Origin of the sequence: Marinospirillum perlucidum, assembly GCF_003336805.1 — a bacterium.
Lineage (GTDB): Bacteria > Pseudomonadota > Gammaproteobacteria > Pseudomonadales > Halomonadaceae > Marinospirillum > Marinospirillum perlucidum.
Map to the genome: position 1 here is coordinate 399956 of NZ_QFWJ01000001.1, position 56617 is coordinate 456572.

The window sequence follows — 56617 nt, forward strand, 5'->3', positions numbered from 1 at the left end:
CCTTCATGGCGCTCACTGGCATCCAGATGGCGGGTGCCGAACAAGAGGGTGAAAATACCCAGAACCAGAGCCACCCAGAAGGATTTATCCTGCCAGAAAACCTCTTCACCCAGCTTGCTGGGAAGCTCGGGGTAATCGGTCAGGATGGCATGGCTGACGGTAACGGCTTTTAGCTGCAGAGCAATGTAGGGCATGATGGCCAGGATAGCGATCAGGGTCACCAGCGCGGCCAGTAGCCCACTCTTGCCATAGCGGGCACTGATAAAATCGGCAATGGAGGTGATTTTCTGGGCCCGGGCAATGCGCACCATTTTGCGCAGCATCACCCAGCCCAGGAGCATGGCCAGGGTGGGGCCCAGATAGATCAGCAGGAAGCTGGGTCCGGCCTCGGCGGCGCGGCCGACACTGCCATAAAAGGTCCAGGCGGTGCAGTAGACGGCAATCGACAGGGTATAGATGCTGGGGGAGTTGATGACCGAGCGCCCCTGCTCGGCACGTCGGTCCCCCCAGGCAGCCAGTAGAAAAAGAATCCCCAGGTAACTGAAGGCAACCGCGACCAATAGCCAGTCACTCATCCTTGCTCCCCTCCAGTAACCAGGCGGCCAGGGCCAGAATCACTAGCCACGCTGCGAAGAGGTAAAGCGGCAGGCCGGAAAAGCCCAGCCAGGCAGGCCGATCGAAAACCAGCAATACCGGGGGGGTAAAGAGTACCAGGGCCAAGAGTAGAAGCCCGACCAGGCGCGCCTGGAGCAGAGAGCCTTTCATGACCCCTGTTCCACTTGTTGTTGTAGCTTCAGTGCCGCATCCAGGGAGGTAATTCCCCGGGCTTCCAGGCGCGGCAGCAGGGCCAGCAGGAGTTCTGCCGTAACCCGGGCATCTCCCAGGGCCGTGTGGCGGGTGCCTGGAGGAAACGTCAGGTCAAAACGCTCAGCCAGGTCGTCGAGGCCATGGCCTTCCAGGCTCGGGTCCAGCCCGCGAGATAGCAGCAGGGTATCCAGTACCGGCATGTCGAACTTCACACCCACCTCCTCGGCCTGACGGCTGACCGCAAGAACATCAAAGGCTGCATTGTGAGCGACCAGCACGGCATGGCCAACATAATCCCGAAAACGGGGCAGTACCACCTTCAGGGGAGGACTTGCGGCCACATCAGCATCGGTTAGGCCATGAATGCGCGTGCTGGCCGGTGGAATGGCGCGTCCTGGATTGACCTTCTGATCAAAAATATCCCGGGCCAGCAGGCGCCCCTGGAGCAGGCGACAGGCCCCGATACTGATGACCTCGTCCCCCTTGCGTAGCTGCAGGCCGGTGGTCTCGGTATCAAAAACCACCATTTCCAGTTGTCGCAAGGGGCGCTGACCTAGCTGATCATCGGGAGGTGGCAGGTCAGCAATACTGAAATCGTGAAATTCCGGCCGGGGTTCAATGCGTGGAGAGGGTGGGCTAATCCGTCTGGCAGCGGGCAGGGGGATACGCAAGCGGGCTTGCTCGCTTTCGGTAGCCTCCTGACTCCACCAGTCGCTGGCATGACGGCGGAGGATATCGCCCAGATGGGGAGCCAGCTCCTCATCCCCCAGGCGTACTTCTTCCCACTGCTGAAGTTGGGCCAGGGTCAGGGGTTGGCCCGTCCAGATCAAATCCAGATAGACTCGCTTATCCGCCAGCAGCATTTCCACTTCAAATTGCGTCTGGCCGGTCTTTTCGCTGAGTTTTTCCAGCAGAGTCTCCAGCAGAGCCAGCAGGCTGGGAGTATCCGCCTGAAACCAGAGGGGAATACCGACCGGCGTCAAGCGCAAGCCCTGGTTGTTGAGGCTGGGTTCCAGTGCGGCCCAGAGGTCATTGGACCAGGTGGCAGCCAGTTGAACCTGATCCTGGTGCAGACCTTCCAGTAGCTGGGCCAACTCCTTAACCAGATGACCCAGGGCCTGGCTATCCTCCTGCATGGCTTTTTGCAGGCGTTCTCGTAGCTGAGTATCCGTTGCTTCGTGGCCCAGGAGTTCACCGGCGGTTGCCAGATTGGCCACATGGCCTCGCAAGGCGGGTAGCAGCTGTCCCAGGGGTTGGCGCCAGCGCTGGTCGCTACGTTGACGTTCGCTGGCATCCTTGAGGGTGATCAGAGCCTCGCCCTGGCTGGCTTTGACCCGGCGCAGATCGCAGACCAGCCAGGAAGTCTGGTAGGGCAGCAGGAGCTGGCGAGGACTGCCATCCTTGGGGAGTTGCTGCAGGGTTTCCCTGAGGCTGGAGGCAGGCAACAATTCTTCCAGGCGGCGGCCCAGTCCCAAGGCGGGATGATGATCAAAAAGGCTTTCCGCTGCGGGATTGAAAAGCAGCAAGCGTTGATGGCGATCACACAGCAGCAGGGGTAAATCCAGAACCTGCAGGAGGGCTTCCATCTCCAGATGCAGGCGGGCTGCTTCTCTCGCTCCCTGAATTCTAGCTTCGCCCAGGTGCGCCCTGTCCTGGCGCCAGCCCTGGCGCAAGCGATCCAGGTCAGGCTGCAGGGATCTCAGCCAGCCTTCGGTGGGATAGTCGTCTCGGGCGTCGGGGTTGGCAGCCAGCCGCGCCAGGAGAACCTGCAGATGGCGAAGCGGCCGGAAAAGCTGGTATTCCAGAGGTAGGCCTAGGATCACTAGAACCAGGGTCGGCCCCAGACTTAAAAACCAGATGATGCCAGTTTCCAGGGGGGCGGCTGCAAGACGGCTGGTTAGCCAGAGTCCCACAAAGAGACCGGCAAAAAGGCTCAGGCCCGTGAGTAGAAGCCAGCTGCCCAGGAGTTTTTGACGCGGCGGCATGGGCATTGACCTCTCAAGGTTTGGACGCAGGATCCAGCAGGTTTTTAACCTGGTTGACCAGCTGCTGGGTGGAAAAGGGTTTGGTGACATAGTCATCGGCCCCCAGAGCCATACCTTTTTCCTTTTCCACTTCACGTCCATGAGCAGTCAGCATGATAATGGGCAGCTGACGGTAGGCGTCCTGGTTACGCAGTTTTTCCAGGACTTCAAAACCACTGATTCCCGGGAGACTGATATCCAGTAGCAGCAGATCAGGGTTTTCCTGCTCCACCTTTTGCAAGGCCGTTTCGCCATCCTCGGCAGTCAGGACACTAAAACCGGCCTGCTGCATCAGAAATTCCAGCGACAGGACAATATTGGGTTCGTCATCAACGACCAGCACCTTGGCCATGAGCTTCTCCTGCAGACTTTTTATTCTTGTTTTCAGTCTAGTGGCTTACCGGGCTTGAGGAAAGGCGACCAAGGCCTCAGACTCAGTTAGAATAGTCTTTTATTTTAAGTAGGGGGTAAAGCAAGCGTGCTACTACAAGTACTGGCTGTTATTGGTGGTCTGATTCTCCTGGTTTGGAGTGCGGATCGCTTTGTTGTTGGTGCCTCGGTTACGGCCGAAAAGCTGGGTGTTCCCGTTTTGGTGATCGGGATGCTGCTGATGGGATTTGGCACTTCGGCACCGGAAATGCTGGTGGCCGTTCAGGCCTCCCTGGATGGCAGTCCCGATCTGGCCGTGGGCAATGCCCTGGGTTCCAATATTGCCAACATTGCCCTGATACTGGGGATAACAGCACTGGTGACGCCCATTCCCGTGGCGACAGGACTGGTACGCAAGGAGATTCCCCTGTTGCTGGTGGTGACTCTGGGAGCCGCCTTGTTATTGCTTGACCAACAGCTGGTTTGGTGGAAAGGGGCTATCCTGCTGGGTGGTCTGCTGGCATTTATCGGTTACAGCTACTGGCTGACCCGCCAGGGCCAGAGTGATGCTCTGCTGGAAGAGGTGGAGTCTACACTCCAGCCCATGTCCACGGCTCGGGCTCTTTTCTGGTTGCTTGCAGGCCTGATACTGCTGATTGTCAGCTCCCGTCTTCTGGTCTGGGGGGCGGTGGAATTAGCCCTGGCCTGGGGCGTCAGTGAGATGGTCGTGGGGCTAACCCTGGTCGCCGTGGGTACCAGCCTGCCAGAGTTGGCTGCCAGCCTGGCTGCAGCACGCAAGGGGCAAGCTGATCTGGTGCTGGGCAATATCATCGGCTCCAATGTCTTCAACCTGCTTGCGGTTCTGCCTTTCCCGGCCCTGCTGGCCAGCGGCAGTGAACTGGGTGCTGAGCTCCTGTGGCGTGATCTGCCGGTAATGCTGGGACTGACGCTGCTGCTACTGCTAGTGTCTCTGGGGCGCCAGGGCATGGAGCGAATCAACCGCCCTGAAGGGGCCGTGCTGCTTCTGTGTTTTATCGGCTATCAGGGCTGGCTGTTTCTGGGCTCCTAAACAAAGGTGATGCCCACGGCAAAGAGCTGTTCCACTTCGCGGATTTTGCGCTTGTCGACCAGGAAAAGGATGACCTGGTCGTCGGACTGGATGATCAGGTCACCGTGGGCGATCAGAACCTCCTTGCCTCTGACCAGAGCACCGATGGTGACACCATCGGGCAGATCAATCTGGTCCAGGGTTCTACCCACAATCTTGGAGCTTTTTTCATCACCAATGGCTACGGCTTCTATGGCTTCAGCAGCACCACGACGCAGGGAGTGAACATTCTTGACCTGACCACGGCGGACGTGGGTCAAAAGGCTGCCGATGGTGGCCAACTGGGGTGAAAAAGCGATATCCACTTCGCCGCCCTGAACCAGATCCACATAGGCGGCATTATTAATCAGGGTCATTACCTTGCCGGCCCCCATGCGCTTGGCCAGCATGGAAGACATGATGTTGACTTCGTCATCATTGGTGACAGCACAGAAGATATCAACGTGGTCGATACTTTCTTCCTGCAGCAGGGTCTTGTCAGTGGCTGTGCCATTGAGCACGACACTACGCTCCAGCTTTTCCGCCAGCTCCACGCAACGGGCCTGGGAGTATTCGATCAATTTGACCTGGTATTCCTTTTCCAGGCTTTCCGCCAGGCGTTCACCGATATTACCGCCCCCGGCAATGACTATTTTCTTGTAGCTGTGATCGACGCGGCGCATTTCGCTCATGACTGCGCGGATATGCTTGCGCGCAGCGATAAAGAAGACCTCATCGTCTTCTTCGATCACGGTATCCCCCTTGGGCAGCAGTGCCTGGTTCTGGCGATAGATGGCCGCTACACGGGTATCAACATTGGGGATGTGCTGGCGCAGGGCGGATAGCTGTTGGCCCACCAGAGGGCCGCCGCGGTGGGCCTTGACCGCCACCAGCTGGACCAGGCCCCCGGCAAAATCCAGTACCTGCAGGGCACCGGGATATTCAATCAGGCGGCGAATATGGTTGGTGACCACCTGTTCCGGGCTGATAAGGACATCGATATCAAAACCCCGCTCGGTCCGGAAAAGACCTTTACGGGACAGGTAGGCCGCCGAGCGTACCCGTGCAATCTTGCTGGGGGTATTGAAGAGGGCATGGGCCACCTGACAGGCCACCATATTGACCTCATCCGAGTTGGTCACGGCAATAATCATGTCTGCATCTTCACAGCCTGCCTGGCGCAAGACCGCCGGGTAGGAGGCCTTGCCCTGGATAATACGGATATCCAGTTTGTTCTGGAGATCCCTCAGACGGTCGGCATTGGCATCGACGATGGTAATGTCATTTTCTTCACCGGCCAGGTTTTCGGCCAGGGTCCCCCCCACCTGTCCAGCGCCGAGGATGATGATTTTCATGGTCGTAACTCCTTGTGCGGGTTGCTGTGGCCGGGGTTAGCTACGCCAGAAGGCGCGGGTAAAGAGAATCATAAAGGTCACGATTTCCAGGCGCCCCAGGATCATGCCCAGGGCCATCAGCCATTTGCCCAGATCCGGCAGGCTGGAAAAATTCCCGGCCGGACCCACGGTCACCCCCAGTCCCGGTCCCACGTTGGCCACTGCGGTGACCGCTGCGGTAAAACTGGTAATAAAATCCAGCCCCATAAACGACAGCGCCAGGGCCAGGGCGGCAATGGTTGCGAAAAAGAAGAAGGTAAAAGCCACCATGGAGCGGATAACGTCATCGGGTACATGGCGGCCGTTATAGTTTTGCGAAAAGACACCCCGGGGATGCAGCAGGGCCATCATCTGGTTGCGCATCAGCATGATCGAGAGCTGGTGACGGAATACCTTGAAGCCACCACTGGTCGAGCCGGAACAGCCACCGACAAACATCAGGTAGAGGAAGAAAACCACGGCAAAGGTGCCCCAGCTGTTGTAGTCACTGGCGGCATAGCCGGTGGTGGTGACGACCGAAACTATGTTGAAGGTGGCATGGGTCAGAGCATCAAACCAGCCCCATTTGTTCTGGCTGACCAGATAAAAGGTGAGGATGACAATAGCCGCCAGAAGGATCTTGGTCAGGGCCTTGACCTGGCTATCGCGAAAAAGAATCAGGGGGCGACCCTGGATCAGGTGCACATAGAGCACAAAGGGCAGTGCCCCCAGAAACATGAAGAGAATGCTGATCCACAAAATCAAAGGGGTGGAGGCAAACTGACCCATGGAGGCATCGTAATTGGCAAAACCGCCGGTTGCCGAAGTGGTCAGGCCATGCACCAGGGCATCAAAGCCATTCATCCCTGCCAGCCAGTAGCTGAGAATACACAGGCTGGTCAGCCCCAGGTAAACCTTGCCGATGGCCTTGGCAATGGTGCCTGAACGGGGCATGGCTTTTTCCGACCAATCCGAGGACTCTGATTGGAACAGACGCATACCACCGACCTGCAGGAAAGGCAGGATGGCCATGCCCATGACGATGATCCCTATCCCGCCCAGCCACTGGAGGATGGCTCGCCAGAGAAGAATACCGTGGGACATGCTGTCCAGTCCGGAAAGAACCGTCGAGCCGGTGGTGGTGATCCCGGAAACCGTCTCGAAGATGGCGTCACTGACCGACAGGTGAGTGGAGCCAAAAAGCAAAGGAAACGCAGAAAAGAAACTCAGTACCAGCCAGCTCAGGGAGGTCAGGAGGAAAACCTGGCGTCCTCGCAGGTCAAAGGGTGCCAGTGAACCCAAAGCGACCATGATCGCCCCGGATACCAGGGTAAAGAGCATGGAATAAAAGAAAACCTGGGTATCCGCCTGCTCACCCTCGGCAAAGAGAAGAATAACCGGAGCCAGCTTGAAACTACCCAGCAACAGCAGGAGCATGCCCAATAGCTTGATGATGGGGGCGACCCAATCAAAAACCTGGCGCAGGTGGGATTGTTCCTGGCGTCGGTCATAGTGACTGGGTTTGTTTGGAACCTGATACTTGGGCGATGACTGCATAACTATCCCTGTAAGGGGCTGAAATCAAAAAGGCAAGCTTAACGCTAGTGCAGTAAAGTGGCTAGCCTTGGTGGCTAAAAACTCGGTCAGCCCTGAGCTCGCCATCCTGGCTATATTCAAAACCGGCTGCTTCCAGCAACCTGCGGGTGTAGGCTTGTTCGGGGCGTTGAAAGAGCGTCTCGGTTGCAGCTGTTTCCACCAGTTGCCCGGCTTTCATTACCAGAATACGGTGACTTAAGGCGCGTACGACGCGCAGATCATGACTGATAAACAGGTAGGCTAGGCGGTGTTTACGCTGGAGTTTTCTGAGCAGATCAATCACCTGCCCCTGGACACTGCGATCCAGCGCCGAAGTCGGTTCATCCAGAACCAGCAATCGGGGCTTGAGGATCAGAGCCCGAGCAATGGCAATGCGTTGGCGCTGGCCGCCGGAAAATTCATGCGGATAACGATGACGGCTGGCCGCTTCCAGGCCGACTTCTTCCAGAGCCGCTATGACTTCCTCTTCCACTTGGGTCTTGCTTAGTTGGGGTTGATGCAGCTCCAGGCCTTCAGCCACCAGAGCACCCACACTCATGCGCGGGCTCAAGCTGCCATAGGGGTCCTGGAAAACTATCTGCATGCGGCTACGCCAGGGCAGTAGTTCCTTTTGCTTGAGTGCTTCCAGAGGTTGATTCTGAAAAAGAATGCGGCCGTTGCTGATTGCCTGCAAGCGCAAAAGCGCCAGGGCCAGCGTGGTTTTACCGGATCCGCTTTCACCCACCAGTCCCAGGGTTTCACCTTCACGAAGCTGTAAAGCTAGCTGCTCCACAGCAACAAAGGGCGGTGCTTTTTTCCAGGGCAGGAGGGAAGAAGAAGCTGTGGGAAATTCCACCTGAATCGCCTCGGCAGTGAGTAAGGTCGGTGCCTGGGGGTCCACGGGCTCAGCCTGTCCCGAGGGTTCACTGGCCAGAAGATGGCGGGTGTAGTCGGCTTCAGGATGGCTGAAAAGCAAGGGAGTGGGCTGGGTTTCCACGAGCTTGCCACGGTGCATCACGGCAACCCGGTCGCTGTATTGGCGAACCAGATTGAGATCATGGGTGATCAGCAGCACTGACATGCCTCTTTCCCGCTGCAAGCGGCGCAAGAGATCCAGTGGCTGTTTTTCAACCGTGACATCCAGCGCTGTTGTGGGTTCATCGGCCAGGAGGACATCAGGATCATTGGCCAGAGCCATGGCAATCATGACTCTTTGACGCTGACCGCCAGAGAGTTGATGCGGCCAGGCCAGGGCCATTTTTTGCGGGTCGGGCAGGCCGACATCTTCCAGTAGTTCCAGGCAGCGGTTGAAAGCGGCTTTACCGGTCAGACCCTGGTGCAGGCGCAGGCTTTCAGCAATTTGTTTGTGAACCCGGTGTAGAGGGTTCAGGGAGGTCATGGGTTCCTGGAAAATCATGGCCAGACGCCGACCACGAAGGCGTCTCAAGTGACGTTCGGGCAGTCCCAGGATTTCCTCCGGATAGCCTTGATCATTACTTAATTCTATGCTGCCCTGAACCCTGGCATTGTCTGGCAGAAGTCCCAGGGCAGCCAGGGCGGTAATGGATTTACCCGAACCGCTTTCACCCACTAATGCCAGGGTTTCACCCCTGTTCAGGGTCAGGTCGATTCCCTTGAGAGCGGGTTCATTGTGGCCAAAGGCCACTTGCAATTGGCGTAGCTGCAGCAGCGGTGTCATGCCGTTTCCTTGGTCGTGCTCAGAGTCTTGCGGGGATCAAAGGCATCACGTACCCCTTCACCAATAAAGACCAGCAGGGTCAGGAGAATTGCCAGGGTCATGAAGGCGGTTATACCCAGCCAGGGGGCCTGGAGGTTAGCCTTGCCCTGGGCGACCAGTTCACCCAGCGAAGGGGTGCCTGGTGGCATGCCAAAACCCAGGAAATCCAGCGCGGTCAGGGTGGTGACTGCCCCGGTAAAGAGAAAAGGCAGAAAAGTCAGGGTGGCCACCAGAGCATTGGGCAGCACATGGCGAAGAATAATCAGGTGGTTGGGCAAGCCCAGCGCACGTGCCGCGCGGACATATTCCAGATTTCTGGCTCTCAGGCACTCGGCCCGGACCAGATCCACCAGTGCCGTCCAGCTGAATAGCAAAAGGATCAGCAGTAGCCACCAGAAACCCGGATTGATAATACTCGACAGAATAATCAGCACAAAAAGGGTCGGCAGGCCACTCCAGATTTCAATAAAACGCTGGCCCCAGAGATCCAGGCGTCCACCGTAATACCCCTGTAGAGCACCGACCAGAATGCCGATCAGACTGCTGCCCAGGGTCAGAATCAAGGCAAAGAGGATGGATAGACGCAGGCTATAAATAACCCGGGCCAATACATCCCGTCCCTGGTCATCGGTACCCAGCCAGTTTTCAGTCGAAGGTGGCGTGGGTGCAGGCTGGGTCAGATCATAGTTGATGGTTTCAGCCGCATAGGGGATGGGTGGCCAGAGCATCCAGCCTTGTGCAGAGATCAGCTCTGCCAGGTAGCTGTCCCGGTAATCGGCACTGATGGGCAGATCTCCGCCAAAGGTGGTTTCCGGGTAATCCTGCAGCAGGGGAACATAAAGATCACCCTGATAGTTCACCAACAGGGGGCGATCATTGGCCACCAGTTCTGCCAGCAAACTGACCAGGAACAAAGCCAAAAACAGCCACAGGGACCACCAGGCGCGGCGGTTTTGGCGAAACAACTGCAGTCGGTAGCGGTTAAGTGGTGAAAGCTGAATCCGGGGCCACTTCATCGTCAGTGCTCCCTGGAAGAAAAGTCAATGCGGGGATCGATCAGCATATAGGTCAAATCACTGATCAATTTCAGCAAAAGGCCAATCAGAGTAAACAGGTAGAGGGTACCAAAAACGACCGGATAATCCCTTTGCACGACGGCTTCAAAACCCAGCAACCCCAGGCCATCCAGGGAGAAGATGACTTCAATCAGCAGAGAGCCGGTAAAGAAAATGCTCACCAGGGCCGCAGGCAGGCCGGCAATAATAATCAGCATGGCGTTACGAAAAACATGCCCGTAGAGTACCTGACGATCACTGACCCCCTTGGCTCGTGCCGTCAACACATACTGTTTGTGGATTTCATCCAGAAAGGAATTCTTGGTCAGCAGGGTTAGGGTGGCAAAGCCCGAGATGGTCATGGCGGCAACGGGTAGGGCCAGGTGCCAGAAGTAATCCGCTATTTTGCCCAAACAACTCAGCTCATCGAAATTGTCCGAGGTCAGGCCTCGCAGAGGGAACCAGTCCAGATAGCTACCACCGGCAAAAAGCACGATCAGCAGCAGGGCAAACAGGAAACCGGGAATGGCATAGCCAATAATAACCACCGAAGAGGTCCAGACATCAAAGCGACTGCCATGATGCAGGGCCTTGCGGATACCCAGGGGAATGGAAATCAGATAAATCAGCAGGGTCGACCAAAGCCCCAGAGAAATGGAAACAGGCATCTTATCGAGTATCAGTTCTCCCACGCTCTGGGCGCGAAAGAAGCTGTCGCCCAGATCAAAACGCAGGTATTGACCGACCATCTGCAAAAAGCGTTCATGCAGGGGTTTGTCAAAACCGAATTGCTGTTCCAGTTCGGCAATAAACTGGGCATCCAGTCCCTGGGAACCCCGGTAGCCGGAAGAATCCGAGCTTCCTGAGGCTTCATTGCTGGCCTGGGTGTCCATGCGTGTACTGCTCATGCCTTCCAGACCATCCATCTGGGCCAGAATTTGTTCGATAGGGCCGCCCGGTGCAGCCTGGATGATGACAAAGTTGAGCAGCAGGATACCCAGCAGCGTTGGCGGGATCAGGACCAGACGACGCAGTAAATAGGCGAGCATGATGGTCTAGTCTTCCTCAATCCACCAGGTGTCTGTGGCCAGGGAATAGGGGGGATTGACCTCGGGTAGGCGTACCTTGGCACGCTTGGCCACCCGGTATTCATCAATATGCCAGTGAGGCAGGACATAATGCCCCCACAGCAGAACCCGATCCAGGGCGCGGGTGGTTTGAACCAATTCTTCACGCGTGGGTGCAGCAATCAACTTCTCGACCAGCGCATCCACGACGGGGTCTTCAATGCCGGATAGATTACGCCCATCACTGGCCTGGGCAAAGTCGGAGTGAAAGTATTCCCGCTGTTCATTACCGGGTGACAGGCTTTGGCCCAGGGTGGATACCACCAGGTCATAGTCAAAATCACGCAAGCGATTAAGATACTGGGTAACATCCACGAGCCTAAGATTCATCTGAATACCCAGGCGTTCCAGATTGCGTTTCCAGGGCAGCACGATGCGCTCGAAAGAGGCGTTATGCAGCAGGATTTCAAACTCCATCTGGATGCCCTGGTCATTGACCAGGCGTCGGCCATCCAACTGCCAGCCAGCTTCACGAAAGAGGCTGAGTGCCTTGCGCATCTGCGGGCGGATACTGCCACTGCCATCAGTTTCCGGCAGGTCGTATTCCCGGGTAAAGACTTCTTGTGGCAACTGATCCCGGTAGTGATCAAGAATTTCCAGTTCCCGGCCTTCAGGCAGGCCGCGGCTGGCCAGTTCCGAATTACTGAAATAGCTCTCGGTGCGGGTGTAGGCCCCATGAAAGAGCTGTTGATTGGTCCATTCGAAATCAAAAAGCTGAGTCAGACCCAGACGCACTCGGGGATCGGCAAAAATCTCGCGGCGGGTATTGAAGAAGAAACCCTGCATGCCCGTGGAGTTTTCATGTTCCAGACTGACCAGCTGGATTTTGCCCTGCTCCAGTGCCGGTCCCTCGTAGGCTTCGGCCCAGTTGCGGGCAATGTTTTCCTGGCGGTAATCCAGCCGGCCTGCTTTGAAGGCCTCCAGAGCAACAGTGGCATCCCGGAAGTATTCGTAGACATGCTGGCCGATATTATTGCGGCCCCGGTTAACCGGCAGATCCCGGCCCCAGTAGTTGTCATCACGGGTGTAGACCAGACGGCGTCCGGCATCCACTTCGGTGAGCTGGTAGGGGCCGCTACCCAGGGGGACTTCCAGGCTGGGTTGGGTGAAGTCGCGTTCAGCCCAGTAGTGCTGGGGCAGGATGGGAACCTGGCCAATAATCAGGGGGAGCTCACGGTTATCGGCTGTCGCCAGTTGGAAGCGTACCCGCTGACTGCTGACGGCTTCTATAGCAGTAATATCGGCATAGTAGGCACGATAGAAGGGTTGGCCTTTTTCCCGCAGCAGGTTGAAGGTAAAGACCACATCTTCGGCTGTCACGGCTTCGCCATCCTGGAAACGGGCCTCTTCGCGCAGCTGAAACTCTATCCATTCACCCTCGGGATCCAGGCGCATGCACTCGGCCAGCAGACCGTATTCGGTAAAGGGTTCATCAGCTGAATGATAGGTCAGGCTATCATAGAGGTGACCCAGCCCCGTAGCGGGTGTGCCTTGAATGATAAAGGGATTGAGGCTATCGAAGGTGCCCAGGGCAGCCTGACGCAGTTGACCGCCCGTGGGTGCTGAAGGATTGACGTAGTCAAAATGCTGGAAGTCTTCGCCATACTTGGGTTCCCCGTAGAGGGAAAGAGCCGGTTGGCAAGCCGTTTCTGCTGCTAGGGTCAAAGGGGCAAATGCGAGTAAGCCGGCCAGGGAAGTGATACAAGTCAAGCGGTTCAAACGGTCCGTGAAAAACCTGCTAGCCGGCATTGTTGCTCCTTAATTGCGTGTGACGTCTACGTGCAGGGTCAGGCTTTGACCCGGCTGGAGATAGTTGTTCGGATTAATATTGTTCCAGCGCCCGATATCGCGGATGGATACCTTGAAGCGATTGGCAATTCGGGCCAGGTTATCGCCTTGGCGAACCCGATAGGTCACTCTGCGAATCACGCTGCGACTGGCATTGTTGGCCAGACTACGGGCATTTTCAGCGCGTGACCAGATGACCAGTCGCTGTCCGGCCATCAGGGGATCACCCGGTGCCATGTTATTCCAACTGGCCAGCTGGCGCACGGATACATTATGTGTCCGTGCCAATTCCCAGAAACTATCCCCGGAGCGTACCAGATGCTCGACTCTTTCTCCACGACGGCGAACATTTTGTGTTCTTTCCAGGCGTTGCTGTTCGCTTAAAGCATATTGGCTGGCATCCTGGCTAGGGATGGGGATCAGCAGTTCGCTTCCGGCACGAATGATATCACCGCGCAGCTGGTTGGCATCACGGATCATGCTGGGCGTGGTGTTGAACTGGCGCGAAATGGTCAAGAGGCTGTCGCCACTTTCCACCTGGTAACGCTGCCAGCTCATACGGCGCCTCGGTGGTAGACGTTGCAGATTGGCTTCCAGAATCGCAGCGTTTTCCTGGGGCACCAAGAGGCGATGCGGTCCTGTGGGGCTGGTCGCCCATTGACTATAACCGGGATTAAGCAAATAGAGTTCGTTGATACTGATATCAGCCAGCTCGGCGGCCTTGGCCAGATCGATCTGACCCTGGGTGTCTACAGCAGCAAAATAGGGCTGATTGGGAATGGAGTTGAGGGCAATGCCATGTCTTTGTGGATCGGAAAAGAGCTGCGCCAGAGCGATCAGTTTGGGGACATAGGTACGGGTTTCTATCGGCAGCGTGGAGAGCTCCCAGAAGCTACCACTGCCTCCGGCACGGCGGTTATGGCGCAGGGCACGATTGACATTGCCACCGCCGGCATTATAGGCAGCCAGGGCCAGATGCCAGTCATCAAAACGGCGATAGAGGCGTTCCAGATAAGTCAGGGCGGCATCGGTTGAGGCCATGACATCGCGACGACCATCGTACCACCAGTTGTTTTCCAGGCCGAAATAGCGTGCTGTTCCCGGAATAAACTGCCACATGCCCGATGCCCGGCCATGAGAATAGGCAAAGGGATCATAAGCACTCTCGACGATTGGCAGCAGAGCCAGCTCACCGGGTAGACCACGTTTTTCGATTTCTTCAATTACATGGAACATGTAGCGACTGGCGCGCGCTGTCACTCGGTCCATATAGCCGGGATGACGGCGATACCAGCTGAGCTGAGCATTGACCCGGGAACTCTGGTTGGAAATATCCATGGCAAAGTTTTCCCGCAGGCGATCCCAGAGATCGTATTCGGGCAGGCTGGCTGCTTCCCAGTGACGCCAGTTCTGTTGGTTGTTGACCGGTAGTAGGCTGGAGAGGCCCTGGTGGTCATCGTGAAAACGATAGCTGGATAGCTGTTGACCGGATTCCAGCTGAGACCAGATGACAGAACCCTTGGCAAGGCGTTGCTGTTCAGCTTCCAGTCTTTCCAGGCGTTCGGCTTCGGCCTGGCGGGCTGCCAGTGTTGCTTCATCATAGATCAGGTTTTGACAGCCGCTGGTGAGCAAACCCAGAGAAGTTACCAGCAGGACAGGACGAAGGCGTCGGTTGATCGAGTTAGCCAGTGGCGAAAGTAAAGGCTTAAGTTGGATAGGCATAGGAATATCAGTGTCGTTTTTGGGTTTAGTAGCAGTTGGCGGACATTTTATGTCTGCCAACCGCAGGCCACAAGTAAACACTGGTGAATAAACGTTAATCAGGCAGAATCCTTCCAGCGGCGCAGGGCAGCAAAAACCTCTGCCGGATCCTGCAAATCCTCTTTTTCGGCAAATTCACGGGCTGCCTGGATCACTGAGGGTTCGCTGCAGCGCAGGAAGGGGTTGGTCGCCTTTTCCAGTGCCAGGCTGGAAGGCAGGGTTGGCTGCTGGGCCGCACGTAATTCCTGGCATTCCTGCTGACGTTCCTGCAGAGCAGGGTTATCCGGTTCCACCTGGCGGGCAAATTCCAGGTTTTTCAGGGTGTATTCGTGAGCAGCATAAACCCGGGTTTCTTCAGGCAGTTGAGCCAGGGTTTGCAGGGAGGTATGCATCTGCTCCGGTGTGCCTTCAAACAAGCGCCCACAGCCTGCCGCGAACAGGGTGTCGCCACAGAACAGTAGAGGAGGCTGCTGGTCCTGAATGAAAAAAGCCACATGGCCCAGGGTGTGGCCAGGGACCTCCAGCACCTGAACCGTCTGCCCGAGTAGCTGGAAGCGATCACCGGCTGCCACCTGTAGGCTGAGTGATGGCAGGCGGTAGACATCCTGGAAAGAACCGATCAGGGTGGTACTTTCACTGCTCAGGTCTTCAACCCCGCCGATATGGTCGGGATGATGGTGGGTAATGAGGATACCCTCCAGTTCCAAGCCCTGAGCCTGCAGATAATGTTGAACCGGTGTGGCTTCGCCAGGGTCTACCACCCAGCAGCGTTTATCGCCTCTTAATTTGAGTAGCCAGATATAATTGTCGTTAAAGGCTGGAAGTGCGATAACATCAAGCATGCGTCTTTCCTTTATTATTGGCTGATTAGCTTACTTTACGGCAGACACTATGAGTGTGCAAAAGCAACAGGCTCAAGTAAACCGGGATACCTGGAATACCTGGCAGCATTTCTGGCAATCTCCCCTCGGTCGGGAGGTCCTTGGTAGTGAGGAAGCCCTTTTGCAGCCCCTGGTGGAAGCAGCCCGTGGCTACCATCTACTTTTAATCGGTAGTTGTCCGGGGGGAGGCTGGATCGAGACCACGCGGATCGGTCAGGTGATCGAATGGCGGCCCAGTCTGGATCTGGCTGAAAAAGAATCCTGTGTGCTGGCTGATCCCGCTGCCCTGCCGTTTCCCGATGATTGCATGGACCTGGTGATCCTCCAGCATTCCCTGGAGCTGTTTGCCCGGCCCCATGCGCTGCTTAAAGAGGCTGCTCGCGTGACTCTGCCCAAGGGTGAACTGGTGATTCTGGCCTTCAATCCAATCAGTCTCTGGGGCCTGACTCGCCTTTTACCCGCGTTTCTGCAGCCGGAACCGCTACGCCTCTTGAAGCAGGCCGATCTGATCAGTCAGGCCAAGATGGATGACTGGCTGGAATTTCTGGATCTGAACAAGGAAGCCAGCTATCAGCTTTTCCATCGCCCGCCTTGTAATCGTGATGCCTTGCAGCAGCGTTTGCGTTCCTGGGATCGTAAACAGGATCAGCGTTCCTGGCCCTTGGCTGGTGTTTATATGCTAAGGATTAAAAAGCGTATCGGTAGTCCACTGCGACCCCAGCCCGCCTGGAAAAAAACTGGCTGGATGCCTGCTCAACCGGTAAGCTTCCCCACCCGAAACAGTCTTAAAAACCGATAAGTTCTGACTATGACCCTAGCGAAAAACAAGGTCGTCATCTATACCGATGGTGCCTGTAAAGGTAATCCCGGTCCGGGAGGTTGGGGCGCCTGGCTGCAATATGGCGGGCGTGAAAAAAGCCTCTGGGGTGGCGAAAAGAACACCACCAATAATCGAATGGAGCTGCTGGCTGCAATCAAGGCGCTGGAAGCCCTGACCCGCTCTTGCTCAGTTGAATTGCACACGGACTCCCAGTATTTGCGCCAGGGCATTACCCAGTGGATGGCCAACTGGAAACGCAAGAACTGGAAGACGGCAGCCGGTAAGGCGGTCAAAAACCAGGATCTCTGGCAACGGCTGGATGAACAAGCCAGTCGCCATGACATCGATTGGCGCTGGGTTCGTGGTCATGCCGGTGATCCGGGCAATGAAAAAGCCGATCAGCTGGCCAATCGCGGTGTTCGTGACCCGCAAATGCAAGAGCAGGAGTAAGAACCCATGCGTCAAATCGTGCTGGATACGGAAACCACAGGTATCGGGCCCAAGGAAGGCCACCGTATTATTGAAATCGGCTGCGTGGAAATGGTCGGTCGCAAGTTTACCGGCAATAACTACCATGTTTACCTTAACCCGGAAAGGGAAGTGGATGAGGAAGCCGCAGCTGTACATGGTTTTACCTGGGAGATGCTCAAGGACAAGCCGACCTTTGCCCAGGTGGCTGATGAGTTTATCAACTATGTTCGTGGCGGTGAGCTGCTAATCCATAACGCGCCCTTTGATATCGGCTTTCTGGATGCCGAGCTGGCTTGGTTGAATGCCGCCTTGGGTGAAGAGCGTTACGGGCGCATGGAAGACTACTGCAGTGTTTTTGATACCCTGGCCTTTGCCCGTCGCCGCCATCCGGGTCAGCGCAACAGCCTGGATGCCCTGTGTAAGCGCTACGAGGTGGATAATACCGGGCGTACGCTTCACGGCGCCTTGTTGGACTCGGAAATCCTGGCCGATGTCTATCTGAACATGACCGGGGGGCAGACAGCCCTGCTGCTGGGAGAAGAAAGTGATGACCTGGCCGACCCGGGTGAGCAGGGCACGAGTCAATTGCGCCGCCTGGATGCCCAGCGTCCTCGGCTCAAGGTGATTCGCCCCTCCGCTGATGAAGAAGCAGCTCATCAAGCCAAGTTGCAGAGCTTGCAGGCAGGAGGGCAATGTCTCTGGCTGGAGCAGAGCTGATGTGGACTCCCTTGCAAAGCGGTTTTCCCCAGCAGCAGCCGCCTTCTGCCTTTGAGCGTGGACCCTTTCGGCCGCAGCCGGGCGAACCCATTGCCATAGTTCAGGTAGGGGGTGGTGCCATTCGCCCTCTGGAAGAGGTTTCCCCGGAATTACCGGCCTGGTTGCAAGCGGACTACTATAATCCGCAAAAGCATCGCCAGCTGGTGGTGATGGGGCGTTGGCAGGGGCGTCTGCTGCTGGTGCATCAGGTCCCTGCTGCCGAAGCGCGCAAACAGGAATGGCCGGGGCTGCGTAGCTGGCTGCTGCAAAGCAGTGCCGAGGAATTTGATCTCCTGGTAACCGCAGCCGGTTTGGCAGCCTGGGAAGAACAGCACCGTTTTTGTGGTCGTTGTGGCAGCAAAACCAAACCACGCTGGGATGAATATGCCAAGGAATGCCCGCGCTGTCATCTGCGTCATTACCCGCGTGTCGCTCCCTGTATCATTACCCTGGTCTGGCGTGAGGATGCGCTCCTTCTGGCCCGAAGTCCACGTTTTGCTTCAGGCATGTATTCAACCCTGGCCGGTTTTATCGAGACGGGGGAGTCGGCTGAACAGGCGCTACACCGGGAGGTCAAGGAAGAGGTGGGCGTTGAAGTGGGGGATCTACGCTATCTGGGCAGCCAGTCCTGGCCTTTCCCGCATTCGCTGATGTTGGGGTATTGGGCCAGGTATCAATCCGGTTCGCTGCGTTTGCAGGAAGATGAAATCGAAGATGCGCGCTGGTTTGCTTTTGATGACCTGCCCCAGTTGCCACCCAAAACCTCGATTGCCCGCCATTTGATCGATAATTTCCTGATCTGGCGGCAAGGCCGGTAATTGCCTTTGGCTGCCTGGTTAAAAAGCCAGACGGGCACCGGCCATCAGGGTTTCATAGTGGCTGACCTGGCGGATTTCATCCCAGGTGCCGCCCTTGCGGTAAATCAGTTGGAGGTCCAGCCAGTCGGTCACCTTCTGGGTGATGCCGGCTTGTAGCTCGTACTCGAGTAAAGCCTGGGCATTCCAGTCGGTACTCCAGAATTCCGGCATCAAATCGCTGCCCAGATAGACCTTGGTGGTCGAGGTCAGCAGCTTGCCAAAACGTAGATTGATGCCCAGCCCCTGACGTTCAATCGGCCCTTCGGAATCATTGCTATAAAGGAAGAAACCGCCTCCCATGCCTCTTGATTGCTGGTTGAAATAGAAGCTATCAAAAAGCAGGGCCAGGCGAGTCGAAGTGTACTCAGCGGTTTCTGCCAGGGTTTTGGAATCAATCTCCAGGGCATCCTCGGTTTCCAGATGGGTGATTTCCAGACTGGAGAAAACCCGCCCTTGATCATTCCAGCCACCCAGGCCTACACCCAAATAGCGGCTGTCTTCACCCAACTGGAAGCTGGCCGTGGGCAGGGTTTTTCCCTGGGCATCAGCAGCGTTGAGTTGGAAGCTCAGGAGGGCCAGCAAGCAGCTGACAAGGATCTGATTGTTGCTGAACATCGATTGGCATCCTTGCTATCCGGGTTATTAACCAAGTGCTTAGCGCTGGCAGCGGGTGGTAAAGCCTTCCTGCTGGTGGCGCAAAGCCAGGGTGTCCTGGGTCATCTCTAAAACATCAAAGTGATCCTGGCTTTGTACGTGATTGAATTGATCCGCCTTGAGTACACCGGCTTCATCCAGTTGCAAAGCCGTGGCATTGGCTGGGGCAAATTGGCTGTTGGTGGTGTTGATGGTCAGGCGTTCACCTTCAAGCGACCAGTTGCCACCGCCATCAAAGGAATAGACCAGCTGGTTTTGGGGGAAAGCCGCTTCCAGTCGTCCGTTAATCGTAAACTGGGCGCTGCTGAGAAATTCCTGCTGGTAGGTGACCCGGATTTGAACATCGGGTTCGGGGCTGAGTTCCTGGGTGCAGGCCCAGACGCCGGTGAGCGTCGAGGAATTGGCCAGAACGGGGGCCGAGAGGAGGCTCAGAGCCAGAGTCATTCCTAGACTCTTGAAGGTGGATGCTTGCATCAGGGGTCTCCTTGTGATTTTTTTCTTTGTATCATTCTTTGCTGCTTTCTGCCAGAGTAAAAAAGGGCTGTCAGCCTTGCAGGCATGGCATTTTTAATGCTGTGGGCTGGAATCCCAGCCACTGCTGGGTTACTGTATTGGCCGCTTAATCCGCGGGCTAGCGGAAAAACAAGGTTTTCTATCAATCAACGGGATAGTCATCGGAATGGGTAAATCACTGGTCATCGTCGAGTCACCGGCCAAAGCCAAGACCATCAATAAATACCTGGGTAACGATTTTATCGTTAAATCCAGTGTTGGTCATATTCGCGATCTGCCGGTTAGTGGGAGCGGCAAGACTTCCCGTGGCAAAGCGGGGGCCAAGAAGAGCACCACCACGGATAAAAAGAAGAAAGCCCAGGAGCAGCTGGTTGCCCGGATGGGTATTGATCCCGAACACGGCTGGAAGGCCAACTATGAAACCCTGCCCGGAAAGGAAAAAGTTGTCAGTGAGCTGAAAAAACTGGCCAAGGAAGCTGATGCCGTTTATCTGGCAACGGATTTGGACCGCGAAGGAGAAGCCATTGCCTGGCACCTGAGTGAGACCCTGGGTGGGGATTCCAGTCGTTATCGCCGCGTTGTTTTTAACGAGATTACCAAGAAAGCAATCACCCAGGCCTTTGATGACCCCGGCACCCTGGATATGAATCAGGTCAATGCCCAGCAGGCCCGGCGTTTTCTTGATCGGGTCGTCGGCTTTATGGTTTCGCCGCTGCTCTGGTCCAAGGTGGCACGTGGTCTTTCTGCCGGACGTGTGCAATCGGTTGCCGTGCGCCTGATCGTGGAGCGGGAGCGGGAGATCCGCGCCTTTATTCCTGAAGAATACTGGGATATTACGGCACATCTGCATAATCAGAATAAAACACCGCTGGCCTGCATGGTGGCCAAAAAGGCGGGCAAGAATTTCCGCCCCGGCAGCAAGGAAGAAACCGATGCAGCCCTGGCAGAACTTGAACCTGCCAATTACCAGGTGGCCGATCGTGATGATCGTCCTACCAGCAGCCGTCCGGGTGCACCCTATATTACTTCGACCCTGCAACAGGCAGCGAGCACCCGACTGGGTTTTTCGGTCAAGAAAACCATGACCCTGGCCCAGCGCCTTTATGAAGCCGGTCATATTACCTATATGCGTACCGACTCCACCAATTTGTCCCAGGAAGCCGTGGCCAGCTGCCGCGACTGGATCGGGGAAGAGTTGGGCCAGCAATACCTGCCGGAAAAAGCCAATGTCTTCACCAGCAAAGAAGGTGCCCAGGAAGCGCACGAAGCCATCCGACCTTCCAATGTGCGCCTTCAGGGCAAGGATATTTCCGGGCTGGAGCGTGATGCGCAGAGACTTTACGAACTCATCTGGCGTCAATTTGTTGCCTGTCAGATGCCGCCAGCGCGCTATTTGTCCACCACCTTGACGGTCAAGGCCGGTGACTATGAGCTCAAGGCCAAGGGCCGGGTACTGCAGTTTGATGGCTTTACCCGAATTCAGCCGCCTAGTGGAAAACAAGCCGAAGACCAGGAACTGCCAGACCTGAAGGTCGGGGAAAGCCTGGATCTGAATCGTTTGGACCCCAAGCAGCATTTTACCAAGCCACCTGCTCGCTATTCAGAAGCGGCTCTGGTCAAGGAGTTGGAAAAGCGCGGCATCGGCCGGCCTTCTACCTATGCTTCGATCATTTCTACCATCCAGGATCGTGGCTACGTCAAATTGGAAAACCGCCGCTTCTATGCAGAGAAAATGGGCGATATCGTCACTGATCGCCTGGTTGAATCCTTTCGCGATCTGCTGGATTACAGTTTTACCGCTCGCATGGAAGATTCCCTGGATGCGGTGGCTGACGGTGAAGAAGAATGGAAGCATCTGCTGGATCGCTTCTATAAGGACTTCAAGCAGCAGTTGGAACAGGCTCAATCCACTGAAGGGATGCGTCCCAACCAGCCAGTCGATACGGATATCAAGTGCCCCACCTGCGGGCGACACATGCAGATCCGTATAGCTTCCACCGGTACTTTCCTGGGTTGCTCGGGTTATGCCCTGCCACCCAAGGAGCGTTGTAAGACAACCATCAACCTCATGCCGGGTGAAGAGTTCGTTGCTGCAGATGGCGACGAAGATGCCGAAGTCGATGCGCTGCGGGCCAAGCGTCGTTGTCACAAATGCGGCACGGCGATGGAAAGCTTTATTGTCGATGAAAAGCGCAAGCTGCATATCTGTGGTAATAGCCCGGATTGTGATGGCTACCAGATCGAGGAAGGCCAGTTCAAACTCAAGGGCTATGATGGTCCCACGATTGAGTGCGACAAGTGCGGTAGCGAAATGCAGCTGAAGACAGGGCGCTTTGGTAAATACTTTGGTTGCACCAACAGTGAATGCAAGAATACCCGCAAGCTATTGAAAAATGGTGAGCCTGCACCACCCAAGATGGACCCGGTACCCATGCCGGAAATCCAGTGCCAGAAGGTTGATGATCATTATGTGCTCAGGGATGGGGCCAGTGGTCTCTTCCTGGCAGCCAGCCAGTTTCCCAAGAAACGGGAGACGCGTCCGCCGCTGGTGAAAGAAATAAAGCCTCACAAGGATGAAATTGATCCCAAACACCACTATATTCTAGAAGCACCGGAAGAGGATAGTGAAGGGAATCCTACTGTCATCCGTTTTTCCCGCAAGACTCAGGAGCAGTATGTTCAGGCGGAAAAAGACGGCAAGGCAACCGGTTTTCGGGCCTTCTGGGACGGAAAAAACTGGAAGGTGGAAGACAAGTCCAAGTCGGCAGGTAAGAAAAAGTGATCGAGACACAGCGCAGTCGAGTCAATCAGAAGCTTTACCAGGCCCGGCTTTTTATTGAAGCGGGTCAGGAGTTTCGTGAAGAGCTAACGCGTGTGGCCTGGCAGCAGGCCTGCCACGAAGCGGCACTCAATGCGCTGGAATCAGCACAACTGGCTTTTCTGCGTGAAATTGCCGCCGCCTACCGTTTGAATCCCCAGTTGGTAAACAGCCAGGAGGATTTGCAGCGGGAGGCAGCCAAGCGTGAACAACAGCTGCCCGAACTGGTTCGCCTTCAAGCAGCTCAACAAGATCTGACCAATCCCCTCAGTCGCCTGACAGCCACGCTGGATTTTATGCGCAGGGCACCTCTGGCAGGCAGTGCCGTGCCCGAAGCGGTTGCTGTACAGGAAGAAGTGGCCGTTGCAGCACTGGAAGCCAGTGGCAATATCCTGCTGGTTAATGTGCAGGAAAGCAGCAGCCCCGAGATGCAACAGCTTGCCGATGCCCGGGGCATGCACCTGGCCCTGAAGAGCCTCGTCGAGGAACTCAGGGAAGGGTTGCGGGAAGACTGATCCCCCAATCAGTGCAGGCTGTGGTTGAAGTCTTCGCGGATCAGGCCCACAGCCAAGCCCTCAATGGCCAGGTTGCCTTCAGTCAGATCCACTTCAATGGGTTCAAAATCTTCATTTTCAGGAAGTAACCACACCCGGCTGCCTTCCTGTTTGAAGCGTTTGACCGTCACTTCATCATCTATCCGCGCTACCACCAATTGACCGTTTCGGGGTGCTTCCTGAGTGCGGTGAACGGCCAGAAGATCACCTTCCATGATCCCGATGTTCTTCATGCTCAGGCCTTTAACTCGCAGCAGATAGTCTGCTTTGGGGCTGAAGGAGGCGGGATCGACCTTCAAATGGGAATCGATGTTTTCCTGCGCTAGCAGGGGACTGCCCGCAGCCACCTGGCCCAGGACGGGCACGCCTTCAGGTACTTCCGGCTCCTTGGGCAAGCGAATCCCCCTGGAGGTGCCGGGCATCATTTCGATCGCTCCCTTCTTGGCCAGGGCCTTCAGGTGCTCTTCGGCTGCATTGGGAGATTTGAAACCCAGCAGACGGGAAATCTCGGCCCGGGTGGGCGGCATGCCCTTTTCCTGCATCGCTTGTTTAACGATGTCCAGCACTTCTTGCTGGCGCTTGGTCAATTTTTGCATGGTTGATCCCGGCAGTAGCTGTTTTGAGTAGTAGATGGGTATACAGAATGGATGCATGCCCAGCACTAGCTTTTCATACAGTATTCTAGCCGTTACACCCCCCGGGGTAAAGATTAATCCAGCAATTCAAACACCACTCTGACTCTGGCTTGGGCTTCCACCTTACCCGGCTGGACTTCAATATCACTTTGGCGGCCTGCTTCAGCCATCATCACTGCCTGACGTGGCTGGATGTTCGGGCTGCTGATTTCCTCGATTTCCAGGGCCTTGCCCAGGCTTTGTCCCAGGGTGTCGGCCAGGGTGCTGGCCTTGTCTCTTGCATCTTCCAGTGCGGCCGCCAGAGCGGGATTGCGTGTTTCAGCAGCCTGGGTGCTGTAATACTGCAGGGGGCCGAGCTGGGAAGGGCTGGCTTCAGCCAGCATATCCAGCCATTCACCGGCTTCTTCTACTGGCACGGCTTTGATTTGCACGTCACGAAGCGCCTGGTAGCCACTGATCTGCCATTGATCTCCCTGGCGCTGGCGCCGCGGATAGACCCTGAGCTGGCCGGCTTCAACGCTGATGGTTTCATTGCTATGGCGCTGCAGTTTGCGCAGCAGCCGTCCGAAATCGGCTTCCAGTTCCTGTAAAGCCAGGCGTGAATCCCGGTTTTCCTCACTGAAGCTGGCATGGATATTCACCCGGTCTGCATCCAGGGAAAGGCTGGCTTCTCCCTGCACCTCTAGATGAGCGATGGGAGCCCAATCACTGGCCAACAGGGGGGTGCTGATCCAAGCCAGCAGCAAGCTGGCAAGAAGGGGTTTTAAAAGGTTTTTCATGCGTTTAACTCCTGAAAGGTTAAGCATCAAGATAGCGGCGACTGGTCGAATCCAGGCGCCAAAGTAAGAGAGCGGCCGCGAAACTCAGTCCCAGGATCAGGCCATACCAGAAGCCACGAACGCCCTGAGGTCCCCAGGGGTTGTCGCCAAAGGCCAGCCACCAGCCCCCGCCCAGGCCAATAATCCAATAGGCGAGTAGGGTGATCAGCATCACGATGCGCGTGTCCTTGTAGCCTCGCAGGGCGCCCGCTGCATTGACTTGTAAAGCATCGGATATTTGGTAGAAAACGGCCAAGAGAATAAGACTTGTCGCCAGCTCCTGAACCTGGAAGTTGGGTGTATACAGCTGGACCACCCAGGGCGCAGACACGGCCATAAAGCCAGCGCTGATCAGTGCGATGAGTGCTGCCAGCTGCATGCCTTTCCAGGCTGCTTCACGGGCAGCCTCGCCCTTTTGAGCCCCGAGTAAATGACCCACCTTCACTGTCAGGGCCATGCCCAGGCTTAAGGGAACCATAAACAGCAGCGTTGTAAAATTGAAGGCAATCTGGTGACCCGCAACCACCACTTCACCGAGCCCGCCGATAAAAAGTGCAATGGTGGTAAACAGTGAAGCTTCGACAAAAATAGCCAGCCCGATGGGCAATCCCAACCAGAGCAATTGGCCGATCTGGTTTAAATCCGGCATCTGCCAACGACTGAAAACCTGGAAAGCGCGATACCGCGGTTGCCAGTGAACGTAGAGGCTGATCATCAAGGCCATAAACCAGAAGCTTAAGGCGGTGGCATAACCGCAGCCGACTGCTCCCAGTTGCGGGAACCCCGCCTTGCCGTAAATCAATAGGTAGTTAGCGGGAATGTTGAGCAGGAGGCCAAGAAAACTGATGATCAGAATGGGACGGGCATGATTCAGTCCTTCACAAAGGCAGCGCAATACCTGAAAAAAAGCCAGGGCCGGAAGTCCCCAGGCCAAAGCCTTAAGATAGGCAGCGGCCAAGCGTGCAACTTCCGGGTCCACCTGCATGAAATTGAAGACCCAAAGGCTGTTGCTCATGACCAGCCAGGCCAGAAAAATCATCACCAGACTCACCCAGCTGGCTTGATGCAGCAGGCTGGCCAGTTTTTGGGTTTCGCCACTGCCATCTGCTCGGGCGACCAGTGGTGTAACAGCGAGGAGGGTGCCGAAAATCAACAACATGATGGGTGCAAAAACACTGGTTCCCACGGCAACAGCAGCCAGATCCACGGCACTGAGCCGCCCGGCCATCAGGGTATCCACGACACCCATGCCGGTCTGGGCCAGATGTGCGCCCAGCAGGGGCAAGGCCAGCAATAGCAGGGGTTTGTTGTACAGCCAAAAACGTGAAGTCAGCATGAAAAATGATTAATCCAGTAGCCAGAAAAAGGCGGGTTAAAGCGAAGCCGCACAGGATAGCATCTTCCCGAGATAAATAGACTGCCGGGTCTTGATAAAAACGTTAAAATCAGCGCCCTAATTGATTACTTGGCCAGGGCAGGAGCTGTTTTGACTCATCAGGATTCTGAATACCGCGATTGCGAACAACTCATCCGTGTTTTTGCCGAGGTCTTTTATGACCGCTACCGCACCCGTTTGGTTCGCGGTGGTGATGAGCCCTTGTACCTTCCTGCATCCATCACTGGCGGCGACCATCAGATTATCTTTGCCCGCGGTTTTTTTACCAGTGCTCTGCACGAACTGGCCCACTGGTGTGTGGCTGGCGAAAAACGGCGTCAGTTGGAAGACTTCGGTTACTGGTACCTGCCGGACGGGCGCACCCCGGAGCAGCAGCGCGAATTTGAAAAAGTAGAGGTGCTGCCCCAGGCCTATGAACACTGCTTTACCCTGGCCAGTCGGCGGCGGTTTCATATCAGCGCCGACAATCTGTCCGGTAATCCTGGAGACACTCGCGGGTTTGAGCGCCAGGTCTATCGTCTGACGCAGCAGTTTCTGGAACAAGAAAGCTTGCTGGGGCGGGCTGGAGAGCTGTTTAATGCCCTTTGCACGGCTTGGCAGCATCCTTTTTCGCAGTGGAAAGAAGAAGCCCTGGAAGGTATTCGCGAGCGCTTGTTGGCGCTGGATGACCTGGCGGTTAGCTGATACCGCCAGGGGAAGTGTTTGGAGGCCTAGCTTTCGTAGGTCGGTAAGACCGAAGCCTGACGCGCACTGGTCAGGGTCACCTGACTGCCGATTTCAAAATAATCGTGGCTGGGCGTGATGGCACAGTATTGAACGCCCTCCTGTTCCAGCACATAGAGGTAATCATGGCCACGAAACTCGCGATCAACCACGCGGGCAGCATCAGGGTGGTTGCTGGCCGTCAGTTGCAGGTCTTCCGGGCGGAGTGACAGCTGAACTTCACCTTCACTGGCCCGATGCAGATGCACGGGTCCCAGCGGCGTTTCGGCAAAATTGCCCAGCGCCTTGCCGGAAAGCAGGTTGGTATGGCCCAGGAACTGAGCAACGAAAGCATTGGCCGGGTGCTGATAGACTTCCTGCGGCGTATCCAGCTGCATCAGGCGTCCTTTTTGCATTACCCCCACCTTATCGGCAAAGGTCAGCGCCTCGGCCTGATCATGAGTCACCAGGATGACCGAGGTTCCGGCCTCCTTGAAGAGTGCACGCATTTCTTTGCGGGTACTCTCCCTAAGGGCTGCATCCAGATTGGAAAAAGGCTCATCCAACAGCACCAACTCGGGCTCAGCGGCCAGGGTTCGAGCCAGTGCCACCCGTTGTTGCTGCCCCCCGGAGAGTTCATGCGGGTAGCGCTTGGCATATTCGGTCAGTCCCACCAGCTCTAACCACTGCATGGCCTTGGCTTCCTGCTTGCCTTTGGGGATATGGCGCATGGCAAAAATAACATTGCGCAGCAGAGACATGTGCGGGAAGAGGGCGTAATCCTGAAAGACGATGCCGATCTTGCGTTTTTGCGGTGGCAGTTCGGTTACATCCCGGTTGTACAGAAAAATCTGCCCGTCTGACGGATGCTCAAAGCCGGCCAGCATCCGCAGCGTGGTGGTTTTGCCACAGCCACTGGGGCCAAGAAGTGCCAGAATTTCACCCGGTTGGAGTTCAAAGCTGACCTGATTGACCGCCAGTTCATCCTCCTCGTTATAGCGTTTGCTAAGGCCTTTAACCTGCATCAAAGGCTGAATGAGCGAAGAATTGATCGCCTTGGGTGCATTCATCGTTTGCCCTCACTGTTTAAAACCATACCGACCGACAGGCTGGAGAAGACAACGATGGCCGCAGCAAAGGGAGCTGCTTCAGCCATGAGACCTTCAGAGGTGCGGTTAAATACGGTAACGGCCAGAGTGGTGTAGCCGGTGGGTGCCAGCAAAAAGGTAATGGGGAGTTCTTTCATGCAGAAAAGAAAAACCAGCACGATCGAGGCCAGGATACCCCGTCGCAACCGCGGGAAGACCACATGAAAGAAGGTGCTGACCGGGCCATGCCCCAGAGAAAAAGAGGCTTCTTCAAGGTTTGCCCGGGTTTGCATCAGTGAATTGCGAATCGGCCCCATGGCCAGGGCCAGGGTGGCCAGCGTCCAGGTGAAGATCAGCAAGGCCAGCGTCTGATAAAGGAAAAAGGCCGTATTCAGGGCAAAGAACACCATCGCCAGTGCCAGTGTCAGCGGTGGTAAGGCGTAGCCGATGTAGGTGGAGCGTTCCACCAGGGTGGAAATTTTGGAAGGATAGCGCACCAGCAAGTAGGCAATCGGCAAGGCAAAACCGGCAGCCAGTAGAGAAGCGGGCAGGGCGGCTGCGGCGGATCTCAGGAAGGTGGTGGGCACTTCCAGGAAGAAACTGAGATCCGGCGGTGACAGGAACAGCCAATAGGCCAGAATCATCACCGGCAGGCCGATGGAGCTCAGGAAAACCAGGATCAGGTAAAGCCAGGCAGGGTAGGCCTTCCAGCCCAGAGGCGCGGGGGCCTTGGGACGAGCAATGCCACTACCGACACTGGCCAGGCGCTTGCGCTTCAAAAGCAGGCTTTCCATCAGCAGGAAACTGCCCGCCAGTCCCAGCAGCATCAATGACAGCCAGGCAGCATATATACGATCAAAGGCACTGGAATACTGGGTAAAAATGGCATAACTGAAGGCTTCAAAACGCATCAGGGCCACGGCCCCGAAATCCCCCATGACGTAAAGGCCGATCACCAGCCAACCAGCCATCAAGGCCGGAGCCATGTGGGGCAAGAGTATTTTCATGAAAATCTGGCGCTGGCTGTACCCCAGGGCCTGGGCACTTTCTTCCAGGCTGCGATCCAGCCCCAGCAAGGTGGCCCGCAGGTTTAAAAAAAGATAGGGAAAGGTGTAGAGACCCAGCGCCAGAACCGCACCCGTGTAGCCATGAACTCGGGGCAGCTGCCAGTCAAACAACTGGGCGAAAATGCCATAGTGGCCGCCCAGGCCCAGGAGAGCATAGGCCATGACATAACCGGGGACCGCCAGGGGTACCACGGCCAGCAGAGTAATCAGCTTTTTGAAACGGATATCGGTACGCGTCACCAGCCAGGCCGTCGGCAGTGCCATGAGGGTGGTCAGGCAGAGCACGCCAAAGGTGAGCTTGAGGGTATTGAAAAGCAGTTCCAGGTTGCGTTCGCGGAAAACCAGCTGGCTTAATTCCTGGGGGTCAGCCTGAAAGGCTCTTAAAGCCAGGTAAATCAGCGGCAAAACCATGGCGATGACTGCAACCAGCGAAGGGATCAGGATATAGAAAGGCGGGCGTTGACCCCATATCCTGTAAAGATGACTGGCTGCACTCTTGCTCATGAAAGGGCTGACCCTGACTTGGATGGAAAAAATAGAGTCTTTTTAGAGACTTGGACTTTTGCAAGCTAGCAGATTTTTAACGGCTTGTAAATGATAATTATACTCAGCTCTATTTCCCTACGACCTGGATCAATTTATGGTTTAAGTCCTGAACCCAGGTTTCCAACCATTGCTGGCTGGCAGTCACCATGCCCTGGGGGGAAATGGATTCGACTTCAGGTAGGGCTGTCCAGCGCCCCTGCCAGAGGCTGTCCCCACCTGGTTCAAGCAGGTTGGCCTGGATGCTGATCAGAACTTCCCTACTTTCGGCATCCAGATACCATTCATGCAGGTGCAGGCGTAAACGGTAGTCTGCACGAAAGCCACTTTGGTCCAGGCTGACAGCGCCAACCCAGCTTTGGCTGGCCAGGTACTCCGTGACCAGACGTTGCAGCTGGCGGTCCAGGCTTTCTGCCCAGAGGTGCCGACTGAACGGTGTTAACGCCAATCCCGCATCCCGATACCAGATTTCCCGGTTTTGCAGGGGGGTTGCAGCCAGAGGCTGCTCGATGATCAAGCGAACTTCTCCCGGTTCTCCAGCCTGGCTGGTTTGAGCCGTGATCAGTGAAGCCAATAACAGCTGGCGGGGTGCAGGTGAGGGTTCAGGTAGCAGGCTGCAGGCAGACAGGGTGACCAGCAACCCGGCGGCCAGAAGTTTTTTCAACATTAGTCTTCTCCGGGTCCCAGGGGTTGGATTTGATTACTGCGCAGCCAGGTATCTTCTTCCAGGCGCAGCTGTTCCAAAAGCAATTCCAGTTTGCGCAGGGCCGGTCCCAGTTGGCGGCTGCCGCTGCGGGTATCGGCGATCAAACTTTGCAGGGAGGTGTTCAGAGCGCTGAGTTCGCCGGAAATCTCTTCTTTCATTTGTGGCAGTGTCTGCACCTGAGCGGATAAACCGCTGGCCAGCCGGGTCAGTTCTTCGGCCAGACGGGCATAGATCTCGGGGTCCAGCTGCTCCAGGCGTTCATTGCTGGTCGTCATCAATTCCCGGCTGGTTTGCATCAAACCGATCAGTTCGCTGCGCATCTGGTCGTCGGTCAACTCGGCCAATTGATTACTGACCCGGTTAAAGGATTGCAGCAGCTGGTTTAGCTGACTGCTCAGGTCTTCCAGGCTGTCCGTAAACTTGACCAGACGCGAAGCCTGGCTGGGAATTTCGGCAGGAAACTTTTTACTGGTGGGCAGGGGATCGCCCCTTTCTTCCCCGCCTTTGAGTTCCACGGTTAAAAGCCCGGTGACCCCCTGGTACTGAAGCGTGGCATAGGTGTCGGTTCGGATGGGGGCATCAGCATCCAGCATGAGTTTGAGGCGTACTTTTTCTTCCGGGTCGCTGACCAGGGCAATTGATTCCACATAACCGATAGGCACCCCCCGATATTTGACCTGGGCCCTTTCACTGAGACCGGATACCGAATCATAAAAATAGGTATAGTAGGGCAGGCGTGCATCCGCGTCGCTATCCAGGGTCATCCAACTGGTCAGGCCGATTAGTCCGGCCACCAGGCAGAGAACAAAAGCGCCGACGAGGGTGTAGTTGATATTGGGATTCATAGGCTGGACTTCCCTGCTTGCGTTCGGTTGGCAGCATTTCCGGCACGGGTATTGGCAAAATAGTGACGGATATCCGGGTCTTCCTCAAGGATCAATTCTTCCATGGGTGCTTTACGCAGGAGTTTTTTGCGGCCCAGAAAGGCCACCTGATCGGTGACCCGCCACAGCGAATCCAGATCATGAGTCACCTGGATCAGGGTCAGATCAAGATTGGCGTGCAGATCCAATAGAAGCTCATCGAAAGCACTGGCACTGGCCGGATCAAGCCCTGCCGTGGGTTCGTCCAGCAACAGCAGCGGCGGGTCCAAAGCCAGGGCACGGGCCACCGCAGCCCGCTTGAGCATGCCGCCACTGAGTTCCTGGGGCCAGAGGTGAGCAGCCCGCACGGGTAAACCCACCAATTGGATTTTCATCATGGCCAGATCGTCGAGCAGCGATTCGGGCAGCTGAAGCTGCTCGCGTAAAGGCAATTTGATATTTTCCAACAGGCTGAGGCTGGTAAAGAGTGCGCCCTGCTGGAACATCATGCCCATGCGGGTACGCAGCTGTTTGTAGTCTTCCCGAGTCAGCTCGGTAACCTCTTGCCCAAAAAGACGCAGCTTGCCGAAAGTGGGTTGATTGAGCAGGGCGATCACACTCAAGAGCACCGATTTGCCGGAACCACTGGCTCCCACCAGTGCCAGGCGATCCCCGCGATAAACACTGAGATCCAGATCCTGGTGAATCCATTCGTTGCCCATGCGCGTGTGAACCTGGCTGAGCTCGACCAGTGGCTCGGACTGCTTGTCCATCATGACCAGCCTACCCTGCTGAAAATGATTGAAAAGATGGCATCCAGAATGATGACCAGAAAAATGGCCTGGACGACGCTGCGGGTGGTGCGCTGACCGACGGCTTCAGCACCACCCTTGGCCAGAAAACCCTGCATGCAACCCACCAGCACGATGACCAGCGCGAAAACCGGGGCTTTAACCAGGCCCACCCAGAAATGACCCACGGGAATAGAACTGCCCAGACGCTGCCAGAAAGCCGTGGGGCTGATATCCAGCTGCAGGCTGGCGACCAGCATGCCCCCAGCCAGACCGGCCAGATCCGCCAGCACCGTCAAAAGGGGAAGGGTGATGAGCAGGCCTGCCAGCTTGGGGAAAACCAGCCAGGCATAAGCATCCTGACCCAGGGTTTCCAGGGCCTGGATTTCCTGATTCATCTTCATGGTGGCCAGCTGGGCGGCGTAAGCCGACCCTGAACGTCCTGCCACCAGGATAGCGGCAATCAAAGGACCCAGTTCGCGCAGATGGGTAATAGCTACCAGCTCCACGATAAAGATATTGGCCCCATAGGTGGCCAGTTGCAGTCCACCCTGCCAGGCAATCACCGCACCCAGCAAAAAGGCCATCAGGCTAATAATCGGCAGGGCATGGAGGCCATCTTTTTGGATGACATCCAGAATCAATTTGAGTTTGAGCTGGCCGGGATGGAGCAGAAGATCCACCAATCCCAGGCTGAGGCGGCCAATAAAATCCAGCAGTTGGCGAGCATGCTTGATGATCTTGATGCCGCGATAGCCGAGATCGGCCAGCCAATTGAGTTTTTCCTGGCGGGGTGGGGGCAGGCGTTTATCCCTGACCAAATAGAGAAGTTGGGTTTGGCGGGCCGTCAGGCCCTGCGGCCAGTTGCTCGGATGGGCACCAAAAATCTGCAGGAAGACCAGGGCACCGTTGGTGTCCATCTCCCGGCAGTCCAATAACAGCGGTAAAGCAGGGCGTTGCAGCCAGTCCTTGAGTGCCAGCCACCTGGCCAGCTGGGGGCTGGTCCAGTTGCCCTGGACCCGCATCTGGCTGGCTTCGGTGAGTAGTTTTGGGCTTGTCTGAGTTGACTCCATGTTTACTCCATCAACGCCCGCTGGCTAGGTTGCTAGCTTTTCGCCGTGGCAGCCGCTCTGGGCTTGTCGTTGCCACCAGCAGGATTTCTGCGCCTGGCTGGCCTGCGTTTTTTTCCATTGGCGGGCGGTTTTTTCCCGCTCGGACGGGGGTTGCCCGGCTGGTCTTCCATCACCGGTGGCTTGAAACCCTCCGCCTGCTGGCGGGGTATTTCCTGTTTGATCAGTTTTTCTATGGCTTTCAGTAGCTTGCCTTCATCTCCAGCAACCAGAGAAATGGCCTGGCCACTGGCTCCAGCACGACCGGTTCGACCGATACGGTGAACATAGTCTTCAGCAACATTGGGTAGCTCATAGTTGACTACTTGCGGCAAAAGATCAATATCCAGACCGCGAGCAGCAATATCCGTGGCGACCAGAAGCTGGATGCGCTTGTCTTTGAAACCAGCCAGGGCCTTGGTGCGGGCTGCCTGACTCTTGTTGCCATGAATGGCGGCGGCTTTGAAGCCACCTTCTTCCAGGTAACGAGTCAGCTTGTTGGCACCATGCTTGGTTTTGGTAAAAATCAGGGTCTGACCCCAGTTGTTCTCCACCAGCAGGTGGACCAACAGCGCGGGTTTCTGCTTTTTCTCAACCAGATACACGGACTGCTCGACTTTTTCTGCCGTGGTGTTGCGTGGACTGACAGAGATTTCCACGGGATTATGGACGAGACCCCGGGCCAGACTGCGGATTTCCTGGGAGAAGGTTGCAGAAAACAGCAGGTTCTGACGTTTTTTCGGCAGAACCTTGAGGATTCTTTTAATGTCGTGAATAAAGCCCATGTCCAGCATGCGATCGGCTTCATCCAGAATCAGCACTTCCAACTGGTCAAAGCGAACCGCATTCTGCTGGTAAAGATCCAGCAGGCGGCCGGGCGTAGCAACCAGAATATCGGCTCCCGCGCGCAGCTTCATCATCTGCGGATTGATTTTAACACCACCGAAAACCACGGTGGATTTAAGCCCCAGTCCCTGGCCGTAGGTAGAAACACTTTCACTGACCTGGGCGGCCAGTTCCCGGGTCGGGGTGAGAATCAGGGCTCTGACCTGGTTGGAGCGGGCGGTCGTGCCCTGGTGAAGACGCTCCAGCAGGGGCAGGGTAAAGCCTGCGGTCTTGCCGGTGCCCGTCTGGGCCGCGGCCATTACATCCTCACCTTCCAGAATGGCAGGGATAGCCTGGGCCTGGATGGGGGTGGGTTGGGTATAGCCGGATTTTTCTAATGCAGCAAGAATAGGGGCACTTAAGCCCAGAGAGGAAAAGCTCATATAATAAGGGGATCTCGGTCACTAAGAAGGGCGTCGCTTGGACGTGGCTGCAGCATACAGTAATGTCGGGGATAAATACACCTGTGTCTTGCAGCCGGTCCAGGCTTTGCTTTCCTGCTGCCTCTAACCGGATTTAAAACCGTTGAGCTGATAGATGGCTTCCCAGTAATGACGGTAATCCGGGCTGTCTTCGCGGCTGTAGTTAAGGTTACGGAAGAGCCCAGCCAGCTTGGTAAAGTGCTCGCGGATGGCTTCTTTCGTCTCCAGAGGCGGATGCTCGTAGAGACAACGCCTGAGCAGCTGGAAAAAAGTCTGCTGGCGCGCAATGGGGGTGGAGGCATCCACCTCGTCAAAGGCATCCTGCTGGAGATAGACCTGATCCAGGCACTGGGCCCGGTTGAAGGTGAGAAAATCCTTCAGGGTAACCCCTTCTTCGCCGGTGACCTGCATCATCTGCTGCACTTCTTCACCTTCGGCCAGTAGCTTCTGCAGCGCCCGCACCTGCTCGACCCAGCGGCTATCGAGGTGTTCGGCAAACCAGTCAGCCAGTTGATCCAGATAGCGGGACCAGGAAATCAGCGGGTCCACGGCCGGGTAGGCCCTTTTGTAGGCACGGTCGGCACTCAGCCCCAAAAAGGTTTTCACCGTGCGCAGGGTGGATTGGGTCACCGGTTCTTCAAAGTTGCCCCCGGCTGGCGAAACCGTACCGATCAGGGTCAGGCTGCCCAGCTGATCATCATTGTTGCGGATGAGTCCGGCCCTTTCGTAAAGCGTACGGATGGAGGAATCCAGGTAAGCGGGAAAAGCCTCTTCACCGGGAATTTCTTCCAGACGCCCGGAAGTCTCGCGCATCGCCTGGGCCCAGCGGGAAGTGGAATCGGCAATCAGGAGCACGTTATAGCCCATCTGGCGATAATATTCGCTCAGGGTAATGCCCGTGTAGATGGAGGCTTCACGCGCAGCCACCGGCATGGACGAGGTGTTGCAGATAATAATGGTACGATCCATCAGGGTGCCACCCTTGGGGTCGGGCATATTGGGAAACTCGGTGATGGTTTCCACCACCTCGCCGGCCCTTTCCCCGCAGGCGACAATCACCACGATATCAACATCGGAAAAACGCGAAATCAGACTCTGCAACACGGTTTTACCGGCCCCGAAAGGTCCGGGAATACAGGCCGTGCCGCCTCGGGCAATCGGGAAAAAGGTGTCAATCAGGCGGATGGAGGTCAAAAGAGGCTCATCCGGGTAGCAGCGTTCGCTGTAGCCCTGTTTCAGCAGTGGCTGGCAGACGGGAATCCGTACCGGCCATTTTTGTTGCAGGGTCAATTCCTGCACTTGACCTCGATGGTTACGGATACGCGCTACCGGGGTATCCACGGTAAAGGTGCCTTCCTGAATCCAGGTCACTTCGACTTCACCAGCCTGGTTGAAGGGCACCATGATCTTGTGCTGGAAACGACCTTCCTGAACCTGACCCAGGCTATCCCCGGCCTTGAGGCGAGCGCCGACCTTGACGCAGGGCTGGAAGGTCCATTTTTGCTGGGTATCCAGGCCTTCCACCTGCAGACCACGGGGCAGGAAAAAGCCCTGCTTGGCAGCAATGACTTCCAGGGGGTTCTGCAGGCCATCATAAACCTGACCCAGCAGGCCCGGCCCCAGGGTGACCGACAGCATCTGCCCGGATTGCAGAACAGCATCGCCCACAGCCACCCCGCGGGTATTTTCAAACACCTGAACATCCGCTTCCCCGTGACGAACACGCAGTACCTCGGCCTGCAGCTGTTCCTGGCGGCCATCGGCGGGAAGTCGCGAAGGGCAGATATAAACCACCTCGTTTTTAACCAGCGGATAAAACTGGCCTTCGTCATCCTTTTCCAGGCGCAGGGTGACGATATCGTCTCTGACGCCGGTGACTCGGGCTGTAACGTTGGCATCCATCATCGCAAGGCTTCCTCGAAGGCTAAATCCAGGGGTTGGGACAGGGTGGGCGAGGCCAGCAGCTGCTCGGTCATCCGGTGAAAGGCTGCCAGAGCCTCTTCACCGTTGCTTTGCAGGTGTTTTTCCGCCAGACCGAAACGCAGTACGTAGCAGACCAGGGTTTCCAGGGTGAAATGGAAACTGCGCTCGACAAACAACAATTCCTTCCAGAGATAGGTGTTCAGGGCCGCTTCCAAATCGCCGCTGGCACCTTTTTTATGCAGCTTGGCCAGTTCGCCCAAAAACGGCAGGGTGGCGTCCAGACCAAACAGGGGTTCCTGCCAGTGGCGGCGGATAAAACCCGTCCAGCGGCCACTGCCATAAAAATGTTCCGGCTGACTACCACTCTGATCACGACTGCGCAAGGCTGCCAGCAGGGTTTGCCATTCCAGGCGCTGTTCGACCAGCTGGCGCAACGCCGGTGATTTGATTTCTTTCAGCTGCCTTTGCCAATCCAGCACTCGTTGCTGGTCTGGCTGATTATCCACCCGGGTCAAAGGGGGATGATAGAGGCTTTCCACCCTGTCGAGCTGCTCCCGGTCTTCCTCACTTAACAGGGTCAGGCGCTTGTCCAGAGCAATGCGCGACAAGGGCAGTTCCTGCCTAGCCGTCAGTGCGGGCAGGTCGGGAAGGGCGGCAATCAGGGTGTAATAGCGCGACACTAGCGAATCACTCCTTCCAGGAGCGCCCGGAAACGCGGTTGCAGGTGGCGTAGCAGCAGTTTGGCAATGGCCTCGGAACTGAGATCCACCTCCACTTCCTGGCCCACCAGCCGCACGCGGATACCCTGACCGCCATGTGCCTTGAAGGTTACCCCTTCACGCAGAAGCTCCCCGGACAGGGATTGGACAAACTGGCTCAAACGTCCTTCACGGTATTCTGCGGCATTGCGTCTGAGTTCATCCAGGCCGATAAAAGTCGCTGGCAGCAGGACTTCAACTTCTTGCGCTGTTTCCAGACCGGCATCATCACGGACCCGGCCCACCAGTTCCAGAATCAGGCGACGCATAAAGGCGGCATCGTCCATCTGCTGTTCGATCAGGCGATCCACCTGATCGGTAAAACTGTGAGCCAGACTTTCCTTGACCTCCAGCAGCAGATCCCGCGCGGCCATTTTCAAGGCATCTTCACCGGCCTGACGCTTTTGTGCGGCTTCCTTGCTGGCCTTGGCTTTCAGCAACTCGGCTTCTTCACGGGCCTGGTTCAGCAGCAGCTCGGCTTCAGCCTCGGCATCCTTGATAATCTGCAGGGCTTCTTCCCGGCCTTTTTGAACCCCCTCGGCCCTGAGCTTTTCAATCAGGGCTTCTATGCCGGAGGAGGCCGGGCTTTTATCGACTTCGCTCATGCTTCAGCTCCTAAACCGGCAGATCGGCACTGATGACCAGGGCAAAGATAAAGGCAAAAACCGCAAAACCTTCTACGATGGCTGCCGGAGCCAGGGACATCCCGAAAATCTCCGGGCGTATCTTGGAGACATTAATGGCCGAGGCACAGCTGCGGCCCTGGTAGATGGCACTGAACATCAGCGCCAGACCACAGAGGAGGCCGATGGCACCCAGGCCGGGCGCATTGGCCAGCGTCAATTCACGGTTGAGCGCAAACATCACCACGATGCCGTAGATGGACTGGGATGAAGGCATGGCGGAAATACCGATATAGCGGCCATGGCCGGTTTCGGTTTCCAGCAGGGCACCGGCAGCGGCCTGACCGGCCAGTGAACAGCCGATCATACTGCCAATGGCACCCAGAGCCATGGGGCCATAAAGACCTGCCCAGCCCAGCGCTAAAATCAGGTTGTCCAAGGTTTTACCTCCTGTTTTGCAAAAGGCTGGAAGGGGTAGCCTTCGTCAGCCAGACTCCAGTTATAAAATTCGATCAGGTTCAGGCGCAGGCCATGAATGACACCACTGACGACCGTCAGTACAAAATTCAACAGGTGGCCCACCAGCAGGATCAACATCTGCAGCAACAACCCCAGCCCCGGCATGGCAGCGACCACATCAGCAGCCAACTGGTTGAAGGTAATCGCCAGAGAGGCGCTGGCCAGCCCCAGGGCAAAAAGGCGCAGGTAACTGAGTACATCCCCGAAAATCTTGGTGATATTGGTCAAGGCCAGCAGGCCACTGATCAGGTTGCCCCAGCGCCATTCCCGGCCGGGAGCAGAAAACAGCAGAACAGCGGCCAGACCCAACCCCAGGGCCAGCCAGTGACCGAGGGCAAAGCCCTGCAGCCAACCAGTCAGAGCGGCGACCACGGCCAGCGCCCAGCCCAGGGAGGCCCAGCTTTGCAGGCTGTGCCGCCGAACCCAGGCCATGATCAGGTTGGCCAGCAACAGATGGGCTGCACCGATGACAATCGACAGGGTCATCATGGCATCAAAATCATTCAGATCCAGCACCTTCAGATGAGCCAGCCAGGGCAGCGGCGGAGGTGCCCCAAAATAACTGCCCACCAGCAGTCCCCAGAGCACCCCGGCACCGGTCAAAGCCACGCCCAGGGTTCTCAGCCGGCGGTGGGTCAGGGTCTTGCCCAGCGCCTTCCACTTCCAGAGCAAAATGGCACCTAAAAGTAGCGAATAGCCGACATCGGACATGATGATGGCAAAGAAGCTAACAAAGGAGAAAAACACCACCCGTGAAGGGTCCCAGCTGTGATAATTGGGCGTCTGGAAAAAATTGACTACTTCCTGCCCACCCTGTAGCTGCTCGGGGTTGTCCAGCAAGGTGGGAGGAATTTCCTCGGCTGAGGCATCTTCTTCCAGCAGGACCAGCCCTTGTTCCTGGCAAAAGTGGCGCAACTGTTCCAGATTACGCTCGGCGATCCAGCCCTGGAGGGCAAAAATCTCGTCATAATCCAGCGTCTGGTCAGCCACCTCTTGCAGGAGGGCGAGGTTATCGGTGTTGGCAATATTCAGCTGCAGTCGATAGATCCAACGGGTCAGGGCTTCGCGGTTGGCTTCGGTGGCTTCCAGTGCCACCAGGGTTTCTTCCAGATCTTCCTGCAATTGGCTGAGGGGCTGATCTCCGGTATGGGTGCGAGGCACCGGCAGGCGATTGGCCTCGGGTTCCTCTTCGGCCAGAACCACCAGATAGGTATGGCGGTTATCACGGTGGACCACCATCCACGGCAGAGTCAGTTCTTCCAGTTCCCGAGTGCGGTAATTGGGTAGCAGGTAAAACCAGAGTTTCTGGTGATTCAGCTCCTGGGGGTCTGGCAGGATAAAATCACCCCAGGGTTCCAGGTCTTCAATGCGTTTTTCCAGAAAATCGCGTTTTTCCTGCAGCGCCAGGCGTTCACGCCGGTTGTGTTCCACCGCCTGGAGCACCTGATTCAGGTTGAAGTTTTTTTCACGGGTGACCTGGCGGCGTTTGTTGGGGCAGGAGAGCAAATACTGCAAAGAGCGCTTAAGTAGCTCGGGATTGGCGGCTTCTTCCTGCTGGTCACGGTTACGCTGGGTTTTCCTAAGCGGCACCACGTGCAGAAGACTGAGTTCCTGCAGCTCGTCCAGAAGCTGCATTTTTTGCTGGGTCAGCCCGATCAGGGAGACTTTTTTCAGCTGCAGGATACTCATGCGCGGGCCGCCTTGAGTCGCTTGTTCTTGGCGATTTTGGAAGTGACCACCGCAGCTCTTTCACTGTCCGAGAGAGCGATCCTGATCCGGCGGATATTGCGTTCGGCCTGGGGAATCAACACCTTGTCAAAGAGATTCAGGCGCTGGGTGGTTTTCTGTAGGCCGCTTTCCAGCAATTGCAGGCGTTGATCAAGCAATCGATGTTGGATTTTCAGTCGGGTGGCTTCGATCAGCAGACGCGTCAGGTGATCCAGCCAGTGGTCGCTACCGAGCAGGGAATAGGCGCGAGGTTCGATCTTCAGCGTCTGAATTTCCGGCAGTTTCAGTCCCACCAGATTGGTCTGGCTGAGGGTCAGCTCCTGAATCTCCACCAGCTGCTCCGGCTGGCCTTTAAACTGGGGCAGCATGGGGAGTTGCTGGCGGATTTCCTCTTCCAGCGCCTGCAATTGCTGTTCATTTTGCGTTTTTTCCTGGCGTGCGCTGGCCCGAGCTGCCAAAAGCTGCTTGCGCTTCATATCCAGAGCGGGCACAAAACGCCGATAGGCCTTCACCTTGCGGCCTTCTTTGTTCAGGGTGCTCTTGTTCAGCGCCAGTTTGCTCAAGATTCAGTCTCCCTTAGGCCGTAGCAGCAGCCGTATCGCGGGGAAAATACTTATCGATCAGGCTTTGCTTCATCAGCAGTTCTTCCTCACGGAAGCATTCAGCCAGGGTTTTCCAGCCCAGATCCAGGGCAGCTTCCAACGGCAGGCTGACATTGATGTCCATAAACCTTTCCTGGAACATACGCCCGAATTTCAGCAGCCGCTCGTCGTATTCGCTCAGCTCGAAGGACATGGCCAGCTTCTGCTCGGCATCCTGGGCCGCAGCATAAAAACGGATGAGACCATTCATGATCTGGCTGTGATCTTCCCGGGTCACCTTGCCCACCACATGCTGTTTCAAGCGCGACAGGGAACCAAAGGGATCGATCACTCCGTTATGCAGGTAGAACTGGCCTTCGGTGATATAGCCGGTGTTATCGGGCACCGGATGGGTGACATCGTCACCGGGCATGGTAGTCACGGAGAGAATGGTGACCGAACCAGCGCCCTTGTAGTCACAGGCCTTTTCATAACGCCGGGCCAACTGGGAATAAAGATCACCGATATAACCGCGATTGGAAGGCACATGCTCCATGGAGATGCCGACCTCCTTGAGGGCATCGGCATAGGCGGTCATGTCCGTCAGCAATACCAGCACGCGCTTGCCTTCACTGACGGCATAGCGTTCGGCCACGGCCAGGGCCATATCCGGCACCAGCAAGGCTTCCACCGTGGGGTCGGACCCCTGGTGGACGAACATCACGGTACGGGCAGAGATACCGGCTTCTTCAAAGGTGCGACGGAAGAAGTGGTAGTCATCAAAGATCATCCCGATACCGCCAAAAACCACGATATCGGCATCGGCCTGGGCACCGATGCGGGCCAGCAACTGGTTGTAGGGTTCCCCGGCAACGGAAAAAATCGGAATCTTCTGGCTTTCCACCAGGCTGTTGAAGACATCGATCATGGGCACATCGGTGCGTATCATGCGTGAAGCCAGTATCCGTCGTGCCGGATTGACCGTGGGGCCGTCGATTTCGATCTTGGGTTCTTCGGTCAGGGCCGGGCCGCCATCAATCGGCTGGCCGGTGCCGGAAAAGGCACGTCCGAGAATATTGGGGGAAAAGGTGACTTCCATGGGGCGGCCCAGAAAACGCACCACCGAATGGGTAGAAAGGCCCTTGGTGCCGGAAAAAACCTGCAGCGAGACACGATCACCTTCCAGCAGGATGACCTGGGAGAGGCGAGGCAGGATATCCTGGGTTTCATCGCGGCTTTCGATCAGCGCCAGATCACCAAAACTGATCTGGGAGGCAGTTTCTTCGCTGGAGGGGACCTCGACCTTAACCAGATCGCCAACGATCTCAAGAATGCGGGAGTAACGAATCAGCAGTTGCGACACTTCCACCTCCAGGCTGTGCAGGAAGTATTTTTGTAAACCAAATACCTGAAAAGAGCAAGTGAATTTTTTGCCCCACAGCAAGGAGGTGGTCGCGTTTTAATGAAAGATCAGCGCACTTCGCGCGTGGCGGCCTCCGTGGGCACCAGTGCCTTCATCAGATCCTTCATGCTGATGATGCCGGCCTGCTGACCGTCGCGCATCACCTGATAGATCGCATCGGTGGCCCCGCCGGATTTGGCAATCACGCTTTCCAGGTTGTCGTCGATCGCCACTTCACCCTGGGAATGCTCCGGCACGCTGGTGGTTTTTTCCATCACCGACCTGACCCTAAGCACCCTGGCCCGGTTGATATCGCTGATAAAGTCAACGATATAGGGGTCATTGGGGTTGAGCAGGATTTCCTGGGGCTCGCCCTGCTGGACCACAAAACCGTCTTTCAGAATAACCAGATGATCTGCCAGCTTGAGGGCTTCATCCAGGTCATGGGTGATAAAGACAATCGTCTTGTGCAGTTCCTTCTGCAGATCCAGCAGCAGATCCTGCATATCGGTACGGATCAGCGGGTCCAGGGCCGAAAAGGCCTCATCCATCAGCATCACCGGCGAGTTGGAGGTCAGGGCGCGGGCAATCCCCACGCGCTGCTGCATACCGCCGGATAGCTGATGCGGATACTGGCTGCCCTGGCCTTCCAAGCCGACGCGATCCAGCCATTTGGTGGCTTCGCCTTCGAATTCCTCTTCCTTGAAACCGCGCACCCACAGGGGCAGGGCGGCGTTTTCCAGAACCGTGCGGTGAGGCAGAAGCGCAAACTTCTGGAAGACCATGGACATCCACTCACGGCGCAGTCGCCGCAGGCGTTCCTCGTCATAGGCCAGAACATCCTCGCCGTCGATCAGGATGCTGCCGGAAGTGGGCTCGATCAGGCGGTTGAGGTGACGGATCAGGGTCGATTTGCCCGAACCGGACAAGCCCATGATCACGGTGATTTCACCGGCACGCATATCAATGTTGATATCCTGCAGGCCGAGAACATGGTTGTGCTTTTCCAGCAGCTCAGCCTTGCCCATGCCGCCCTGGACGGCTTCCAGCGCCGTCTGGGGGTCGTCACCAAAGATTTTGTACAGCTTCTTAATGGAGATTTTAATGTCGTCGCTCATGGATAACCGTCTCAGTTTTTCTGGGAGGCATTGATACGTGCCAGGGACATTTTGGTGACGCGATCAAGAATCACCGCCAGAATCACGATACCCAGACCGGCTACCAGGCCAACGCCCAGTTCCAGGTTACGAATACCGCGCAGTACCAGCACGCCCAGACCCGGTGCCGAGACCAGAGACGCGATAACCACCATCGCCAGACTCATCATGATCGTCTGGTTTACACCCGCCATGATGTTGGGCAGGGCCAGAGGAATCTGCACGCGGTAGAGCTTCTGGCGATCGGTCATGCCAAAGGCATCCGCGGCTTCGATGACATCCTGATCCACCAGGCGGATGCCCAGGTTGGTCAGGCGAATCACCGGTACGATGGCGTAAAGAATAATGGCAATCCCGTAGAGCTTGGATTCGGTCACACTGAACAGGAAGATCAGCGGAATCAAATACACAAACGGCGGCAGGGTTTGCAGCATATCCAGAACGGGGATGGTAAAGCGCTGCAGGGTATCGCTGCGCGACATGGCAATCCCGATGGGCACCCCGAGGAGCACACAGAGGAAGGCACAGACAAAAATAATCGCCAGCGTCTGCATGGCGTATTCATAGTGGTCGATAAACGCCAGCGCACAGATGCTGATGCCAACAAAAGCCACCAGCTTCCAGGATTTGGTCACCAGTTGCACCACCGCCAGCAGCAGCGGGATAACAATCCACCAGGGGGTCGCAAGCATCACATGCAGCGCACCATCCAGAAACCAGCTTAGTGGCTGGGTCAAAGGGTCTAGAAAAATGCTCAAACTATCCTTGATAGACAGAAAGCCGTTTTCGAGACCCTTGGTCAGCTCACGCGACTGGGGGAAACTGCTGCAGGCTTCATTCAGGGCATCCATGGAAGGGAAGGGAACTTCCCAGATGGAAGTATCGGTTTCGGATTCACCACGTGTTCTTGCCAGCAGGTCTTTCATCGACAAGGGGCCCGAGGTCTCGCCCTGGGAACACCAGTCTTCCAGACCCAGCTTGGAAAACACTACGTCATAGGTAGCCATTGTATTACTTAGTCCTCAATCAGGAACTCGACCGGAAACAGTGAGGGGGGAGGGAATAAACGAACGGGGCCAGGCCCCGCCCGTTGAGGTTTCCGGAATTACTGCAAGAGAGCGGAGAGCTTCTCGCGAGCTGAATCGTTCAGCCAGCCGGACCAGATGTCAGGATTGTTGCTCAGGAAGTAAACCGTGGTTTCTTCGGCAGAAGCATTGTTCGCATCCATCCAGGCCAGCAGTGAACTCATGTGAGCAGTTTCAAACGTCATCTTGCTCAGCATGTCAGCCACTTCAGGTTCGCGCTCTTTGAAATCCGTGGTGATGGACGTCAGAACAGGCGCAGCCGGGAAGTCGGAAACACCGGGGTTGTCGGCATCAGGGTTCATGTTGCGCTCGTGAACCGCTTGCTCGTAACCACCCATGTCGACCTTGGTCATTTCATATTTACCCAGGGGAACCGTAGGACCCCAGTAGTAACCGAACCAGGGTTCTTCGGATTCATAGGCAGAAGCCATGGAAGAAGCCAGGGTTTCACCGGAACCATGGTTGAAAACTTCAATGCCGGATTCTTCCAGATCCAAGGCGCGGATCAGGTTGTCATTGACGACACGGCAGCCCCAGCCATCCGGGCAGTTATTGAAGCGGGCATCAACCAGCTCGGGGTTATCCATGATGCCTTCAATGGTGGCCAGCTCGGGGTGCTCTTCAACCAGATAGGTAGGAACCCACCAGCCTTCAACGCCACCTGGGTTAAGCACCTTACCCAGACGCTCTACCTTGCCTTCTTCTTCCAGACGCGTGTAAGCCTCGCCGGTGGAGTTCAACCACAGCTCGGTCACGATATCCGGTTCACCGTTTTCGGCAACGGAGGTCACAGCAGGTACGGTATCGGAAGGAACCACGGTGACGTCACAACCGTAGCCTTCTTCCATGATGAATTTAGCAACGCCGGTAACGATGGCATTGGACGCCCAGTTCATTTCGGTAATGGAAACTTCACCACATTCAGCCTGAGCCACTCCGGGGAGAGCCAGGGCGCACAGGGCGGCACCGATTAGAGATTTACGCATGCTTACTGCTCCTCTTCTATGGCAAGAATATCCAGGCAGGACAGGGGCAGAGCATGGAAGGCGGGAGAGAGACAACGGGAAGTTGCCGCTCGAAAAAAGTCTGCGCTTTTTTTCTTACTAATATCAGGCATGTGAAGATTGCCCCTGCGGCCTTAGACTCTTTTAGTCTACAGGTAAAAATACAGGTTACAACCGTTAATAAATGTATCTACGACTTTTTGACTGGCTGGTCTGACTCGGGCGGGGTGGTATACTTGCGCGCGAAATAACAGACCAAGAGGACTCGTTTATGACCGTCATCCGCCAGGACGACCTGATCCAGAGCGTTGCTGATGCCCTGCAGTTCATCTCCTATTACCACCCCAAGGACTTCATCGATTCCCTCAATGAAGCCTATGAGCGTGAAGAATCCCCGGCAGCCAAGGATGCCATGGCCCAGATCCTGATCAACTCGCGCATGTGCGCCCAGGGTCATCGCCCCATCTGCCAGGATACCGGCATCGTCACCGTCTTCCTGGAAGTCGGCATGGACGTACGCTGGGATGGCGCCACCATGAGCGTTGAAGACATGGTGAACGAAGGCGTTCGCAAGGCCTACCTGCTGCCTGACAACGTACTGCGTGCTTCTGTACTGGCTGATCCTGACGGCAAACGAGCCAACACCAAGGACAACACGCCTGCCATCATCCACGTCAAACTGGTTCCCGGTGACAAGGTTGACGTTCACGTGGCAGCCAAGGGTGGCGGTTCCGAAGCCAAATCCAAATTTGCCATGCTCAACCCCTCCGACGACGTCGTCGAGTGGGTACTGGAACAGATTCCCAAGATGGGTGCCGGCTGGTGTCCGCCCGGCATGCTGGGTATCGGTATCGGCGGTACCGCGGAAAAAGCCATGCTACTGGCCAAGGAAGCCCTGCTGGAACCCATTGATATCCATGACCTGCAGAAAAAAGGTGCGGAAAACCGCGCTGAAGAACTGCGTCTGGAACTCTTTGACAAGGTCAACAAACTGGGCGTGGGCGCACAAGGCCTGGGCGGTCTGACCACCGTGCTGGATGTCAAGGTCAAGGATTACCCAACCCACGCTGCCAACAAGCCGGTTGCCATCATCCCCAACTGTGCCGCCACCCGTCACACCCACTTCACCCTGGACGGTTCCGGCGCGGCTTCCCTGGAAGCACCCAAGCTGGAAGACTGGCCTGAAGTCACCCGCGAAGTCGGTGAAGGCGTCAAGCGCATCAACCTGGACACCATCACCCGCGAAGAAGTCAAAGACCTCAAGCCTGGTGATACCGTACTGCTGTCCGGCAAGATGCTGACCGGCCGTGATGCTGCTCACAAACGCATGGTTGACATGATCGAGAAGGGCGAAGAGCTGCCCGTTGATCTGGCTGGCAAGTTTATCTACTACGTCGGCCCCGTTGATCCCGTTCGTGACGAAGTGGTTGGCCCAGCTGGCCCCACCACCGCAACGCGCATGGACAAGTTCACCCGCACCGTGCTGGAAAAAACCGGCCTGCTGGGTATGATCGGTAAATCCGAGCGTGGCCCCATCGCCATTGAAGCCATCAAGGACAACGATGCCGTCTACCTGATGGCCGTCGGTGGTGCTGCCTACCTAGTGGCCCAGGCGATCAAAAACGCCAAGGTCCTGGCCTTTGAAGACCTGGGTATGGAAGCCATCTACGAGTTTGAAGTAGAAGACATGCCCGTCACCGTTGCCGTCGACACCAACGGCGAATCCGTACACACCACTGGCCCCGCCAAGTGGAAGGAAATCATCGCCAAGGACGCAGCAGCCAGCTAAGAGCCCCAAGGCCCACTGGATGCAAAGGCAGGGAAGCCGAACAACCCCGGGGACGGGGTTGTGTTTTTGGTGGCAAATCCCACTATACTTAAGTGTGAGTTCAAAACGACTTGGGGAGCTGAGCATCAATGAACACTAAAGTAGAAGCCTACGGCGTAGTGGCTGTAAAAAGACCCAGAATCAAAGCGACTAAAAAGCTGGATCTATCAGGTGATGCTGGCCGACAGATCGTTCAATCTGAAACCAAACTTGCCTTAAGAACCCACCGGAAAACTTTTAGTAAATTGGCTGATATGTAGTGGGCATTATTTGTTTTCCGTTTGAACGTGTTATAGAAATTAATGCTTTCATTTTGAGTTCTGAGCCAGGTATGCGAGGTGTTGTCGATGTCGCTAAGCTTCAAGGTGCCCTAGGGCGGGTAGATAACGCTATTGTTTACCAGGGACTGGATGATATTTTTGAGATAGCCGCAAAATATACTGGTTGTATAGCCGTGTCGCATGCCCTTCCTGATGCCAACAAGCGTACTGGTTTAGCTGTGGCTCTAGAGTACTTGTCCCTTAATGACTATGAGCTTACAGAGGACAATGATCTTTTGGCAGATGCTGTTCGTGATCTAGTCATAGGTAGAATAGATGAAGTGGACTTTGCAGACGTGCTTTATTCCCAATATGCAAAAGAGCAGGGTACGCTGAACCCGAAATGATGCCTGTTGAAGACCTGGGTATGGAAGCCATCTACGAGTTTGAAGTGGAAGAGATGCCCGTCACCGTGGCCGTCGACAACAACGGCGAATCCGTACACACCACTGGCCCCGCCAAGTGGAAGGAAATCATCGCCAAGGACGCAGCAGCCAGCTAAGAGCCCCAAGGCCCACTAGATGCAAAGGCAGGGAAGCCGAACAACCCCAGGGACGGGGTTTTTAAACCCTTCTCTTGTCTTGCTCTTATCCTCTTGTTGTGGACTGCTCCAGCCATTTGCACGCTTTATATCTAGAGAAAGCACACTTTTAGCCGTATAAAAATAAAAAAACATTTAATATCAGTTGCTTGAGAGTCTAAAAAGAAAGATAGCGTGCGCACAACTATTCAGGATAGGCGGCATGTACGGTTTATCGAGAAAGTTTGATCTGAGTTCTGGTAAATCAGTAGTAGATACAGTAGCTTGGGATAAAAGTTAGGCAGATATCCAGATCGTGGAAACGAGCATGCTTACTATTAAAAGTTAACTCACTAAAGGGAAATTATGCCAGGAACAGCAAAAAAGCATTTTGATGAAGATTTATCAAGAGCAAATGCTCTTCTAAGTCAGGCACATGGAATGCCGCACACAACGCCCCAAGAAAAACTGCTCAGAGAAGATTTGCTTCGTAGTAGCTTAATGTATGGCGTTGGAGCTGTAGATGCATATTTCTGTGATGCCTATGCTGATCTGGTCGCCAGAATTCTTAGAGCAAAAACGCTGCAAGGAAATGTCTCCATTCCACGCGGAGTTCAGAATATTGTATTGCCTGTGTCAGCTCTATTCTCCAGTCAGACGCAGCGAGATAACTGGAAATGGCGTATGGCTGCAAGAGGCATTGTCGAAAAAGACAATGTTCTTTCTCTGTCAAAAATACAGAAGTTATTAAATCCATTTTTTCGCACCGGAAACAAGCTCTTCGATCCAGTCGTAATAGATAGCTTGGTAGTTAGTCATAACGCCCCGAATAGGGTAACTGGAATAACAAGGTCAGAATACCGCCGCAGGACAGATCAGCCCCTAGATAGCGCAAGAAAATCTATAAGAAAAAAGATCAATGAAAGGTACTCAAAAATCTTCCAGCGTAGACATGACTGCATACATAACTGCGACAGACCAAAACAAAGCATACAAACCATCTCTTACGCAAGAGCAGAAAAGGTGATAAAAGACTTAAACTTGTTGGTTTCTGTCATTGATCAACATATAGAATCTGAGTTTAACGAGTTCCTTACTCATGTTGGCTGTAATGCTGTCACTAGGAATTCGGCAGGCTATTGAGTTAACAAGCGGCGGCAGGCGGATCAAATTTCCGCTCGTTCCTCGCTCCAATTTGCCCGCTGCGCCGGGCGTTCAGGCTGTAGAAAAACTCCCTTGGCTATGCTGGAATAAACTATCTATGAGCAACAGGCGCTTTACCCATGCCCAAGTTCAAGGGTAATCCCCCCATTTATAACAGGGGCAATAAGTAGAGTTAATACATGACTGCCAGTTTTATACAGAAGAACAGCTGAAGCGGGCAGTGAAAGAGTACATAGATGGGTTCTACAACCCGAAACGGCTGCACTCAGGCTTTGGTTATCAAAGCCCGGTAGAGTACGAGAAAAATGCAGCTTAATGAGCTGGTGTCCGTTTTAGTGGGGCAAGATCACCAGCTGCAAATGCGGGCGTTCAGGCTGTAGCAAAAACCTAAGAGGTTTCGGCTTTTGAGAATTTATCTCGCTTCTACGTAAATTATGAATTTTTTGATGATGAAAAGTGCTCCAGAATTTACATAGGGTTGACATTTTTAGGCTGAGATTTTTCTACAGCCTCATTAAAAAAGCGCATTATTGCTGCAGGTTGGAACTGGTATTTATAAATTATTTTTAATCTAAATGCGTGATAGAGACATGGTGTCGTGATGCAGTTTGACTGTGTGTGCTAGTGTCGAAAGTAAGTGTTATATATAAGGTGTGGTGATTTTATGATCAGATTAATTCTGTTGATTTGTTTATTAGTTTTCCTCACAGGGTGTGCGGCTGGCTTTTCCTATGATCGTAATAAGATTGATGATGAGCTGCAATCAGGCAATGTTTTTATAAGCACCTATTATCCTTCTTTTGGTGAGTTTGTTGCAGAAGATTTTGAGTATCTGATGCTTGGTAGTGCTAATAACACTGAGTTTTCTGGTTTATAAAGGTTTTATTATGCCAAGCCTGGTGAGGTTTTTATAGGGCTACATAGTAGAGGTGTTGGTAATAGGGTATCTATTGCAGAAGTTGGTTTTGTTGCTGAAGCAGGAAAAATGTATTTGTTGAGAAGTCGTCCGGGTACAATCAGTATTGCTGTGGATTTATGTATTGCTGAATACGGCAACTGTCTTGAAGTGTTAAAAACTTGGCGTAGACCTATTGGATCTGCACCGAATATTATGGTTATTCCTGCAATGTAGCTGTCTTGGGGTTTTTGGAGTGCCTTTGAAAAGAATGTTTTTAATTAATGGTTTAATCTAAGAACTAACACTGAAGGAAAGCTATGAAACCTGATGCTGCTTATATTGCTGTTCAAGACCGTGATCGTGCCCGTTCTTTCTGGATGCAGGTTTTTGATCGTGAACCGGCTTTGGAAAATGACACCTTCATTTTTTTTGACCTGGATGGCTTTTTCTTCGGTCTTTTTGATCCTGCCGCTGTTGATGAAGAGGTTCGTTGGGGCAATAACTGTGTTTTGAATCTGCGTGTGCCGGATGCCGATCTTGAGGCGAGTCGTTTGTCTGGTTTTGCCCGTGTGGTGATGCCGGTATCTAGTGTTGGGCCTTATCGGGTCTTTCAGATTGAGGATACTGAAGGGAATGTGGTGGAGTTTTATTCCCAAACCGCCAGTCGCTGATCTCTTCTGATTTATGTGCTGGCCTTTCTAGCGGCTTACTGGTCTGCTAGTCTTTCCATCTACTTCCCTAGTTCTGGCTCTTTGTGCAGCCAGCTCTGCTTTTTGCCCGCCAAAAACCCGAAATCCTGTAGAAATAGGCAAGCACCCTGTAGGAATAGACAGGCGAAACTTGATCCGGCTTTTTATAATGGTGTCACTGTCAGTTGCGACTGATCTGGTTTCTTACTTTCTGCTTAAATTTAGGAGTCTTCATGAAAACAGTAGGTTATGCAGCCTATTCATCCGATGCGAAAATGGCTCCCTACCATTTTGAGCGTCGCGCCTTGAGAGCCAATGATGTGGCCATTGAAATTCTCTACAGCGGTGTCTGCCACTCGGATCTGCACACCGTCAATGGTGACTGGGGGCCTCAGCCTTATCCGCTGGTGCCGGGTCATGAGATCATTGGTCGGGTGATCGAAGTCGGCCCTGAGGTGACGCGTTACAAGGCCGGTGATCGTGTGGGTGTCGGCTGTATGGTGGATAGCTGCCAGGAGTGCGACCAGTGCCATGATCATGAAGAGCAGTATTGTCGTGAAGGCATGACGCCCACCTATGGCGCGCCGGATCGTGTCGATGGTGAAACCACCCAGGGCGGTTATTCCAAGCATATCGTCGTGCGTGAAGAGTTCGTTCTTAACATTCCTGAAGCCCTGGATATGTCTCGTGCCGCGCCGATTCTCTGTGCCGGTATTACCACCTTCTCACCGCTGCGTACCTGGAAGGTTGGCAAGGGCAGCCGTGTCGGTGTTATCGGCCTGGGTGGTCTGGGCCACATGGCGGTCAAACTGGCGGTGGCCATGGGCGCTGAAGTGACGGTTCTCAGCCGTTCCAAGAAGAAGGAAGATGAAGCTAAATCCCTGGGTGCTACGGGCATTCTGGCTTCAACTGATACCGAGGCCATGAAAGCGGCCAAGGCTTCCTTTGATCTGATTCTGGATACCGTGCCCGTTCAGCATGATGTCACCGTCTATTCCCCACTGTTGGATGTCGATGGCACCCTGGTGATTGTCGGTCAGGTTGGTCCTATGGATGGCTTTATGTCCGTACCTCTGCTGATGGGTCGCCGCCGTGTTGCCGGTTCCCTGATCGGTGGTATCAAGGAAACCCAGGAAGTGCTGGATTTTTGTGCCGAGCACAATATTCATCCGGTGTGTGAAATCATCCGTCCTGATGAAATCAACCAGGCCTTTGATGTCATGGCCAAGGGCGATATTGCTCACCGTTATGTGATGGATATGTCTGAAATGGCCCTGGAAGACTAATCCGGGTGGGTAGCTAGTAGTAGCGCCCCGCCTGGTGCGGGGCGTTTTTGTGTGGATGCCGTGAAAAGGGCAGGTTGATGGTGCTGGAAGAATTTGGTCGCAAGGCCGTTGAGTTGATCCAACCCCGAGTGGAGCAGCAGGGATTTACCCCGACGCCTTTGCCGGGTATTACTCTGGTGCATGGCCGCAGTCGCATCCAGCGCACCCCTTTGCTTTATGAACCCAGCCTGGTGATTCTGGCCCAGGGTCATAAAACCGGCTATCTGGGTGATCGGATAATTGAATACCATCCCGGCCAGTATCTGGTGCAAACCCTGCCCCTGCCTTTTGAATGTGAAACCCATGCCTCGCCCGAAGAGCCGCTTTATGGCGTTTGTGTAAGGCTGGATCCGGCACTGTTAAGTGAGCTGGTTACCGCCAGACGCCAGCAGGGAAGGGAGGCGGGGAAGGGTAATCCGCTGCCGATGGATTCGGTGCCCATGACCGAACGTATGGCCGGTGCCACCCTGCGCTTGCTGGAGGCGCTGCAGGACCCGGCGGAAATCCAGGCCATGGGGCAGGCGCGTGTTCGCGATCTGGTGTTTGAATCCCTGAATGGCGAACAGGGTCCGGCGTTGGAAGCCCTGGTGCTCAATCAGGGTCACTATGCCCGCATTGCCCGCGTTTTATCGGAACTTCACGCCGATTTGGCAGCAGCCCCCAGCGTGGAAGCTCTGGCGCAAAGCGTGAACATGAGTGTTTCTTCCTTTCACCAGCATTTTCGCGAGATCACTCGAACCTCGCCGGTGCAATATTTAAAACGCCTGCGCCTGATCAAGGCCCAGCAGTTGTTGATGCAGGCCAGGGTCAACGTCAATCAAGCCGCTCAGGCCGTGGGTTATCGCAGCCCGACTCAGTTTAGCCGTGACTACAAGCGCTATTTTGGCAGCACTCCCAACCAGACTCGCCAGCAGCTCGAAGCCTCCTGAAACGAGGGTGTTTAGGTTGAAAGCTTTTTCAGCCAACTTCTTTATACCGTTATCTTCGTGATGGGGTTAAGCCTCCAAAACAAACCGATTAACAGCGCGAGGGGTCTTCAGGCGTCTTCCGGGAGGCGAGCAAAAATTGCTATCGAAAGCGAACCACGACCAGCCAAAGGAGTCTTTTGGTGGTCAGGCTGTTTTTGTATCGCGGTACAGCCATCAATCAAGGAGAAGTGTCATGTTTCGAGTGGTTTATCAATGGAAGGTAGAAGAAGTTCAGTTCACTGATTTTAAGGCCAATTGGCAGCAAACAACCAATCGAATTCACGAAACTGTTCCTGGTGCTTTGGGCAGTTTTATGCTGCGTTCCAGTGAAGACCCCACGGAGGTGCTGACGATTGCCAAATGGAAGAGCCGATCTGACTGGGAGGCTTTTTGGCAGAATGAAAATCCGACCCAGATGCAGGGAATGCGTCAGTTGGGTGAACGTGTGGCCGTGAAGGTTTATGATGAGATTGAGGATTTTACCCATTAACGTTAATAAATAGGGGCGAGGGTAGAGGCATGCAAGGGCGGTGTAATTGCGGTGGTGTGGTTTTTGAGGTGAGCGAGCCGCTGCCGGGTCTGTATCAGTGTCATTGTTCTCTGTGTCGCCGTCAGGGTGGGGCGGGTGCTAATGCCGCAACACTGGTGGAAAAAGAGGCGTTTGCCTGGCGAGCGGGTGAAGAGCTGATCAGCCGCTGGCAGAAGATGACAGGGTTTACCTCTCACTTCTGCCGCGTGTGTGGTTCGCCACTGCCCAATCCGATAAAGGATCATTGGATGTGGGTTCCAGCAGGGCTTCTGGATAAAGCTGATGTTAAAGTTGTGGCTCACTTGCATCTTAATTCCCGCGCCAGTTGGGATCAGCCCGGTGAGGCCCCTTGCATGCTGCCATCACACCCGCAGGATCTGGAAGAATTCATTGCCTTTTTACGCCCGTCTGGCAAAAGTGAATAGTCGCAGGTAGGGATTTGGGCCAATTCTCTGGTTTTTCACATTTTTTAGCTTGTGCCTGGGTAAGCTTTCTGGAATCATCACCCAGGCTTTTTACAAGCGTTCGGTCTTCTCGGTTTACTAGTAACAGGATGTGCCCATGGCATTGGCTTTACCCCCCGACTTGGAAGTCAGGTTGAACCAGTTGAGCATCAAGTATGCTTTTCTGAATAGGATTCTGGGTTTTCTCTTTATGCCTTTCATTGCCCGCAGTGGCTTGAAGGTGAATTACGATCCCGCTAACTTTTATGCCTATCTGCCTAAAAAGCGCTTCAATTCCAATTGGTATGGCACCATGGCGGGAGCTGCGATTCTGGGCAATAGTGAGCTGGCGGCCGGTTCCTACCTGTTTATGCTGACGCGGGGTGAATACCGCATGGTCTGCACTCATCTGGATTACCGTTTTCTGCTGCCCAGTACCGATTCGGTGACCTTCAAGGTCTCTCTGGATCAGGAAGAGTTGGCGGAAAAAGTCAAACAGGGTGGCCAGTTCATGATCGATATGACTCTGAAGCTGTATCGGGCGACCTCTCGCGACAAGACCGGTAAACGCATCGGTTCCGGTGATATCAGTTTCAAGGTCTGGCCGGTCAGGAGTTAGGCGTGGCGGCATCCCTGGGTTATGCCTTTTATCTGGCTTCTTCCTGGCTCTGGTGCATCGGGGCCTTTTTACCCGTTTTATTGTTAAGAGACTATGGCTGGGCCAGCCTGCTGGGGTTTGCCCTGGTCAATATCGGCGGGGCAGCAGCATTTGGCTGGGTGCTGCGTCCTGATCGCCAGCAGGCGTTTATGGCCCGCCATGCTTTCTGGCTGGAAATCTTCTCGCGCGTCACCATGGCTTACCAGCTGTTTTTCGTGGTCTGGTTGAGTGTGTTGATCAGTGTCTGGCTGCTGCCCTTGATGCTGCTGCTGGCGACTATTTTTTACCTGACAGGGCGTTGGTCCCAGCTTTTAGCGGTTGGGCTGTTTCTTGTCTCGCTACTCCTTTTTGCCCTCTATCAACCCCAGTTGGCCGTGACCGAGCAACTGACCCTGGCCCCTGGTTGGTGGCATACCCTCCTGCCTTTGGCCCTGGGTTTTCTGTTATCGCCTTATCTGGATATCACCTTTCATCGCGCGCTGGCGCTCAGTCCTCATCCGCGCTGGAGTTTTACTCTGGGCTTTGGGCTCTTTTTCCTCTGCTTGCTGGCGTTCGTTTTCTTTTACAGCCAGGATCTACGCCAGTTGATGGCGGGTGGGGCAGTACAACTGGCGGTCATCTGGCCGGTGGTGGCCTTTATTCTGCTGCAAACGGCTTTTACCCTGGCTGTGCATTTTCAGGAAATCCAGCGTTTTCGCCCGCGGACGCGCTCGGGTTGGCTGTTGTCCCTGGTCGGGGTGCTGCTGGTGTTTTTTCCTTTGCTGCAGGCAGGTACTTCCGGCAGTTTGGCGTTTTTGTCGCCGGGTGAACTGATTTATAAAGGTTTTCTCTACGCCTACGGTCTGGTGTTTCCTCTCTATCTGTTATTGGGTCAGAACCGGCGTCTCTTCTGGCTTACTCTTCTCCTGGCCTCTCCGGCCTATGCCCTGGGTTTTCTGCTGGGGCAGGACTACTTGTATTTTCTTAGCCTGAGCTTGCTGCCGATAGTGGTGGCAGGTTTGCTGCGCTGGTTGCAAAAGCCCGCCCGTCTTTTTGCCTGATCGGCGCGGGATGTCTATTTTTTCTGGTGAAATCGGGAGTTTTTCTTGTCGGCAGATCTGGTTTCCATTCTTGATTTTATTGTCCAGGTTGAGCAGCTTAAGGCGGTGGATCGCAAGACCCGCCCCGTAGGCCTGGATCGCTATGAAAATTCGGCGGAACATTCCTGGCATGTGTGCCTGGCTGCACTGATGCTCAAGGATCATGCCGATGAGGCGATTGATATTGATCGGGTGATTCGCATGCTCTTGATCCACGATCTGGGCGAAATCGATGCTGGTGACAAGATTATTTACAGCAGCGAAACGCCCGAGCAGAAGGCCGCCGAAGCCAGGGGCGTGGAACGACTGCTGGCTTATCTCTCTGACGAGCAGTTTGAGGAATATCGAGCCTTATGGCTGGAGTTCGAGGCCGGAGAAACACCGGATTCGCGTTTTGCTCGTGCTATCGACCGGGTGCCGCCCCTCTTGCATAATCTTAATGGGGGCGGGCATAGTTGGAAGGCTCACGGGGTGGATGCCGGACAGGTGTTTGCCATTAATGAGCGTATCGGTCAGGGCAGTCAGGCTCTCTGGAAGGAGCTGCGTAACCAGTTGCAGGACGCTGTGGATGAGGGGTTGTTGAAACCCTGAAACTGGAAACAAATTGTCATCCGAGCGCAGTAGACTGCGGCCAGGTCGGGGTGGCGAAGGCTGTCCCTGGTTATGACTCTTCATGGAGAATAAAGGGATGAGGCTGGACAGGATCGTTCCCTGGGGCCGTTCTTTTGCAGAATACCAGGCCATGTTTTCACTGACGCAGCAGGATCTGGATGCCCGTATTCTGGGCTGTGGCGATGGACCGGCCAGTTTCAATGCCGAGTTGACCGAGCGTGGAGGCCGAGTGGTGTCCGTCGATCCGGTCTATCAGTTCTCTGCCCAACAGTTGCAGCAAAGAATTGATGAGGTTTATCCGCGCATCATGACCCAGATGGCGGCTAACCGCGAAAATTATAACTGGCAGAAACTGCGAAGCCCCCAGGAGCTGGGCGAGGTACGCATGGCTGCCATGCGCCGTTTTTTGCAGGATTATGACCAGGGATGCAGCGAAGGTCGCTACCTCCAGGGTGGTTTGCCCGATTTACCCTTTGTCGATCAAACCTTTGATCTGGCTCTTTCTTCCCATTTTCTCTTTCTTTACAGTGATTTCCTGGATTTTGACCAGCATCTGCAGGGCATCCGGGAAATGGCTCGAGTGGCCCGGGAAGTGCGCATCTATCCATTGCTGGCACTGGATGGCCGCGAATCCGAGTATCTGGCCGAGATCCTCGAGCAGCTGCCTCTGCTGGGGTTTTTTGCCCGTCTGGAGACCGTCAGCTATCGTTTTCAAAAAGGGGCCACCCAGATGCTGGTGGTGACCCCTCGA

General features: G+C 55.2%; 57 protein-coding genes and 2 pseudogenes (2 of these 59 cut by a window edge). 24 read left to right on the top strand and 35 right to left on the bottom strand.

Annotated features, from left to right (window positions below):
- The 4 genes in view from DFK18_RS01860 to DFK18_RS01875 are tightly spaced (at most 13 nt apart) and all read right to left on the bottom strand, a layout consistent with a single transcriptional unit that may run on beyond the window.
- Positions 1 to 575, bottom strand: partial view of a sensor histidine kinase gene (locus tag DFK18_RS01860; RefSeq protein WP_114416493.1) — the start only. Its footprint begins 2218 nt before the window's first position; only the first 575 of its 2793 coding nucleotides appear in the window; it begins with the start codon at positions 573 to 575; its stop codon lies off the left edge, out of view.
- Positions 568 to 765: a hypothetical protein gene (locus DFK18_RS01865; protein WP_114416494.1), complete on the bottom strand. Its 198-nt coding sequence runs from the start codon at positions 763 to 765 to the stop codon at positions 568 to 570. The genes DFK18_RS01860 and DFK18_RS01865 overlap by 8 nt, the downstream gene beginning before the upstream one ends.
- A complete protein-coding gene (locus DFK18_RS01870; protein WP_114416495.1) occupies positions 762 to 2792 on the bottom strand; it encodes a 3'-5' exonuclease in 2031 nt (676 codons plus the stop codon). The genes DFK18_RS01865 and DFK18_RS01870 overlap by 4 nt, the downstream gene beginning before the upstream one ends.
- A 13-nt stretch (positions 2793 to 2805) precedes the next feature.
- Positions 2806 to 3183 (bottom strand): response regulator transcription factor, encoded by a 378-nt coding sequence (locus tag DFK18_RS01875; RefSeq protein WP_114416496.1) that lies wholly within the window; start codon positions 3181 to 3183, stop codon positions 2806 to 2808.
- Positions 3184 to 3309: 126 nt separating this feature from the next.
- Between DFK18_RS01875 and DFK18_RS01880 the strand changes: the two genes are divergently transcribed.
- A complete protein-coding gene (locus DFK18_RS01880; protein WP_114416497.1) occupies positions 3310 to 4269 on the top strand; it encodes a calcium/sodium antiporter in 960 nt (319 codons plus the stop codon).
- Here the strand turns inward: DFK18_RS01880 and trkA are convergent.
- From trkA to gloB, 8 genes and pseudogenes are all read right to left on the bottom strand, one after another.
- Positions 4266 to 5645: pseudogene (trkA, locus tag DFK18_RS01885) on the bottom strand (Trk system potassium transporter TrkA); the annotation flags it as partial. The gene DFK18_RS01880 and the pseudogene trkA sit on opposite strands and share 4 nt — an antisense overlap.
- Positions 5646 to 5678: 33 nt before the next feature.
- The gene (locus DFK18_RS01890) at positions 5679 to 7217 is read right to left on the bottom strand and encodes a TrkH family potassium uptake protein (RefSeq protein ID WP_114416499.1); all 1539 of its coding nucleotides are present in this window, start codon (positions 7215 to 7217) and stop codon (positions 5679 to 5681) included.
- A gap of 61 nt (positions 7218 to 7278) precedes the next feature.
- A complete protein-coding gene (locus DFK18_RS01895; RefSeq protein ID WP_114416500.1) occupies positions 7279 to 8934 on the bottom strand; it encodes an ABC transporter ATP-binding protein in 1656 nt (551 codons plus the stop codon).
- A complete protein-coding gene (locus tag DFK18_RS01900; RefSeq protein ID WP_114416501.1) occupies positions 8931 to 9989 on the bottom strand; it encodes an ABC transporter permease in 1059 nt (352 codons plus the stop codon). The genes DFK18_RS01895 and DFK18_RS01900 overlap by 4 nt, the downstream gene beginning before the upstream one ends.
- A 2-nt stretch (positions 9990 to 9991) precedes the next feature.
- Positions 9992 to 11077, bottom strand: coding sequence for a microcin C ABC transporter permease YejB (locus tag DFK18_RS01905; RefSeq protein WP_114416502.1), 1086 nt, complete (start codon positions 11075 to 11077; stop codon positions 9992 to 9994).
- Positions 11078 to 11083: 6 nt separating this feature from the next.
- Positions 11084 to 12904, bottom strand: a complete 1821-nt coding sequence (locus DFK18_RS01910; RefSeq protein ID WP_114416503.1) for an extracellular solute-binding protein — start codon at positions 12902 to 12904, stop codon at positions 11084 to 11086.
- A gap of 9 nt (positions 12905 to 12913) precedes the next feature.
- On the bottom strand, positions 12914 to 14665 hold the full coding sequence (locus tag DFK18_RS01915; protein ID WP_114416504.1) for a LysM peptidoglycan-binding domain-containing protein: 1752 nt from the start codon (positions 14663 to 14665) through the stop codon (positions 12914 to 12916).
- Positions 14666 to 14763: 98 nt separating this feature from the next.
- Entirely contained in the window at positions 14764 to 15546 is a 783-nt protein-coding gene (gene gloB / locus DFK18_RS01920) for a hydroxyacylglutathione hydrolase (protein WP_114416505.1), read from the bottom strand.
- 49 nt (positions 15547 to 15595) lie between these two features.
- On the opposite strand from gloB, the gene DFK18_RS01925 reads away from it, so the two are divergent.
- The 4 genes from DFK18_RS01925 to nudC are packed head-to-tail and all read left to right on the top strand — an operon-like array spanning position 15596 to position 18450.
- Entirely contained in the window at positions 15596 to 16384 is a 789-nt protein-coding gene (locus DFK18_RS01925) for a class I SAM-dependent methyltransferase (protein ID WP_114416506.1), read from the top strand.
- A gap of 9 nt (positions 16385 to 16393) precedes the next feature.
- Positions 16394 to 16855, top strand: a complete 462-nt coding sequence (gene rnhA / locus DFK18_RS01930; RefSeq protein ID WP_114416507.1) for a ribonuclease HI — start codon at positions 16394 to 16396, stop codon at positions 16853 to 16855.
- 6 nt (positions 16856 to 16861) lie between these two features.
- Positions 16862 to 17593: a DNA polymerase III subunit epsilon gene (gene dnaQ / locus DFK18_RS01935; RefSeq protein ID WP_114416508.1), complete on the top strand. Its 732-nt coding sequence runs from the start codon at positions 16862 to 16864 to the stop codon at positions 17591 to 17593.
- Positions 17569 to 18450: an NAD(+) diphosphatase gene (gene nudC, locus DFK18_RS01940; protein WP_245944310.1), complete on the top strand. Its 882-nt coding sequence runs from the start codon at positions 17569 to 17571 to the stop codon at positions 18448 to 18450. The genes dnaQ and nudC overlap by 25 nt, the downstream gene beginning before the upstream one ends.
- Positions 18451 to 18468: 18 nt before the next feature.
- Here nudC and DFK18_RS01945 read toward each other — a convergent pair whose 3' ends face one another.
- Positions 18469 to 19104 carry a hypothetical protein gene (locus DFK18_RS01945; protein ID WP_114416509.1) on the bottom strand — a complete coding sequence of 212 codons (636 nt, stop codon included), beginning with the start codon at positions 19102 to 19104 and terminating at the stop codon, positions 18469 to 18471.
- A gap of 39 nt (positions 19105 to 19143) precedes the next feature.
- Entirely contained in the window at positions 19144 to 19617 is a 474-nt protein-coding gene (locus tag DFK18_RS01950; RefSeq protein ID WP_162299655.1) for a hypothetical protein, read from the bottom strand.
- A 205-nt stretch (positions 19618 to 19822) separates the two neighbouring features.
- On the opposite strand from DFK18_RS01950, the gene topA reads away from it, so the two are divergent.
- Positions 19823 to 22438 carry a type I DNA topoisomerase gene (gene topA, locus DFK18_RS01955; protein ID WP_114416511.1) on the top strand — a complete coding sequence of 872 codons (2616 nt, stop codon included), beginning with the start codon at positions 19823 to 19825 and terminating at the stop codon, positions 22436 to 22438.
- Complete coding sequence (locus DFK18_RS01960; protein WP_114416512.1) at positions 22435 to 22989, top strand: DUF6586 family protein; 555 nt, start codon at positions 22435 to 22437, stop codon at positions 22987 to 22989. The genes topA and DFK18_RS01960 overlap by 4 nt, the downstream gene beginning before the upstream one ends.
- 8 nt (positions 22990 to 22997) lie before the next feature.
- Here DFK18_RS01960 and lexA read toward each other — a convergent pair whose 3' ends face one another.
- The 3 genes from lexA to DFK18_RS01975 form a co-directional block, all read right to left on the bottom strand.
- On the bottom strand, positions 22998 to 23624 hold the full coding sequence (lexA, locus tag DFK18_RS01965) for a transcriptional repressor LexA (protein WP_114416513.1): 627 nt from the start codon (positions 23622 to 23624) through the stop codon (positions 22998 to 23000).
- A 113-nt stretch (positions 23625 to 23737) separates the two neighbouring features.
- The gene (locus DFK18_RS01970) at positions 23738 to 24442 is read right to left on the bottom strand and encodes an SIMPL domain-containing protein (RefSeq protein WP_162299656.1); all 705 of its coding nucleotides are present in this window, start codon (positions 24440 to 24442) and stop codon (positions 23738 to 23740) included.
- Between the two features lie 19 nt (positions 24443 to 24461).
- A complete protein-coding gene (locus DFK18_RS01975; RefSeq protein ID WP_114416515.1) occupies positions 24462 to 25817 on the bottom strand; it encodes an MATE family efflux transporter in 1356 nt (451 codons plus the stop codon).
- Between the two features lie 150 nt (positions 25818 to 25967).
- Here DFK18_RS01975 and DFK18_RS01980 point away from each other — a divergent pair, with 150 nt between their 5' ends.
- Positions 25968 to 26561, top strand: a complete 594-nt coding sequence (locus DFK18_RS01980) for an elongation factor P hydroxylase (RefSeq protein ID WP_114416516.1) — start codon at positions 25968 to 25970, stop codon at positions 26559 to 26561.
- A 26-nt stretch (positions 26562 to 26587) separates the two neighbouring features.
- Here the strand turns inward: DFK18_RS01980 and DFK18_RS01985 are convergent, their stop codons facing one another.
- From DFK18_RS01985 to DFK18_RS14730, 18 genes are all read right to left on the bottom strand, one after another.
- Complete coding sequence (locus DFK18_RS01985; RefSeq protein ID WP_114416517.1) at positions 26588 to 27649, bottom strand: ABC transporter ATP-binding protein; 1062 nt, start codon at positions 27647 to 27649, stop codon at positions 26588 to 26590.
- On the bottom strand, positions 27646 to 29238 hold the full coding sequence (locus DFK18_RS01990) for an ABC transporter permease (protein WP_218563872.1): 1593 nt from the start codon (positions 29236 to 29238) through the stop codon (positions 27646 to 27648). Before DFK18_RS01990 ends, DFK18_RS01985 begins: the two co-directional genes overlap by 4 nt.
- Positions 29239 to 29347: 109 nt before the next feature.
- Positions 29348 to 29944, bottom strand: coding sequence for an ABC-type transport auxiliary lipoprotein family protein (locus DFK18_RS01995; protein ID WP_114416518.1), 597 nt, complete (start codon positions 29942 to 29944; stop codon positions 29348 to 29350).
- Positions 29944 to 30828: an MlaD family protein gene (locus tag DFK18_RS02000; RefSeq protein ID WP_114416519.1), complete on the bottom strand. Its 885-nt coding sequence runs from the start codon at positions 30826 to 30828 to the stop codon at positions 29944 to 29946. The genes DFK18_RS01995 and DFK18_RS02000 overlap by 1 nt, the downstream gene beginning before the upstream one ends.
- Positions 30825 to 31622 (bottom strand): ABC transporter ATP-binding protein, encoded by a 798-nt coding sequence (locus DFK18_RS02005; protein ID WP_218563873.1) that lies wholly within the window; start codon positions 31620 to 31622, stop codon positions 30825 to 30827. The genes DFK18_RS02000 and DFK18_RS02005 overlap by 4 nt, the downstream gene beginning before the upstream one ends.
- Positions 31619 to 32710: an MlaE family ABC transporter permease gene (locus tag DFK18_RS02010; RefSeq protein WP_114416521.1), complete on the bottom strand. Its 1092-nt coding sequence runs from the start codon at positions 32708 to 32710 to the stop codon at positions 31619 to 31621. The genes DFK18_RS02005 and DFK18_RS02010 overlap by 4 nt, the downstream gene beginning before the upstream one ends.
- Before the next feature lie 32 nt (positions 32711 to 32742).
- Positions 32743 to 34014, bottom strand: a complete 1272-nt coding sequence (locus DFK18_RS02015; RefSeq protein ID WP_114416522.1) for a DEAD/DEAH box helicase — start codon at positions 34012 to 34014, stop codon at positions 32743 to 32745.
- Between the two features lie 123 nt (positions 34015 to 34137).
- Positions 34138 to 35958, bottom strand: coding sequence for a V-type ATP synthase subunit A (locus DFK18_RS02020; RefSeq protein WP_245944311.1), 1821 nt, complete (start codon positions 35956 to 35958; stop codon positions 34138 to 34140).
- Positions 35955 to 36656: a hypothetical protein gene (locus DFK18_RS02025; RefSeq protein ID WP_114416523.1), complete on the bottom strand. Its 702-nt coding sequence runs from the start codon at positions 36654 to 36656 to the stop codon at positions 35955 to 35957. Before DFK18_RS02025 ends, DFK18_RS02020 begins: the two co-directional genes overlap by 4 nt.
- A complete protein-coding gene (locus DFK18_RS02030; protein ID WP_114416524.1) occupies positions 36656 to 37339 on the bottom strand; it encodes an ATPase in 684 nt (227 codons plus the stop codon). The genes DFK18_RS02025 and DFK18_RS02030 overlap by 1 nt, the downstream gene beginning before the upstream one ends.
- A 10-nt stretch (positions 37340 to 37349) precedes the next feature.
- On the bottom strand, positions 37350 to 37796 hold the full coding sequence (locus DFK18_RS02035; protein ID WP_114416525.1) for an ATP synthase subunit C: 447 nt from the start codon (positions 37794 to 37796) through the stop codon (positions 37350 to 37352).
- Complete coding sequence (locus tag DFK18_RS02040) at positions 37784 to 39565, bottom strand: V-type ATP synthase subunit I (protein WP_114416526.1); 1782 nt, start codon at positions 39563 to 39565, stop codon at positions 37784 to 37786. The genes DFK18_RS02035 and DFK18_RS02040 overlap by 13 nt, the downstream gene beginning before the upstream one ends.
- Positions 39562 to 40167, bottom strand: a complete 606-nt coding sequence (locus tag DFK18_RS02045) for a V-type ATP synthase subunit D (RefSeq protein WP_114416527.1) — start codon at positions 40165 to 40167, stop codon at positions 39562 to 39564. The genes DFK18_RS02040 and DFK18_RS02045 overlap by 4 nt, the downstream gene beginning before the upstream one ends.
- A gap of 13 nt (positions 40168 to 40180) precedes the next feature.
- Positions 40181 to 41548, bottom strand: coding sequence for a V-type ATP synthase subunit B (locus tag DFK18_RS02050; protein WP_114416636.1), 1368 nt, complete (start codon positions 41546 to 41548; stop codon positions 40181 to 40183).
- A 107-nt stretch (positions 41549 to 41655) separates the two neighbouring features.
- A complete protein-coding gene (locus DFK18_RS02055; protein ID WP_114416528.1) occupies positions 41656 to 42705 on the bottom strand; it encodes a quaternary amine ABC transporter ATP-binding protein in 1050 nt (349 codons plus the stop codon).
- An 11-nt stretch (positions 42706 to 42716) separates the two neighbouring features.
- Complete coding sequence (locus tag DFK18_RS02060) at positions 42717 to 43751, bottom strand: ABC transporter permease (RefSeq protein WP_114416529.1); 1035 nt, start codon at positions 43749 to 43751, stop codon at positions 42717 to 42719.
- Positions 43752 to 43849: 98 nt separating this feature from the next.
- Positions 43850 to 44815 (bottom strand): ABC transporter substrate-binding protein, encoded by a 966-nt coding sequence (locus DFK18_RS02065; protein ID WP_114416530.1) that lies wholly within the window; start codon positions 44813 to 44815, stop codon positions 43850 to 43852.
- A 2-nt stretch (positions 44816 to 44817) separates the two neighbouring features.
- Positions 44818 to 44946, bottom strand: coding sequence for a hypothetical protein (locus tag DFK18_RS14730; protein WP_281269748.1), 129 nt, complete (start codon positions 44944 to 44946; stop codon positions 44818 to 44820).
- 158 nt (positions 44947 to 45104) lie between these two features.
- Here DFK18_RS14730 and DFK18_RS02075 point away from each other — a divergent pair, with 158 nt between their 5' ends.
- The 16 genes and pseudogenes from DFK18_RS02075 to DFK18_RS02150 all read left to right on the top strand — a co-directional run.
- Complete coding sequence (locus DFK18_RS02075; protein ID WP_114416532.1) at positions 45105 to 46622, top strand: fumarate hydratase; 1518 nt, start codon at positions 45105 to 45107, stop codon at positions 46620 to 46622.
- A 128-nt stretch (positions 46623 to 46750) separates the two neighbouring features.
- Complete coding sequence (locus tag DFK18_RS02080) at positions 46751 to 46921, top strand: acetyltransferase (RefSeq protein ID WP_114416533.1); 171 nt, start codon at positions 46751 to 46753, stop codon at positions 46919 to 46921.
- Positions 46921 to 47328 carry a type II toxin-antitoxin system death-on-curing family toxin gene (locus tag DFK18_RS02085; RefSeq protein ID WP_114416534.1) on the top strand — a complete coding sequence of 136 codons (408 nt, stop codon included), beginning with the start codon at positions 46921 to 46923 and terminating at the stop codon, positions 47326 to 47328. The genes DFK18_RS02080 and DFK18_RS02085 overlap by 1 nt, the downstream gene beginning before the upstream one ends.
- A gap of 8 nt (positions 47329 to 47336) precedes the next feature.
- Positions 47337 to 47483 (top strand): annotated as a pseudogene (locus DFK18_RS02090) (fumarate hydratase C-terminal domain-containing protein); the annotation flags it as partial.
- Positions 47484 to 47867: 384 nt separating this feature from the next.
- Positions 47868 to 48644, top strand: coding sequence for a hypothetical protein (locus DFK18_RS02095; RefSeq protein WP_162299657.1), 777 nt, complete (start codon positions 47868 to 47870; stop codon positions 48642 to 48644).
- Positions 48645 to 48840: 196 nt separating this feature from the next.
- Positions 48841 to 48981: an IS3 family transposase gene (locus DFK18_RS14800; RefSeq protein ID WP_114416537.1), complete on the top strand. Its 141-nt coding sequence runs from the start codon at positions 48841 to 48843 to the stop codon at positions 48979 to 48981.
- Between the two features lie 348 nt (positions 48982 to 49329).
- On the top strand, positions 49330 to 49542 hold the full coding sequence (locus DFK18_RS02105) for a hypothetical protein (protein WP_114416538.1): 213 nt from the start codon (positions 49330 to 49332) through the stop codon (positions 49540 to 49542).
- Positions 49543 to 49880: 338 nt separating this feature from the next.
- Positions 49881 to 50234 carry a VOC family protein gene (locus tag DFK18_RS02110; RefSeq protein ID WP_114416539.1) on the top strand — a complete coding sequence of 118 codons (354 nt, stop codon included), beginning with the start codon at positions 49881 to 49883 and terminating at the stop codon, positions 50232 to 50234.
- Positions 50235 to 50485: 251 nt separating this feature from the next.
- The gene (locus DFK18_RS02115) at positions 50486 to 51538 is read left to right on the top strand and encodes an NAD(P)-dependent alcohol dehydrogenase (RefSeq protein ID WP_114416540.1); all 1053 of its coding nucleotides are present in this window, start codon (positions 50486 to 50488) and stop codon (positions 51536 to 51538) included.
- Between the two features lie 77 nt (positions 51539 to 51615).
- Positions 51616 to 52506, top strand: coding sequence for an AraC family transcriptional regulator (locus DFK18_RS02120; protein ID WP_114416541.1), 891 nt, complete (start codon positions 51616 to 51618; stop codon positions 52504 to 52506).
- Positions 52507 to 52738: 232 nt separating this feature from the next.
- On the top strand, positions 52739 to 53035 hold the full coding sequence (locus DFK18_RS02125; RefSeq protein ID WP_114416542.1) for an antibiotic biosynthesis monooxygenase family protein: 297 nt from the start codon (positions 52739 to 52741) through the stop codon (positions 53033 to 53035).
- 29 nt (positions 53036 to 53064) lie between these two features.
- Positions 53065 to 53499, top strand: coding sequence for a GFA family protein (locus tag DFK18_RS02130; RefSeq protein ID WP_114416543.1), 435 nt, complete (start codon positions 53065 to 53067; stop codon positions 53497 to 53499).
- Between the two features lie 136 nt (positions 53500 to 53635).
- A complete protein-coding gene (locus DFK18_RS02135; protein WP_114416544.1) occupies positions 53636 to 54136 on the top strand; it encodes a hypothetical protein in 501 nt (166 codons plus the stop codon).
- 2 nt (positions 54137 to 54138) lie between these two features.
- Complete coding sequence (locus DFK18_RS02140) at positions 54139 to 55215, top strand: hypothetical protein (protein ID WP_114416545.1); 1077 nt, start codon at positions 54139 to 54141, stop codon at positions 55213 to 55215.
- A 45-nt stretch (positions 55216 to 55260) separates the two neighbouring features.
- Complete coding sequence (locus tag DFK18_RS02145) at positions 55261 to 55845, top strand: HD domain-containing protein (RefSeq protein ID WP_218563874.1); 585 nt, start codon at positions 55261 to 55263, stop codon at positions 55843 to 55845.
- 97 nt (positions 55846 to 55942) lie between these two features.
- A protein-coding gene (locus tag DFK18_RS02150; protein ID WP_114416546.1) for a class I SAM-dependent methyltransferase crosses the window boundary here: on the top strand, positions 55943 to 56617 show its 5' portion. The gene runs 3 nt beyond the window's last position; 675 of the gene's 678 nt are visible here — the first part of the coding sequence; the start codon lies at positions 55943 to 55945; its stop codon lies beyond the right edge, outside the window.

Coding starts and splice junctions, on each gene's coding strand:
- DFK18_RS01865 (WP_114416494.1), bottom strand. CDS start 765: ATGAAAGGCTCTCTGCTCCAGGCGCGCCTGGTCGGGCTTCTACTCTTG.
- DFK18_RS01870 (WP_114416495.1), bottom strand. CDS start 2,792: ATGCCGCCGCGTCAAAAACTCCTGGGCAGCTGGCTTCTACTCACGGGC.
- DFK18_RS01875 (WP_114416496.1), bottom strand. CDS start 3,183: ATGGCCAAGGTGCTGGTCGTTGATGACGAACCCAATATTGTCCTGTCG.
- DFK18_RS01890 (WP_114416499.1), bottom strand. CDS start 7,217: ATGCAGTCATCGCCCAAGTATCAGGTTCCAAACAAACCCAGTCACTAT.
- DFK18_RS01895 (WP_114416500.1), bottom strand. CDS start 8,934: ATGACACCGCTGCTGCAGCTACGCCAATTGCAAGTGGCCTTTGGCCAC.
- DFK18_RS01900 (WP_114416501.1), bottom strand. CDS start 9,989: ATGAAGTGGCCCCGGATTCAGCTTTCACCACTTAACCGCTACCGACTG.
- DFK18_RS01905 (WP_114416502.1), bottom strand. CDS start 11,077: ATGCTCGCCTATTTACTGCGTCGTCTGGTCCTGATCCCGCCAACGCTG.
- DFK18_RS01910 (WP_114416503.1), bottom strand. CDS start 12,904: ATGCCGGCTAGCAGGTTTTTCACGGACCGTTTGAACCGCTTGACTTGT.
- DFK18_RS01915 (WP_114416504.1), bottom strand. CDS start 14,665: ATGCCTATCCAACTTAAGCCTTTACTTTCGCCACTGGCTAACTCGATC.
- gloB (WP_114416505.1), bottom strand. CDS start 15,546: ATGCTTGATGTTATCGCACTTCCAGCCTTTAACGACAATTATATCTGG.
- DFK18_RS01925 (WP_114416506.1), top strand. CDS start 15,596: ATGAGTGTGCAAAAGCAACAGGCTCAAGTAAACCGGGATACCTGGAAT.
- rnhA (WP_114416507.1), top strand. CDS start 16,394: ATGACCCTAGCGAAAAACAAGGTCGTCATCTATACCGATGGTGCCTGT.
- dnaQ (WP_114416508.1), top strand. CDS start 16,862: ATGCGTCAAATCGTGCTGGATACGGAAACCACAGGTATCGGGCCCAAG.
- nudC (WP_245944310.1), top strand. CDS start 17,569: ATGTCTCTGGCTGGAGCAGAGCTGATGTGGACTCCCTTGCAAAGCGGT.
- DFK18_RS01945 (WP_114416509.1), bottom strand. CDS start 19,104: ATGTTCAGCAACAATCAGATCCTTGTCAGCTGCTTGCTGGCCCTCCTG.
- DFK18_RS01950 (WP_162299655.1), bottom strand. CDS start 19,617: ATGCAAGCATCCACCTTCAAGAGTCTAGGAATGACTCTGGCTCTGAGC.
- topA (WP_114416511.1), top strand. CDS start 19,823: ATGGGTAAATCACTGGTCATCGTCGAGTCACCGGCCAAAGCCAAGACC.
- lexA (WP_114416513.1), bottom strand. CDS start 23,624: ATGCAAAAATTGACCAAGCGCCAGCAAGAAGTGCTGGACATCGTTAAA.
- DFK18_RS01970 (WP_162299656.1), bottom strand. CDS start 24,442: ATGAAAAACCTTTTAAAACCCCTTCTTGCCAGCTTGCTGCTGGCTTGG.
- DFK18_RS01975 (WP_114416515.1), bottom strand. CDS start 25,817: ATGCTGACTTCACGTTTTTGGCTGTACAACAAACCCCTGCTATTGCTG.
- DFK18_RS01985 (WP_114416517.1), bottom strand. CDS start 27,649: ATGAATGCACCCAAGGCGATCAATTCTTCGCTCATTCAGCCTTTGATG.
- DFK18_RS01990 (WP_218563872.1), bottom strand. CDS start 29,238: ATGAGCAAGAGTGCAGCCAGTCATCTTTACAGGATATGGGGTCAACGC.
- DFK18_RS01995 (WP_114416518.1), bottom strand. CDS start 29,944: ATGTTGAAAAAACTTCTGGCCGCCGGGTTGCTGGTCACCCTGTCTGCC.
- DFK18_RS02000 (WP_114416519.1), bottom strand. CDS start 30,828: ATGAATCCCAATATCAACTACACCCTCGTCGGCGCTTTTGTTCTCTGC.
- DFK18_RS02005 (WP_218563873.1), bottom strand. CDS start 31,622: ATGATGGACAAGCAGTCCGAGCCACTGGTCGAGCTCAGCCAGGTTCAC.
- DFK18_RS02010 (WP_114416521.1), bottom strand. CDS start 32,710: ATGGAGTCAACTCAGACAAGCCCAAAACTACTCACCGAAGCCAGCCAG.
- DFK18_RS02015 (WP_114416522.1), bottom strand. CDS start 34,014: ATGAGCTTTTCCTCTCTGGGCTTAAGTGCCCCTATTCTTGCTGCATTA.
- DFK18_RS02020 (WP_245944311.1), bottom strand. CDS start 35,958: ATGATGGATGCCAACGTTACAGCCCGAGTCACCGGCGTCAGAGACGAT.
- DFK18_RS02030 (WP_114416524.1), bottom strand. CDS start 37,339: ATGAGCGAAGTCGATAAAAGCCCGGCCTCCTCCGGCATAGAAGCCCTG.
- DFK18_RS02040 (WP_114416526.1), bottom strand. CDS start 39,565: ATGAGTATCCTGCAGCTGAAAAAAGTCTCCCTGATCGGGCTGACCCAG.
- DFK18_RS02055 (WP_114416528.1), bottom strand. CDS start 42,705: ATGAGCGACGACATTAAAATCTCCATTAAGAAGCTGTACAAAATCTTT.
- DFK18_RS02060 (WP_114416529.1), bottom strand. CDS start 43,751: ATGGCTACCTATGACGTAGTGTTTTCCAAGCTGGGTCTGGAAGACTGG.
- DFK18_RS02065 (WP_114416530.1), bottom strand. CDS start 44,815: ATGCGTAAATCTCTAATCGGTGCCGCCCTGTGCGCCCTGGCTCTCCCC.
- DFK18_RS14730 (WP_281269748.1), bottom strand. CDS start 44,946: ATGCCTGATATTAGTAAGAAAAAAAGCGCAGACTTTTTTCGAGCGGCA.
- DFK18_RS02075 (WP_114416532.1), top strand. CDS start 45,105: ATGACCGTCATCCGCCAGGACGACCTGATCCAGAGCGTTGCTGATGCC.
- DFK18_RS02080 (WP_114416533.1), top strand. CDS start 46,751: ATGAACACTAAAGTAGAAGCCTACGGCGTAGTGGCTGTAAAAAGACCC.
- DFK18_RS02095 (WP_162299657.1), top strand. CDS start 47,868: ATGCCAGGAACAGCAAAAAAGCATTTTGATGAAGATTTATCAAGAGCA.
- DFK18_RS02105 (WP_114416538.1), top strand. CDS start 49,330: ATGATCAGATTAATTCTGTTGATTTGTTTATTAGTTTTCCTCACAGGG.
- DFK18_RS02110 (WP_114416539.1), top strand. CDS start 49,881: ATGAAACCTGATGCTGCTTATATTGCTGTTCAAGACCGTGATCGTGCC.
- DFK18_RS02115 (WP_114416540.1), top strand. CDS start 50,486: ATGAAAACAGTAGGTTATGCAGCCTATTCATCCGATGCGAAAATGGCT.
- DFK18_RS02120 (WP_114416541.1), top strand. CDS start 51,616: ATGGTGCTGGAAGAATTTGGTCGCAAGGCCGTTGAGTTGATCCAACCC.
- DFK18_RS02125 (WP_114416542.1), top strand. CDS start 52,739: ATGTTTCGAGTGGTTTATCAATGGAAGGTAGAAGAAGTTCAGTTCACT.
- DFK18_RS02130 (WP_114416543.1), top strand. CDS start 53,065: ATGCAAGGGCGGTGTAATTGCGGTGGTGTGGTTTTTGAGGTGAGCGAG.
- DFK18_RS02135 (WP_114416544.1), top strand. CDS start 53,636: ATGGCATTGGCTTTACCCCCCGACTTGGAAGTCAGGTTGAACCAGTTG.